The organism is Nocardia sp. NPDC006982 (assembly GCF_042869435.1).
Classification (GTDB): Bacteria; Actinomycetota; Actinomycetes; order Mycobacteriales; family Mycobacteriaceae; genus Nocardia.
On the sequence record NZ_JBIAFV010000003.1, the window covers coordinates 1 to 55,345 of the forward strand.

The 55,345-nt window shown below is 65.5% G+C and carries 57 protein-coding genes and 2 pseudogenes (1 of these 59 cut by a window edge); 25 read left to right on the forward strand and 34 right to left on the reverse strand.

Translation table 11 applies throughout. From position 1 onward, the window contains the following. The 4 genes and pseudogenes from ACFYOW_RS13200 to ACFYOW_RS13215 all read right to left on the reverse strand — a co-directional run. Window positions 1-762, reverse strand: a pseudogene (locus tag ACFYOW_RS13200) (cytochrome P450); the annotation flags it as partial. A gap of 218 nt (window positions 763-980) precedes the next feature. Beyond that, complete coding sequence (locus ACFYOW_RS13205) at window positions 981-1,211, reverse strand: 2Fe-2S iron-sulfur cluster-binding protein (RefSeq protein ID WP_387287530.1); 231 nt, start codon at window positions 1,209-1,211, stop codon at window positions 981-983. Next, on the reverse strand, window positions 1,100-2,095 hold the full coding sequence (locus tag ACFYOW_RS13210; protein ID WP_387287532.1) for a pyridoxal phosphate-dependent aminotransferase: 996 nt from the start codon (window positions 2,093-2,095) through the stop codon (window positions 1,100-1,102). Before ACFYOW_RS13210 ends, ACFYOW_RS13205 begins: the two co-directional genes overlap by 112 nt. Before the next feature lie 85 nt (window positions 2,096-2,180). Further along, complete coding sequence (locus ACFYOW_RS13215) at window positions 2,181-2,456, reverse strand: hypothetical protein (RefSeq protein ID WP_387288795.1); 276 nt, start codon at window positions 2,454-2,456, stop codon at window positions 2,181-2,183. A gap of 279 nt (window positions 2,457-2,735) precedes the next feature. On the opposite strand from ACFYOW_RS13215, the gene ACFYOW_RS13220 reads away from it, so the two are divergent. The 5 genes from ACFYOW_RS13220 to ACFYOW_RS13240 all read left to right on the forward strand — a co-directional run bounded on the left by ACFYOW_RS13220 (window position 2,736) and on the right by ACFYOW_RS13240 (window position 5,950). Then, window positions 2,736-3,584, forward strand: coding sequence for an SAM-dependent methyltransferase (locus tag ACFYOW_RS13220; protein ID WP_387287534.1), 849 nt, complete (start codon window positions 2,736-2,738; stop codon window positions 3,582-3,584). 48 nt (window positions 3,585-3,632) lie between these two features. Next, window positions 3,633-3,992, forward strand: coding sequence for a hypothetical protein (locus tag ACFYOW_RS13225; RefSeq protein ID WP_387287536.1), 360 nt, complete (start codon window positions 3,633-3,635; stop codon window positions 3,990-3,992). Between the two features lie 81 nt (window positions 3,993-4,073). After that, complete coding sequence (locus ACFYOW_RS13230; protein ID WP_387287538.1) at window positions 4,074-4,508, forward strand: MarR family winged helix-turn-helix transcriptional regulator; 435 nt, start codon at window positions 4,074-4,076, stop codon at window positions 4,506-4,508. A gap of 17 nt (window positions 4,509-4,525) precedes the next feature. Continuing rightward, window positions 4,526-4,948, forward strand: a complete 423-nt coding sequence (locus ACFYOW_RS13235; protein WP_063037770.1) for an organic hydroperoxide resistance protein — start codon at window positions 4,526-4,528, stop codon at window positions 4,946-4,948. Between the two features lie 15 nt (window positions 4,949-4,963). Beyond that, the gene (locus ACFYOW_RS13240; RefSeq protein WP_387287540.1) at window positions 4,964-5,950 is read left to right on the forward strand and encodes a zinc-binding dehydrogenase; all 987 of its coding nucleotides are present in this window, start codon (window positions 4,964-4,966) and stop codon (window positions 5,948-5,950) included. Between the two features lie 15 nt (window positions 5,951-5,965). On the opposite strand, the gene ACFYOW_RS13245 is transcribed toward ACFYOW_RS13240, so the two are convergent. Next, the gene (locus tag ACFYOW_RS13245) at window positions 5,966-6,982 is read right to left on the reverse strand and encodes an NADP-dependent oxidoreductase (RefSeq protein ID WP_387287542.1); all 1,017 of its coding nucleotides are present in this window, start codon (window positions 6,980-6,982) and stop codon (window positions 5,966-5,968) included. Window positions 6,983-7,140: 158 nt separating this feature from the next. Between ACFYOW_RS13245 and ACFYOW_RS13250 the strand changes: the two genes are divergently transcribed. Beyond that, window positions 7,141-7,890 (forward strand): LGFP repeat-containing protein, encoded by a 750-nt coding sequence (locus tag ACFYOW_RS13250; RefSeq protein ID WP_387287544.1) that lies wholly within the window; start codon window positions 7,141-7,143, stop codon window positions 7,888-7,890. Between the two features lie 12 nt (window positions 7,891-7,902). On the opposite strand, the gene ACFYOW_RS13255 is transcribed toward ACFYOW_RS13250, so the two are convergent. The 8 genes from ACFYOW_RS13255 to ACFYOW_RS13290 form a co-directional block, all read right to left on the reverse strand. Further along, on the reverse strand, window positions 7,903-8,784 hold the full coding sequence (locus ACFYOW_RS13255) for an SDR family oxidoreductase (RefSeq protein WP_387287546.1): 882 nt from the start codon (window positions 8,782-8,784) through the stop codon (window positions 7,903-7,905). A 394-nt stretch (window positions 8,785-9,178) separates the two neighbouring features. After that, window positions 9,179-10,126 carry an ABC transporter substrate-binding protein gene (locus ACFYOW_RS13260; protein WP_387287548.1) on the reverse strand — a complete coding sequence of 316 codons (948 nt, stop codon included), beginning with the start codon at window positions 10,124-10,126 and terminating at the stop codon, window positions 9,179-9,181. Between the two features lie 58 nt (window positions 10,127-10,184). After that, the gene (locus tag ACFYOW_RS13265; protein WP_387287550.1) at window positions 10,185-11,354 is read right to left on the reverse strand and encodes an LLM class flavin-dependent oxidoreductase; all 1,170 of its coding nucleotides are present in this window, start codon (window positions 11,352-11,354) and stop codon (window positions 10,185-10,187) included. Further along, the gene (locus tag ACFYOW_RS13270; RefSeq protein ID WP_387288797.1) at window positions 11,351-12,475 is read right to left on the reverse strand and encodes an LLM class flavin-dependent oxidoreductase; all 1,125 of its coding nucleotides are present in this window, start codon (window positions 12,473-12,475) and stop codon (window positions 11,351-11,353) included. Before ACFYOW_RS13270 ends, ACFYOW_RS13265 begins: the two co-directional genes overlap by 4 nt. Window positions 12,476-12,498: 23 nt before the next feature. Continuing rightward, complete coding sequence (locus tag ACFYOW_RS13275; RefSeq protein ID WP_387287552.1) at window positions 12,499-13,524, reverse strand: ABC transporter substrate-binding protein; 1,026 nt, start codon at window positions 13,522-13,524, stop codon at window positions 12,499-12,501. Beyond that, window positions 13,521-14,264, reverse strand: coding sequence for an ABC transporter ATP-binding protein (locus ACFYOW_RS13280; protein WP_387287555.1), 744 nt, complete (start codon window positions 14,262-14,264; stop codon window positions 13,521-13,523). Before ACFYOW_RS13280 ends, ACFYOW_RS13275 begins: the two co-directional genes overlap by 4 nt. Further along, window positions 14,261-15,112: an ABC transporter permease gene (locus tag ACFYOW_RS13285; RefSeq protein ID WP_357482090.1), complete on the reverse strand. Its 852-nt coding sequence runs from the start codon at window positions 15,110-15,112 to the stop codon at window positions 14,261-14,263. Before ACFYOW_RS13285 ends, ACFYOW_RS13280 begins: the two co-directional genes overlap by 4 nt. A 1-nt stretch (window position 15,113) precedes the next feature. Next, window positions 15,114-16,151, reverse strand: coding sequence for an NrtA/SsuA/CpmA family ABC transporter substrate-binding protein (locus ACFYOW_RS13290; protein WP_387287557.1), 1,038 nt, complete (start codon window positions 16,149-16,151; stop codon window positions 15,114-15,116). A gap of 179 nt (window positions 16,152-16,330) precedes the next feature. Between ACFYOW_RS13290 and ACFYOW_RS13295 the strand changes: the two genes are divergently transcribed. Both ACFYOW_RS13295 and ACFYOW_RS13300 read left to right on the forward strand, forming a co-directional pair. Next, entirely contained in the window at window positions 16,331-17,098 is a 768-nt protein-coding gene (locus tag ACFYOW_RS13295) for an IclR family transcriptional regulator (protein WP_387287560.1), read from the forward strand. A gap of 89 nt (window positions 17,099-17,187) precedes the next feature. After that, window positions 17,188-18,600 carry an MDR family MFS transporter gene (locus ACFYOW_RS13300; protein ID WP_387287562.1) on the forward strand — a complete coding sequence of 471 codons (1,413 nt, stop codon included), beginning with the start codon at window positions 17,188-17,190 and terminating at the stop codon, window positions 18,598-18,600. 155 nt (window positions 18,601-18,755) lie between these two features. On the opposite strand, the gene ACFYOW_RS13305 is transcribed toward ACFYOW_RS13300, so the two are convergent. Then, complete coding sequence (locus ACFYOW_RS13305; RefSeq protein ID WP_387287564.1) at window positions 18,756-19,499, reverse strand: hypothetical protein; 744 nt, start codon at window positions 19,497-19,499, stop codon at window positions 18,756-18,758. Further along, on the reverse strand, window positions 19,496-19,705 hold the full coding sequence (locus tag ACFYOW_RS13310) for a hypothetical protein (protein ID WP_327098027.1): 210 nt from the start codon (window positions 19,703-19,705) through the stop codon (window positions 19,496-19,498). Before ACFYOW_RS13310 ends, ACFYOW_RS13305 begins: the two co-directional genes overlap by 4 nt. A 162-nt stretch (window positions 19,706-19,867) precedes the next feature. Here ACFYOW_RS13310 and ACFYOW_RS13315 point away from each other — a divergent pair, with 162 nt between their 5' ends. Further along, the gene (locus ACFYOW_RS13315) at window positions 19,868-21,253 is read left to right on the forward strand and encodes a flavin monoamine oxidase family protein (protein ID WP_387287566.1); all 1,386 of its coding nucleotides are present in this window, start codon (window positions 19,868-19,870) and stop codon (window positions 21,251-21,253) included. A gap of 13 nt (window positions 21,254-21,266) precedes the next feature. Here the strand turns inward: ACFYOW_RS13315 and ACFYOW_RS13320 are convergent, their stop codons facing one another. The 4 genes from ACFYOW_RS13320 to ACFYOW_RS13335 form a co-directional block, all read right to left on the reverse strand. Next, entirely contained in the window at window positions 21,267-21,926 is a 660-nt protein-coding gene (locus tag ACFYOW_RS13320; protein WP_387287568.1) for a class I SAM-dependent methyltransferase, read from the reverse strand. A gap of 25 nt (window positions 21,927-21,951) precedes the next feature. After that, entirely contained in the window at window positions 21,952-22,974 is a 1,023-nt protein-coding gene (locus ACFYOW_RS13325) for an FAD-dependent oxidoreductase (RefSeq protein ID WP_387287570.1), read from the reverse strand. Window positions 22,975-23,030: 56 nt separating this feature from the next. Continuing rightward, a complete protein-coding gene (locus tag ACFYOW_RS13330) occupies window positions 23,031-24,461 on the reverse strand; it encodes an amino acid permease (protein ID WP_387287572.1) in 1,431 nt (476 codons plus the stop codon). A 97-nt stretch (window positions 24,462-24,558) separates the two neighbouring features. Further along, entirely contained in the window at window positions 24,559-25,386 is an 828-nt protein-coding gene (locus tag ACFYOW_RS13335) for an NADPH-dependent oxidoreductase (RefSeq protein WP_387287574.1), read from the reverse strand. Window positions 25,387-25,497: 111 nt separating this feature from the next. Here ACFYOW_RS13335 and ACFYOW_RS13340 point away from each other — a divergent pair, with 111 nt between their 5' ends. Further along, a complete protein-coding gene (locus ACFYOW_RS13340; RefSeq protein WP_387287576.1) occupies window positions 25,498-26,262 on the forward strand; it encodes a siderophore-interacting protein in 765 nt (254 codons plus the stop codon). A gap of 60 nt (window positions 26,263-26,322) precedes the next feature. Here ACFYOW_RS13340 and ACFYOW_RS13345 read toward each other — a convergent pair whose 3' ends face one another. The 3 genes from ACFYOW_RS13345 to ACFYOW_RS13355 are packed head-to-tail and all read right to left on the reverse strand — an operon-like array spanning window position 26,323 to window position 29,061. Further along, window positions 26,323-27,417, reverse strand: a complete 1,095-nt coding sequence (locus ACFYOW_RS13345) for an ABC transporter substrate-binding protein (RefSeq protein ID WP_387287578.1) — start codon at window positions 27,415-27,417, stop codon at window positions 26,323-26,325. Further along, window positions 27,378-28,265, reverse strand: coding sequence for an ABC transporter permease (locus ACFYOW_RS13350; protein ID WP_387287580.1), 888 nt, complete (start codon window positions 28,263-28,265; stop codon window positions 27,378-27,380). The genes ACFYOW_RS13345 and ACFYOW_RS13350 overlap by 40 nt, the downstream gene beginning before the upstream one ends. Continuing rightward, window positions 28,255-29,061, reverse strand: a complete 807-nt coding sequence (locus ACFYOW_RS13355; RefSeq protein ID WP_040695968.1) for an ABC transporter ATP-binding protein — start codon at window positions 29,059-29,061, stop codon at window positions 28,255-28,257. Before ACFYOW_RS13355 ends, ACFYOW_RS13350 begins: the two co-directional genes overlap by 11 nt. 147 nt (window positions 29,062-29,208) lie before the next feature. Here ACFYOW_RS13355 and ACFYOW_RS13360 point away from each other — a divergent pair, with 147 nt between their 5' ends. The 3 genes from ACFYOW_RS13360 (at window position 29,209) to ACFYOW_RS13370 (ending at window position 32,229) form a co-directional block, all read left to right on the forward strand. Then, window positions 29,209-30,909 carry an ATP-binding protein gene (locus ACFYOW_RS13360; protein WP_387287582.1) on the forward strand — a complete coding sequence of 567 codons (1,701 nt, stop codon included), beginning with the start codon at window positions 29,209-29,211 and terminating at the stop codon, window positions 30,907-30,909. Continuing rightward, entirely contained in the window at window positions 30,891-31,565 is a 675-nt protein-coding gene (locus tag ACFYOW_RS13365; RefSeq protein WP_387287585.1) for a response regulator, read from the forward strand. The genes ACFYOW_RS13360 and ACFYOW_RS13365 overlap by 19 nt, the downstream gene beginning before the upstream one ends. Before the next feature lie 124 nt (window positions 31,566-31,689). Next, window positions 31,690-32,229 (forward strand): hypothetical protein, encoded by a 540-nt coding sequence (locus ACFYOW_RS13370; protein ID WP_387287587.1) that lies wholly within the window; start codon window positions 31,690-31,692, stop codon window positions 32,227-32,229. 3 nt (window positions 32,230-32,232) lie between these two features. Here ACFYOW_RS13370 and ACFYOW_RS13375 read toward each other — a convergent pair whose 3' ends face one another. After that, window positions 32,233-32,868, reverse strand: a complete 636-nt coding sequence (locus ACFYOW_RS13375) for a LysE family translocator (protein ID WP_387287589.1) — start codon at window positions 32,866-32,868, stop codon at window positions 32,233-32,235. 302 nt (window positions 32,869-33,170) lie between these two features. On the opposite strand from ACFYOW_RS13375, the gene ACFYOW_RS13380 reads away from it, so the two are divergent. The 3 genes from ACFYOW_RS13380 to ACFYOW_RS13390 all read left to right on the forward strand — a co-directional run bounded on the left by ACFYOW_RS13380 (window position 33,171) and on the right by ACFYOW_RS13390 (window position 34,356). After that, on the forward strand, window positions 33,171-33,941 hold the full coding sequence (locus ACFYOW_RS13380) for a phosphotransferase (protein WP_387288799.1): 771 nt from the start codon (window positions 33,171-33,173) through the stop codon (window positions 33,939-33,941). A gap of 101 nt (window positions 33,942-34,042) precedes the next feature. After that, entirely contained in the window at window positions 34,043-34,144 is a 102-nt protein-coding gene (locus tag ACFYOW_RS13385) for a hypothetical protein (protein WP_387287591.1), read from the forward strand. Further along, window positions 34,141-34,356, forward strand: a complete 216-nt coding sequence (locus ACFYOW_RS13390) for a hypothetical protein (protein WP_387287594.1) — start codon at window positions 34,141-34,143, stop codon at window positions 34,354-34,356. Before ACFYOW_RS13385 ends, ACFYOW_RS13390 begins: the two co-directional genes overlap by 4 nt. 6 nt (window positions 34,357-34,362) lie before the next feature. Here ACFYOW_RS13390 and ACFYOW_RS13395 read toward each other — a convergent pair whose 3' ends face one another. Next, a complete protein-coding gene (locus ACFYOW_RS13395; protein ID WP_387287596.1) occupies window positions 34,363-35,253 on the reverse strand; it encodes a tellurite resistance/C4-dicarboxylate transporter family protein in 891 nt (296 codons plus the stop codon). Window positions 35,254-35,617: 364 nt separating this feature from the next. Between ACFYOW_RS13395 and ACFYOW_RS13400 the strand changes: the two genes are divergently transcribed. Further along, a complete protein-coding gene (locus tag ACFYOW_RS13400; protein ID WP_387287598.1) occupies window positions 35,618-35,872 on the forward strand; it encodes a hypothetical protein in 255 nt (84 codons plus the stop codon). 187 nt (window positions 35,873-36,059) lie between these two features. Here ACFYOW_RS13400 and ACFYOW_RS13405 read toward each other — a convergent pair whose 3' ends face one another. Together ACFYOW_RS13405 and ACFYOW_RS13410 are read right to left on the reverse strand one after the other, a co-directional pair. Next, complete coding sequence (locus ACFYOW_RS13405) at window positions 36,060-36,497, reverse strand: MarR family winged helix-turn-helix transcriptional regulator (RefSeq protein WP_387287600.1); 438 nt, start codon at window positions 36,495-36,497, stop codon at window positions 36,060-36,062. Continuing rightward, window positions 36,490-36,924: an SRPBCC family protein gene (locus tag ACFYOW_RS13410; protein ID WP_387287602.1), complete on the reverse strand. Its 435-nt coding sequence runs from the start codon at window positions 36,922-36,924 to the stop codon at window positions 36,490-36,492. The genes ACFYOW_RS13405 and ACFYOW_RS13410 overlap by 8 nt, the downstream gene beginning before the upstream one ends. 91 nt (window positions 36,925-37,015) lie before the next feature. Between ACFYOW_RS13410 and ACFYOW_RS13415 the strand changes: the two genes are divergently transcribed. Together ACFYOW_RS13415 and ACFYOW_RS13420 are read left to right on the forward strand one after the other, a co-directional pair. Further along, window positions 37,016-38,062 (forward strand): Gfo/Idh/MocA family oxidoreductase, encoded by a 1,047-nt coding sequence (locus ACFYOW_RS13415; RefSeq protein ID WP_387287604.1) that lies wholly within the window; start codon window positions 37,016-37,018, stop codon window positions 38,060-38,062. A gap of 51 nt (window positions 38,063-38,113) precedes the next feature. Beyond that, on the forward strand, window positions 38,114-38,914 hold the full coding sequence (locus ACFYOW_RS13420; RefSeq protein WP_387287606.1) for a M50 family metallopeptidase: 801 nt from the start codon (window positions 38,114-38,116) through the stop codon (window positions 38,912-38,914). A 17-nt stretch (window positions 38,915-38,931) separates the two neighbouring features. Here the strand turns inward: ACFYOW_RS13420 and ACFYOW_RS13425 are convergent. Next, window positions 38,932-39,525, reverse strand: a pseudogene (locus ACFYOW_RS13425) (phosphatase PAP2 family protein); the annotation flags it as partial. 94 nt (window positions 39,526-39,619) lie between these two features. On the opposite strand from ACFYOW_RS13425, the gene ACFYOW_RS13430 reads away from it, so the two are divergent. Further along, window positions 39,620-39,841 carry a hypothetical protein gene (locus tag ACFYOW_RS13430; RefSeq protein ID WP_387287608.1) on the forward strand — a complete coding sequence of 74 codons (222 nt, stop codon included), beginning with the start codon at window positions 39,620-39,622 and terminating at the stop codon, window positions 39,839-39,841. Between the two features lies 1 nt (window position 39,842). On the opposite strand, the gene ACFYOW_RS13435 is transcribed toward ACFYOW_RS13430, so the two are convergent. Together ACFYOW_RS13435 and ACFYOW_RS13440 are read right to left on the reverse strand one after the other, a co-directional pair. Further along, window positions 39,843-40,346 (reverse strand): gluconokinase, encoded by a 504-nt coding sequence (locus tag ACFYOW_RS13435; RefSeq protein ID WP_387288801.1) that lies wholly within the window; start codon window positions 40,344-40,346, stop codon window positions 39,843-39,845. A 38-nt stretch (window positions 40,347-40,384) separates the two neighbouring features. Next, window positions 40,385-40,837 carry an RDD family protein gene (locus tag ACFYOW_RS13440; RefSeq protein ID WP_387287610.1) on the reverse strand — a complete coding sequence of 151 codons (453 nt, stop codon included), beginning with the start codon at window positions 40,835-40,837 and terminating at the stop codon, window positions 40,385-40,387. Window positions 40,838-41,374: 537 nt separating this feature from the next. On the opposite strand from ACFYOW_RS13440, the gene ACFYOW_RS13445 reads away from it, so the two are divergent. Continuing rightward, window positions 41,375-42,295: an LLM class F420-dependent oxidoreductase gene (locus ACFYOW_RS13445; RefSeq protein ID WP_387287612.1), complete on the forward strand. Its 921-nt coding sequence runs from the start codon at window positions 41,375-41,377 to the stop codon at window positions 42,293-42,295. Here the strand turns inward: ACFYOW_RS13445 and ACFYOW_RS13450 are convergent. From ACFYOW_RS13450 to ACFYOW_RS13460, 3 genes are all read right to left on the reverse strand, one after another. Beyond that, the gene (locus tag ACFYOW_RS13450; protein WP_387287614.1) at window positions 42,284-45,730 is read right to left on the reverse strand and encodes a DNA-directed RNA polymerase subunit beta; all 3,447 of its coding nucleotides are present in this window, start codon (window positions 45,728-45,730) and stop codon (window positions 42,284-42,286) included. The two genes, ACFYOW_RS13445 and ACFYOW_RS13450, sit on opposite strands and share 12 nt — an antisense overlap. Before the next feature lie 317 nt (window positions 45,731-46,047). Next, window positions 46,048-48,072 carry a CocE/NonD family hydrolase gene (locus tag ACFYOW_RS13455; RefSeq protein WP_387287617.1) on the reverse strand — a complete coding sequence of 675 codons (2,025 nt, stop codon included), beginning with the start codon at window positions 48,070-48,072 and terminating at the stop codon, window positions 46,048-46,050. A 313-nt stretch (window positions 48,073-48,385) separates the two neighbouring features. After that, window positions 48,386-49,117 carry a TetR/AcrR family transcriptional regulator gene (locus ACFYOW_RS13460; protein WP_387287618.1) on the reverse strand — a complete coding sequence of 244 codons (732 nt, stop codon included), beginning with the start codon at window positions 49,115-49,117 and terminating at the stop codon, window positions 48,386-48,388. A gap of 117 nt (window positions 49,118-49,234) precedes the next feature. Here ACFYOW_RS13460 and ACFYOW_RS13465 point away from each other — a divergent pair, with 117 nt between their 5' ends. Beyond that, window positions 49,235-50,743 (forward strand): FAD-dependent oxidoreductase, encoded by a 1,509-nt coding sequence (locus tag ACFYOW_RS13465; RefSeq protein WP_387287619.1) that lies wholly within the window; start codon window positions 49,235-49,237, stop codon window positions 50,741-50,743. A 2-nt stretch (window positions 50,744-50,745) separates the two neighbouring features. On the opposite strand, the gene ACFYOW_RS13470 is transcribed toward ACFYOW_RS13465, so the two are convergent. Then, a complete protein-coding gene (locus tag ACFYOW_RS13470; protein ID WP_387288803.1) occupies window positions 50,746-51,294 on the reverse strand; it encodes an LppP/LprE family lipoprotein in 549 nt (182 codons plus the stop codon). Window positions 51,295-51,465: 171 nt separating this feature from the next. On the opposite strand from ACFYOW_RS13470, the gene ACFYOW_RS13475 reads away from it, so the two are divergent. From ACFYOW_RS13475 to ACFYOW_RS13485, 3 genes are all read left to right on the forward strand, one after another. Continuing rightward, entirely contained in the window at window positions 51,466-52,356 is an 891-nt protein-coding gene (locus tag ACFYOW_RS13475; RefSeq protein ID WP_387287620.1) for a bile acid:sodium symporter family protein, read from the forward strand. Window positions 52,357-52,422: 66 nt separating this feature from the next. Further along, window positions 52,423-54,144: a protein kinase gene (locus ACFYOW_RS13480; protein WP_387287623.1), complete on the forward strand. Its 1,722-nt coding sequence runs from the start codon at window positions 52,423-52,425 to the stop codon at window positions 54,142-54,144. 99 nt (window positions 54,145-54,243) lie between these two features. Next, window positions 54,244-54,612, forward strand: coding sequence for a DUF1304 domain-containing protein (locus ACFYOW_RS13485; protein WP_387287625.1), 369 nt, complete (start codon window positions 54,244-54,246; stop codon window positions 54,610-54,612). Here ACFYOW_RS13485 and ACFYOW_RS13490 read toward each other — a convergent pair. Beyond that, window positions 54,609-55,345: the 3' portion of a DJ-1/PfpI family protein gene (locus ACFYOW_RS13490; protein ID WP_387287627.1), read on the reverse strand. 19 nt of this gene lie beyond the right edge of the window; only the last 737 of its 756 coding nucleotides appear in the window; the start codon falls outside the window, past its right edge; the stop codon is at window positions 54,609-54,611. The two genes, ACFYOW_RS13485 and ACFYOW_RS13490, sit on opposite strands and share 4 nt — an antisense overlap.

Consider the following 55,345-nt stretch of genomic DNA (forward strand, 5'->3'; position numbering starts at 1 on the left):
GACGATCAAATTCTGCTGCGGCTCGATCCCCGCGCCGTAGAGAACGACGAGTTGGTGGATCAACTCCATATCGTCGAGCTTGCTGGGATGATGGAGTAGTCGAGTGGCGATGTCGTCACCGGGTTCGGCTCGTTTGAGCGCGATCAACCGCGCCAGCGCCTCGGCGAGCAGCACATTGCCCTGCTCGGCGTCGATACCGTCGAACAGCGCCGCAATACCGGCGGCGACATCCTCCCCGATCTGGGGTGGACAGCCGATCATGGCGTTGACAACCGCGAAGGCAAGCGGGAAGGCGTACTCCTCGACCAGATCGACCGTGCCTGTCTCGGGGAAACTGTCGATCAGTGGGGCGGCGAGGCCCTCGACCGTGGCATGTAGTGCGTGTAGATCGACCTCGCCGATGCTCGCGGTATTGGCCTGCCGGTAGCGGGCATGCTCGATTCCGCTGCTGCGCAACGCATTCGGACGCCATTCCAGGATCGGAAGCACCGGGCAATCGGCCGAGACGGTTTGCTGCCAAGCACGCGGATCGGCCGGAAAATGCTGCGGGTCGTGCAAGATTCGTATCGCGGTGCGATAACTGATCACCAGGGTGGCGGGCACCCCTGGGGCCAGATGCACCGGTACCAGCGCGCCGTAGCGTCGACGCATCTCCCGGTAGAAACGATGCGGATTCGCCGCGAATTCCGCACTGAACAACGCAACCCGCCGATCATCGGGATCGACCGGCGACTGGTGGTGCGGAATCGGACTGGTCACCATACGAGCTGCCACCCCTCTCCTTGGGGCTCTGACAGGCCAGTCATATCCCGCCGAACGTGCGCCTGCGCTATTCGTACCGTTAACGCTGGGCTGCGCACGGCCTTTTGAACCACCGACCAGCCGAGCCCTGGCACAGTAGAACAACAATGGCGAGTGCGGCAGACAAACCGATAGGCAGCGCTCCCCCTCACCGAGTTGACGCCACTCATAGTCACCGACTAGGTACGTGACGAACATCGGTAGTTTCGGATTTTACGAGCGCGACTGTGGTCCGCGACCGAATGTCCGTCATTGGGCGAAGGTTCCCAGGCCGGGTGACCTCGGACCCCACCGGAGTTCAGCGCGACGCGGCAAGCACCGCATCCGTCGCCACGGCATTGCCGACGGTGATCCTGATACCCGTGCCGCAATGCTTGACCTGGATTCCGTCGCGCTCGAAAGCCGAACAAAGCCGGTCGATTTCGGCATTGCCACAGGAATCCAGGTACACGAAATTCGCCGCGCTCGTCGGTACCGCGAAGCCCAGCCCGCGCAATCCGTCGGTGAGCCGACCGCATTCGTGGGTGATCGCCGCGGTGCGCACCGCCAACTCCGCCTCGGCGTCATAACATGCCCGCACACCGGCCTCAGCCAGCGTCGTGACCCGGAAAGGCAGCTGCCACCGTCGAATTCGCGCGATTACCGGGACCGCGCCGAGCGCATACCCGACCCGCAGCGCCGCCAACCCGTATGCCTTCGAAAAAGTCCGCGTCACAACCAGATTCGGATACCGTGCCACCAGGTCGGTCGTGGCCAACCGATCCACGACCGCGACGAACTCGATGTAGGCCTCGTCGAGCACGACGGTGACCGACGGATCGATCCGATCGAGGAAACCCTCGAGTTCGACCTGGTCGATGCGGGTGCCGGTCGGATTGTGTGGGCTGCACAGCACAACCACCCGGGTGTGGGCATCGACGGCATCGACCATGGCGTCGAGATCCTGATGGCCGTCCGCGGTGAGTGGAATCTGCACTGCCCGACCATTGATGGCCTCGGTCAGCAGCGGATAACCGTCGAAGGTCGGCGTCGCCATCACGACACCGTCGCCGGGCGCGACGAACTCGCGCAGAATATATGTGATCACCCCGGTGGCACCCGCGCCGATCACCACCTGCTCGGGCGGCAGGCCGAGCCGTTCGGCGATCATCCCGGGCAGCCGCCGCGGCAGGTACTCCGGATATCGGTTCGGCACTATCCGTGCGCCCCGCAGCGCGGCACGCACGGACGGCAAAGGGCCATAAGGATTTTCGTTGAGCGCGAGCCGATGCTCCAATTCCGAGGTCGGCGACATATCGAATCCCCTCGCTCAGCGTCGATGAATGCGCCCGCACGACTATTCGTGCGGGCGCTCGATTCGAACGGATACTGTACGGTCGCTAGAGCACGGCATTCATGATCGTGCCCGCACTGGTGGCGACCACGCCACCGGCCATCGCACTGGCAATCATCTTCGGCGACTCCAGCCCGCCTCCGGACCATTTCTCCCAGGCGAACCGTCCGCCGCCGTAGGTAATTGCGGTAACCCCGGACAACTGAATCAGCCAGGTGAAATACCGGCCCATTTGCATCAGTTTGTCCGCCATCGGCGGAGCCTCTGGTTCCGGATTACTGACCTCGGCTAGCACAGTGTCGTGTAACGCGGCGAGAATCATGCTCACTTCATGCTCCTTGTCGCATGCCGATGCTGGGAGAAGAACAGACTTCGCAATGGACCGCTGCAACGCGTTGACCTCATGATTCAACCTCATCAAGATCACGTGATGCAGCCGACACACCGGAATCGATCCCCTAATCCAGTCCGAATCCCAGTCTGCCGGACGTTCGCCACCCCTATCCTGAGCGAGGAAAATTCGACGGAGCGGGCCGCCGACCGTGGGCGGCTCGGCGGTTGCGGGCACCCGACGGCCCGCGCACCACAGGAGGGAATCGTCATGCCGGATAGCTGGGCTGAAACCGCCACCGGATTGCCGACCAAAATCGACACGAGTGTGGCTCATGAAGCCCGTGTTTACGATTATTGGCTCGGCGGAAAGGATAATTACCCGGCCGACCGGGCACTCGGCGACGCGATAGCCACCCATATTCCGGCAATCCGCAGTATGGCCCGCGCCAACCGGGCCTTCCTCGGCCGCGCGGTGCGCTACGTCGTCGATGCGGGCGTCACCCAGTTCCTCGATATCGGCACCGGAATCCCCACCGCGGGCAATACCCACGAAATCGCCCAGGCCATCGCATCGGATGCGCGCGTGGTCTATGTGGACAACGACCCCATCGTCCTCGCGCACGCGCGGGCACTCATGTCCAGCACCCGTGAGGGCAAAACGGCCTTTATTCATGCGGATCTGCACGATCCGGCCTCGATCTTGCGCGATCCGTCCCTGACCGCGACCCTGGACCTGAACCGTCCGGTCGCCGTCATGCTGGTCGCGATCATGATGTATTTCCGCGACAGCGACGGTCCGCACGCCATCATCGAGAGCCTGCTGGAATCGATTCCGGCCGGCAGCTTTATCGTGATCACCCATCCCACCGCCGATTTCGACGCCCGCGCCATGGCCAGGGTGGTGGCCTCAGCCGAATCCGCAGGCATCACCTTCAATCCGCGCAGCCACGCCGAAACCGAAACTCTGTTCGCCGGAACCGAAATCGTCGAACCGGGCGTTGTCCCCGTCGTCACCTGGCATCCGGAGTTGATCGGCGACCTATCGGGTCGAATGCAAGCCATTCCGGCGGATCCGGAGTCCGCGTGGTACTGGGCGGGCGTGGGACGCAAGGCCTGACGTTTGGGTCTGCGCCCGTCGGCAACTCCACCCATGAGGTGATCGATCATGGTCAACGATCTGGAGAAGCGGTGGACGGCGGACGAGCGGACCTTTCGCCGGGTGGCGATCTATGTGGCGGCGGTGCTCGCGGTGGCCGCGCTCGTCTTCGTGATCACCGCGATATGGGCGGCCGAACGGACGGTCTGCGCGGCCGCGGAGACGATGCTTTGTGACACCGCGGCGAAAACCGCGATCCTGACCGGACCGACCGTGGTACTGATGCTCGGCGGTATCTGCGCCTTTGTGCAGACCTATCGCGTGTGGCGGCGCGGCCGGAGTTGGCCGATCTGGCAGGGCGCGGGCTGGTTCCTGTTCACCATGATGATCGTCTACCTGGGCATCGGCGGCGGCAGCGTCGCCGGCTGAGCCGCAGGCGACGGTCAGGCGTGACGTGAAGCACAGCCAATTTGGTTGTGCACAATTTAATTGTCCACTACCGTTATGCACATGACCGATCACCTCACCCTCGATGAGCAGCTGTGCTTCCGGCTCTATGCCGCGTCGCGGGCGATGACGGCGGTCTACCGCCCGAAGCTCGAGCGCCTCGGGCTCACCTATCCGCAGTACCTGGTGATGTTGGCATTGTGGGAACGTGACGGTCGCAGCGTGGGCGACCTCTGCGAAGCACTGCTACTCGACTCCGGAACACTGTCGCCACTGCTCAAGCGGTTGGAGGCGGCAGGCCTGGTCGAACGGCGCCGGGCAGCGGCCGACGAACGTCGCGTCGATATCCAACTCACCGAACGCGGCCGCGAACTGCGGTCCGAAGCCCGTTGTCTGCCAACGGAAATGGGCGAGGCCAGCGGCCTGAACCCCGACGAATTCATCGTTCTGCGCGAAACCCTTCGGCGACTTGCCGATTCGCTGATGTCCCACCCCTGATCGAAAGAGAGTCAGACATGACCGTCCTGTACACCGCCGAAGCCCTCGCGACCGGCGACGGACGCAACGGCCACGCCCGCACCTCCGACGGTAAGGTCGACGTCGCACTGGACATCCCCAAGGAGATGGGCGGTAGCGGCGTGGGCACCAACCCGGAACAGCTCTTCGCGGCGGGCTACGCGGCCTGCTTCCACAGCGCGCTGCGCTTGGTCGGCAAGCGCGAAGGCGCGAATGTCGACGATTCCGCGGTCGGTGCGAAGGTCGGCATCGGCCCGAACGACGAGGGCGGCTTCGAGCTGACCGTCACCCTCGAGATCTCGCTGCCGCACCTGTCCCCCGCCGAGGCACAGACCATCGCCGACAAGGCCCACCAGGTGTGCCCGTACTCGAACGCGACCCGCGGCAATATCGACGTCCAGGTCACCCTCGCCGACGACTGAGGAAAGGAATCCACCATGCGTGCCGTAGTCATCGAAAGTTTCGGCGAGCCGAAGGATGTGCTCACCACCGCACAGCAGCCGACGCCCGAACCCGGTGCCGGACAAGTGCGGATCGAGCTGATCCTCGCGCCCATTCACAACCACGACCTGGCAACCATTCGCGGGGTCTATGGCTACAAGCCGCCGCTGCCCGCGATTCCGGGAACCGAGGCCGTTGGCCGGATCGATGCACTGGGATCGGATGTGACCGGCTTGGAAGTCGGTCAGCGCGTTAGCGTTTCCGGCATCCACAATGTGTGGGCCGAGTATTTCCTGGCCAAGGCGACGCAGGTGGTTCCGCTGCCGGACAGCATTTCCGATGAGACGGCGGCGCAGTTGCTCGCGATGCCGCTCAGCTCCCTGATGCTGCTGGAGGATCTGCGGGTTTCGCCGGGCGACTGGATTGCGATCAATGCCGCCAATGGCGCGGTCGGTCGCCTGGTGAATGTGCTTGCGCGGCAACGCGGTCTCAATGTGCTCAACCTGGTTCGCGGCCCGGCTTCGGTCAAGGCACTGCAGGAGTTGGGTTTCGAACCGGTCTTCGATACCGAATCCGAGGGCTGGCTCGACCGGGCAGTCGCGACGACGGCGGGTGCGCCGATCGTGCGCGCCGTTGACCAGGTCGGTGGGCGGGCTGCGGATGCGCTGCTTTCGCTGCTCGGCCAGGACGGTGAGCTGATCTCGTTCGGTGCGCTGTCCGGTCAGCCGCTGTCCATCAATCCGGGTCCGCTGATCTTCAAACAGGCTGTGGTCAAGGGCTTCTGGGGTTCCAAGCGAGCCGAGCAGACCAGCAGCGAAGAGATGCGGCGCCTCATCGGTGAACTCGTCGCAATGGCGGCGACGGGTGCACTGCGCCTCGATGTCGAGGCCGTATATCCGCTGGAGTCCGCCGCCGATGCCGCCGCCGCGAGCGAAACACCGGGGCGGTCGGCCAAGATCGTGCTGTCGCCGCAGCCGGTGTAATCCGATCCGGGTCCGCTATCCGACCCGCACCACGAGTTTGCCGAAGTTACGGCCCTCGAGCATGCCGATGAAGGCCTCGGGTGCATGCTCGAGGCCGTCGACAATGTCCTCGCGGTAGCGGACCCGGTCCTCGGCGATCCAGCCGGACATCTCGTGCAGGAAGTCCTTGTACATCTCCCGGACGAATTCGGTCTGGATGAATCCGCGCACCGTGAGGCTCTTGGTCAGAATGCGACCGTAGAAGCCGGGCAGACGATCCGGTCCCTCGGGTGCGCCGGTCGCGTTGTAATTCGCGATGAGTCCGCAAACAGGTACGCGCGCATAATTATTCAGTAGCGGATACACCGCGTCCGCCACCGCGCCACCGACATTTTCGAAATAGATATCGACGCCGTCGGGCACCGCGGCGCGCAGTTGATCGGCGAAATCCGGTGCGCGATGGTCGATTGCGGCTTCGAAGCCCAATTCTTCACGTACATAGGCGCATTTCTCCGGACCACCCGCAATGCCGATCGCCCGCACACCCTTGATACGGACGATCTGGCCGACGGCGGAACCGACCGGGCCACTGGCCGCGGCGACCACCAGGGTCTCCCCCGCCTTCGGCTGCCCGATCTTCAACAGCCCGGAATACGCCGTGAATCCCGGCATACCGAGCACACCCAGCGCGGTCGATATCGGCGCTTTGTCCGGATCGAGCTTGCGCAGCCCCGACGCGGACGCGACCTGATGCGTCTGCCAGCCCGAATAGGCCTGCACCACATCACCTTTCGCGATCGACGGATCCCGGGATTCCAGCACCTCGGCGACGGTGCCACCGACCATCACATCGCCGACCTCTACTGGCGCCGCGTACGACTTGGCGGCACTCATCCGCCCGCGCATATACGGATCGAGGGATAAATACAGGGTGCGCAGCAGCACCTCGCCCTTGCCGGGCTCGGGAAGCGCCGCGGTCTCGATGCGGAAATTCGCCGGGGTGGGTGCGCCCTCCGGCCGGGATGCCAGCACAATCCTCGTCGAGTGGACCATATGGCTTACCCTATCGCTGGCCACTCAGCGAAGCACGGAATCGCTAGGTTGGCTAATGGATATCGCGCTGCCACCGATAGAGGACTGTCGACTCCCCTGACGACAGTTCGCGGCTTCACCGAAGTTCGTATTCGACTACGACCTGCTCAGGAGTTCAATTGGCGCCGCAATTTCGCACCGCACACCCCGCGCGGACAGCACTCACATCGACCACCGCCGCACTGGCCCTGCTGCTGAGCGTCGGCCTCGGCACCGCAACCGCTCGCCCCGTCGGTCCGTTCGACGTCGGCGGCGCCATCGAGGTCGAATACGACCAGGTGGGCGGCCCCGGCGCGCTCGGCGACCCGACCGCACCCGAAGCCGATGCCGCCAACGGCGGCCGCTATCAGACCTTCGAACGCAATGCCGCGATCTATTGGCATCCCGATACCGGCGCCAATGCGGTCGGCGGCGCGATCCGCGACAAATGGCGTGACCTCGGCTTGGAGACGGGGGTGCTGCACTACCCGGTCACCCGTCAGCAATCCACACCGTCGGGATCCGGCGCCTACAACATTTTCCAGGGCGGGTCCATCTATTGGTCACTCGGCACCGCCGCGCACCAGATCGGCGGCGCGATCCGCGACAAGTGGGCGGCCTACGGCTGGGAGAGTGGTGCGCTCGGGTTTCCACTGACCGACGAGGCGGCCGCGCACGCGGACAACGGGCGCTACAACCTCTTCCCCGGTGGCGCGATCTATTGGTCTCCGCGTACCGGTGCGCATGTCGTCTGGGGTGCGATCCGCGATCTGTGGGTGTCCAATGGCGCGGAATCCGGGCGTTACGGGTTTGCGACGGGCGAGGAATACGACTACCAGGGTGGGAAGGCGCAGGACTTCCAGGGCGGTCGGATCACCTGGCAGCCCTGATGAAGACAGACCCTAGTCCTCGCCCAGCGCCTGCGTCCGGGCGCTGAGCGAACGACCCAGCCCGGCCACCTCGGCATCCATATCCGGCAGCCACGCCGGGGTGGTCTTGCTGCCCGCCCGCTCGGCGGCCGGCGTCTGCAGCAGCGGCCTCAGCCAACGCAGCGCGCCGACCCAGGCGGGCACATTGATCCGTCTGGCGCGCCGTTCGATTCCCCGCTCGAATCTGGCAGCGCACTTCTGCACCGAGGTCGTCTTGCGGATCGGCCTCGGCAGTGCGGCGAGCGCTCGCCCGACCGCGGGCAGGTCGGCGAAACTTTCCCGCACGAGCGGGGTGTCGATCCACGACATATGCGCGGACCCGACATCGACGCCGCGATGCGCGACCTCGAGCCGCAACGCGTTCGCGAAGTGCTCGACCCCGGCCTTGGAAGCGCAGTAGGCCGTCATCCCCGGCATCGCCAGATAGGCCGCAAGGGAGGAGACGATCAGCACGTACCCGCGCCGCTCGATGACCGCAGGCAGGGCGGCGCGGACGGTGTGGAAACAACCGACAAGGTTGACCTCGATCACCCGCCGGAAGGCGGCGGGGTCCACCATCAGGACCGAGCCGTAGCTGGCGATTCCCGCGTTCGCCATGACGATGTCGATGCCGCCGAACCTCTCGATCCCCTGCGCGACCGCGGCCTGCATCGCCGCGAAGTCGCGCACGTCGGCAGAGACCGCCACCACGTGCTCGTCGCCGCCGAGTTCGGTCGCGAGCTCACGCAGCGGGGGCAAGTCGACATCGATGAGTACGAGGCGCGCGCCTTGCGCACGCAACCGTCGGGCGACCTCTGCGCCGATGCCACGCGCACCGCCGGTGATCAGTACGACCTTGCCGGTGAAGGCGGTCATAGACATGAAGTCTAAACCGTCCGCTACCTGACAGCATCCACATCGCTCAATCGTCACGGACCTGGGCCGCTTCCCTGTACCCGTGACGGTCCAGCGCCCTCACCAGTTGGATGCACAGCTGCAATCACCACCACGGCCACACCGCACTCGGCGGACACCCGCGTTCCCAACCTCAGGTCTCATCAGCACGTTCTCGCCGCGGCGCGGCATACGGTCCAGCCGTCGCCGTCCGGACGCGGTACTCGGGTCCACGTCGTCGTGCCGCCGGTGCGTAGTAGGTTATGCCAGCTCATCGACCGGCATGCGATCCCGCGAGCAACCGGGCAACCCTCCCCACAGCCGGGCAGCGTAGGTATACCCGGCTACGAGACGTGGTGCCCGCTGCGTCACGGCGTCAGACGGATGCGCTGGCTTTGGTCGCCTCGACCGCCTCCCCGATCCAAGGCAGCACCGCATCACGGACCCGGATCGTGCGCGGCAGTAATCCGTTGGCCGCCAACAGGTCCGCGGCGTGCTGTTGTTCGTCGAGGAAGTCTTCGGAGACGGCGTTGACGCCGAATGGCCTGCCGCGCAACGCCGCTTCCCATGCGTCGAGGTCGGCCTTGCCGCCACGGGCGACGACATCGTCGACGAAATACTGGGCGGCAGCGCGCGGGTTGGCGGTGATCCAGGCGTCGGATTCCTGCAGCGCTCCGATGATCGCAATCAGCGCGTCGCGATTGTTCTCGGCGACATCGCGGCGAGTGAACCACAGTGACGGGTGGCTGAAGACGGATTCGGTATCCACCAGAGTGTGCAATTCGGTGATGGCCTCCACCGCGGTCAGGCCGGGATACGCGCCGACCCAAGCATCGAGGTCACCTGCCAGCAGGGCATCGCCGCCATCGCGCACATCGGTATCGATGGGTTCGACATCCGACCAGGTCAACCCCACCTTTTCCAGGGCGAACAGCAGCAGCGTGGTCTGCCAGGAGCCGTGCGCGATACCGACGCGCTTACCCTTCAGGTCCGCCGCGCTGCGAATTCCACTGTCGGCCTTGGTGACCAGCCTGCCGTTCTCCACGCGCGGCCCCGAAATGCCAACGTAGACAAGGTCGCGACCGTTGGCGAGGCCGGTAACCGGCGGCGTGAAGCCGGTGCCGATGAAGTCGTAGCCGCCCTCGGTGAACAACCAATCCGAATGCAGCGACGGCAGGCCCTTCTTCGGATCGACGCGCTCCGCAGCCGCAAGCGTGCGCAGGTCGACCCATTCCACATCGGGCAGTGCGGCCTCCAGGATGCCGCGGTGGCGCAGGACGAACAGGGAGTTGTTGTGTGGGAAGTAGCCGACACGAAGGGACATGTGGATGCTCCTGAAATCGAAGAAATAGGTTGTGGTGAAACGAGATTCGCCGCAGCGGCTATCGGGAAAGGGATAGTGCCGATGTGGGCTCCGGCGCGGTGAGCCGGGAACGGCCGAGCAGCGGCAGCACTTCCTCGCCCACCCGGTATGCCTCCTCGAGGTGCGGATTGCCCGCGAGGATGAAGGCATCGACACCGAGGGCGATCAGCTCGTCGAGGCGCTGGGCGACCTGTTCGTAGCTGCCGACCAAGCCGAAGGCCGGGCCGCCGCGAATGAGGCTGAATCCACACCAGACATTGGGCTGGACCTCCAGATCACGGTAGCCGGTAATGGTTTCCGGCACCCAGCCCTTGATTCGGGCGGCGCCGACCGAATCACCCTGTGCCGCACGGTTCGCGGCATCGCGGTCGACGAACGCCCAGCCCTGTTCGATCTCCGCCCAGGCCGCCTCCGCCGTGTGCCGCGCGACGATATCGATGCGGACCGCGAATTTCGGCGTCCGGCCGATGGTTTCGGCATGGGCGCGGACGCCGTCGAATTTGGCGCGCAGATCGGCATAGGGCTCGAGCCAGGACAGGTAGTAGTCGGCGTGGCGGCCGGCGGCCTGGACGGCGGCGCCGGACGAGCCGGAGAAGTACACCTCCGGAAACGGCTGACCGGCCAGTCCCGGCGCGAGCGCCGCGCCATCCGTGCGGAAGAACCGGCCGTCGTGATCGTACGGATCGCCGTCCCATACCCCGCGAAGTACGTCGAGGAATTCGCTGGTCCGCGCGTAGCGGTCGTCGTGGGAAACCTTATCGCCCCACCACAATTGGGCGGGTCCGCCACCGCCGCTGATGATGTTGTAGACCAACCGGCCACCGGTCGCGCGCTGCAGGCTGGCCGACATCCTGGCGGCCTGCACCGGATGCAGGAAACCGGGCTGGAACGCGACCATGAACCGGTAGGTGGTGGTCTCCCTGGCCAGCGCCGCCGCGACCGCCCACGGGTCGTCGGTGACCGGGAACGAGGGCAGTAATCCGCCCAGGAATCCGGCGGATTCGGAAGCCTTGGCGACCGCGGCCATATGGTCGATGTAGCCGTAGCCGTCGAGCCGACCGTCGCGGATCGCGGGGGCGATATTGCCGGGGCCGTAGCCATTGGCGTGGCCGCGGTTGTAGCGGCGCGGAGTGCGCAGCGATGCGTGGTCGCCCTCCATGCCGATGCGCCAATAGATGTCGATGGTCATGCCGTGGCCTCCTGCGCTGCCAGGGTGCGCCCGACCGGATCGACGAGATGCAGCAGATGTTCGCCGGTGCGGTGCACTTCCTCGATGTGCGGGTGACCGGAGAGCACGATGGTCTCGATGCCCGCGTCGATGTAGTCCAAGAGACGTCGGGCCACTTGGTCGTAGCTGCCGACGAGGCCGATCGGTTGGGGGTAGCCGAGTTCGGCGAATCCGGCCCAGCGACTGTCGCCCAGGTCCAATGCCTCGGCGGTTCCTTCCAGGGCGACCTCGTTCCACTGACGGTGCACCCGGGCCAATGCCTCCTGCTCGGTTTCCCTGGCGATGACCGGTATTTCGATGCCGGCGCGTACGGTCCCGCCCGCGGCCGTCGCGCGCTCACGCAGTTCCGTCACCGATGTGGTGATCCCACCCGGTGTTTCGGTGAACACATGCACATCGCCGTGGCGGGCCGAGAGTTCGAGAGCCGGCGAGGATGTACCGGACAGATACACCGTCGGGAAGGGCAGACCCGACAGGATGCCGCGGAATCCGCCATCGACGACGTCGTAGTGCTCCCCGTCGAAATCGAATCCGGTACCGGCGAATCCGGCTCCGGGAACGGATGTCTCGTTCCATACGCCACGCGCGACGGCGAGGAACTCCGCCGCGCGGGCATAGCGATCGGCACCGGTAACCCGGTCGCCGCGCGCCCGGGCATCGGCCTCGTCGGTCTCCACCGCGATCCGCCAGGCGAGCCTACCGTGCGAAATCCGTTGCAGCGTCGTAGCGACCTTCGCTGCGTAAACGGGAGTACCGAAGGCGGGATGGAATTCGACGACCACGCGCGCATGTCGGGTGGCGCGCAACGCTCCTGCTCCCACGATCCACGATTCCTCGCCCAGCGGGTCGTAGGGCGCAAGTACCCCGTCGAGCCCGGACAGTTCGGCGGCATGCACGATCTGGTGCAGATCGTCGAACGGACCGAACCGGCCCGGCCGCGGATCAGTGGCCGCGGTGACCGGCGGCGGCGCACCGAAACCGCCTCGCCGGCGCAGCGCGGTATCGGCACGCCTGCCGTCGCCCCGACTGGGCAACCGCCACAGGAACTCCGGCCCACCCGCCACCCGGCCACCACCCCTCATCGAATCGCTGCGCGATGCCGCCCTCATACCGGCACCTTTCCGGACTCGACCAGTTCACGCGCTCGCACCAACGGCTCACGCGCGACCCAGGATTCGAGGTCGAAGTCGGCGGTCAGAAAGCCGTGGGTGTACAGGAACTGCTTCTGGACGCCGATCAACTCCACCCGCTCGTCCGAGAGCGACGGGTGCAAATCCTTGTGGAAGTCCGCGCCGTAGGCGGCGACGACCCCCTCGGGGCCGGAGAGAGTTTCGCGCTGTAGCACCTCGCGAACGCCATCCAGGTTGCCCGCCGCCCAGTCCGCGGCGCGCAGACTCTGGGCAAGGAATCCGATGACGACCTCTGGACGCGCTTGCAGCAAGTCCTCGTGCACGGTTATGGGCCGCGGGGTGCCATTGTTGACGCGCAGCCGCTTGCTCTGGGTGGCGTCCAGATCCACCGCGACGCGGAGCCCGTGCTCGCGGGCGATCTCCTGGGCGCGTGCGCCTTTGACATAGATGGCGTCCACCGCACCGCGCAGCAGCTCCGCTACACCCCAGGTGGTGGTGCGGCGGGCGGACTGGGTTTCGGTGCGCACCTGCGGATTACGTTCGACGCCGACCTCGACGACGGTCACGTCGGCGAGGGTGAGTCCGCCGAGGCGCAGCGCGCTCGCGAAACCGTGCAGGGCCATGGCGCGGGGAAAACTGCGGGCCTGGTCCTGCGCCCAGGCTGGAATGCCGATCCGCAGTCCGGCGAGTTCGGCGGGGGTCGCGATCTCGGACTCCGGTCCAACCAGGATGGCCTGTGCCTCATCGATCCAAGTCAGGCCGATGAGGCGGGTCGGCGAACCCTGTGCGCGAGCGGCGATCGCCGGCACATTTCCGCCCTCCCGGACGAGGCCGGACAGGTCGTGCAGGAAGTGGTGTGCCGCGAGTTCGGGACCCGCGTCCTGTAGGACGCCGAATTGCAGGCCGGACTGGGCGGCGGTATCACCGAGCCAGCCGAGGCTGTGCGCGAGACCGCTCGCGGTCGGTACGGGGCAGCGTGTGTACCACAGGGTTTCGGTCATCGTATGCTCCTGATCGGGTGGATGTCGGGCGATGCGGACTTGCCGACACCGAGCCGGGCGAGGAATTCGGTGTGGTAGCCGACGATTTCGGGATCGGCGCGATCGCGCGGACGGGCAAGGTCGATATCGACATCGACGGCGAAGCGGCCGCGATCGAGGATCAGCACACGATCGGCGAGACGAACCGCCTCGTCGACATCGTGGGTGACCATGAGCACTGCGGGCCTGTGTCGGGCAACCAGTTCGCCGACGAGATCCTGCATCTGTAACCGGGTCAGCGCGTCCAACGCCGCGAAAGGTTCGTCCAGCAACAGCAATTCGGGTTCGCGGACCAGCGCGCGGGCCAAGGCCGCGCGCTGCGCCTCGCCGCCGGAGAGGGTAGCGGGCCACTGCCGCGCCTTACCGTCCAGATGCACCTCGGCCAGCGCCCGCAGCCCCGCCTCCCGATGCTCGCGGGTACGACGCTGGCCGACAATGACATTGGCCAGTACACGCTTGGAAGGGATCAGCCGCGGCTCCTGGTAGACGGTGGTACGGCGGCCGGGCACCAGAACTTCGCCGGTGTCCGGCAGCTCGAGGCCGGTCAGCAGGCGCAGCAGGGTGGTCTTGCCGGTGCCGCTCGGTCCGAGCAGCACCACGAACTCGCCGCGCCGGATGGTCAGGTCGACGCCGTCGAGAACCGTCTTGTCACCGAACGACTTCCGGAGCCCGGTGATCGACACCGCGATGGGGTCGGTCATCGGATCGCCACCTGCTTGCGCCACGGCATCGCGAACTTCTCGATGATCCGCACCACACCGTCGAATACCAAGCCGAGCAACGCGTACAGGACGACGCACAACACCATGTAGTCCGTGCGGTTGTATTCCTGTGCCAGGGTCACCAGATATCCGACGCCCTCTCGCGTCCCGACCTGCTCGGCCGCGATGAGGCCGGTAATGCTGATGGACAAGCACACGCGCAGTGCCATCAGCACTCCGGGCAGTGCCGACGGCAGGATCACCTCGAGCACCAGCCGCGGCCCGGTCAGCCCGAAACTACGTGCGGCCTCGACCATCTTGCGATCCACATTGCGGACCCCGAGATAGGTGTAGGCGTACATCGGCGCAACCGTCGCCACCGCGATCAGCAGGATCTTGTACAACTCGTCGATGCCGAACCAGGCGATGAACAGCGGAACCAGCGCCAGGAAGGGCACCGCCCGCACGATCTGCATCGTCGAATCGACAAGCTCTTCACCGAGACTCGACAATCCGGCGAGCAGGCCGAGCAGTAGCCCGATGCCGACACCGATCGCCACGCCGAGTGCGGCACGGACGAACGACGCCACCGCGAAGTCCACCAACTGACCGCTGTCGAGCAGTTCGGTGAACGCGGTCCACACCTTGGGCGGGCCCGCGAGCACCTGCTCGGAGACAGCTCCGGTGGCCGAACCGATCCACCAGGCGGCGAAGGTCAGCGCGGGCACCAGGAACCGAAGTGGCACGGAAACCCAAGTGGATCTGCGCCTTTCGGTTCGACCGCGTGGTGCCGCGAGCACCGGATCGGATCGGACGGGCCCGACCGCCGGCTCGGTGAGCACCGCCATCTCAGCTGCCCACCTTGACGGCGGCCAACTGCTCCGGTGTCAGTTTCGACTGCAGGTCGTAGAAGATGTCATCCGCGGTGATCTTGCGGGTGACCACGCCATTCGCAACGAAGAGGTTCACCACATCGCTCAAATCAGTGGCATCTGTTGGCGACGGCAGTCGCGGCACGGTGGCCTCGCCGCCGACCCGCACAGCATCGGCCAATCGCGGCCCCGTCAGCGCCCGCGGGCCGGTCTTCTCGAAGACGTTTTCGAAGTCGGCTGGATTGGCGCGCTGCTTCGCGGTAAGTCCTTGCAGCACTTCGAGATACTTCGCCGCGACGCCGGGATGCTTGTCGAGCACTTCGGTGCGGAAGACGACGACGGAGTTGTCCTTGGAACCGATGCTCTGCTCGGTCGCGATCTCGATGCCACCATTGGCCTTCGCCTCCTGATACGGCACCAGGAACGAGGCCCAGGCGTCGACCTTGCCGGTGGCGAATGCCGAGGCGGCATCCTTCTGTTGCAACGGAACCCGGGTCACCTTATCCGCCGGAATTCCGGCCTGCGCCAATGCCTTCAGCAGGATGTATTCGCCCTTGCCCGCTGGATTCACCGCGACCCGCTTGCCGACCAGATCGGCAACCGAATGGATACCCGAGCCCGCGGCGGCAATGATGCCGCTCTGGTCCTTGCCCGCCGGATCCTGCACCGCGACGATCCGCACGCCGACGTCTTTGGACAGCGCGCCGACAACCGGACTGAAGGCCGCGCCGGATACGTCGAGTTCCTTGGTGTTGAACAGTTTCAGCATGGAACTGAAGCCCGGCGTTGTGTTGACCCATTCGATTTTGGCGCCGAGTGGGGCGAGCGCGGCGTCAAAAGTCCCGTCGCGCTTGCCGACTGCGATCGGCCCGGAGTTGCCCGGATCGACCACCTTGAGCACGAAGGACTGCGCGCTGCCACCGTCGCCGCCGGATCCGGAGCCACATCCGGCGACGAGTGCGACGACGGGAGCGATCGCGAATGCGATACGCATGAGGGCTCGCCTGCGGGACATCGTGGAGACTCCTGTTCCGGATTGTCGATCAATGCCTTCGCAGAGTAGGGACGGCGGTGGGCCCCGACGAGGTAATCCTTTCCGTGGATCGGAAAGCTTGACAGAGCAGGCCCCGAATATGTAGCGAGCTTTCCGAATAGCGGAAAGCTGAAACCGATCCGCTGTGTTAGCGTCGCAGCGTGGAACCTTCCGGCGTGCAGACCGTCGCCCGAGCCCTCTCGGTCCTGGATTGTTTCCGTGGCGGCGAGGAGCGCGGCGTTTCGGAGGTGGCCCGGCAGCAGGGGCTCGCCGTCAGCACCACCCATCGCCTGCTCTCGGCCCTGGTGCAAGCGGGTTTCCTGGAGAAGAACGCCGAATCCAGCAGATACCGGATGGGCCGAGCGCTCGCCGAATACGGTCAGATCGCCTATCGCCAGCACCGCATCTACCTGGCCGAACCGTATTTGGAGCAACTGGCGAACACCACCGGAGCCAGCGCGTCGGTGGCGACCCGACACGATATCCACGCCGTACTGCTCGACACCAGCCGCTGGCGTGAAACCGACGGCCATGCCCTGCAGGGCGTGCGGCTGCCGTTGCACGCAAGCGCACTCGGCAAGGCCCTGCTGGCCTGGTCACCGACCTCCGATGACGAATTGCGCGGACTCCCCTACGAAGAAGGCACCGAACGGTCGGTGTCCGGCCCGGACGAACTGCGCCGCGAACTCACCACAACCCGCGAGCGCGGCTACGCCTACAACGACGAGGAACTCGATCCCGGCTTCCGCACCATCGGCCTGCCCATCCTCGACGAGTCGGCCCGCGAACAGGGCGGCAGCTGCCGCTTTGCCCTCGGATTGCGCGGCCCGACCACGCTGATGATTCCCGAGCGGGTTCCGTTCTTCGTCGAGTTGGCGAAGGTGACGGCGCAGGAGATAGCGGACAGGTTCGCCGCCGCATCCGGGTGAGTCGTGCCGAAATAATTCCGTGCGGGAATAGCTGTGGCCGGGATACGTTGCTTCGGGGTGGTCAGTGAAGCGAAGGAAGGGGCTGGTCGGTGGCAACCGAGACAGTGGAGTCGTCTATCGGTCTGCGATCCGATCGAGGTGCGATCCTTGCTTCGCTGATGCTCGCGACGGGGCTGGTCGCGCTGGATTCCACCATTATCGCTACCGCGGTGCTGACCATCACCGACAGCCTCGGCGGCTTCTCGCAATTCCCGTGGTTGTTCTCGATTTACCTACTGACACAAGCGGTTACGGTTCCGGTGTACGGCAAGGTTGCCGATACGGTCGGGCGCAAGCCGGTAATCCTGTTCGGCATCGCGGTTTTCGCGCTCGGCTCACTGCTCTGCGGTGTAGCGACGAGTATGTTGGGGCTGATCATCTTCCGCGCCGTGCAGGGTATCGGCGCGGGCGCCATCATGCCGATGACCATGACAATCGCCGGCGATCTCTACACCCTGACCGAACGCGCCAAGGTACAGGGCTATCTGGCCAGCGTGTGGGCCATCTCGGCGGTGGTCGGGCCACTGCTGGGCGGACTGTTCGCCGAATACGTCAGCTGGCGCTGGATCTTCCTGATCAATATCCCGCTGTCCGCACTGGCCGCGTGGATGCTGGTGCGCAACTTCCAGGAGAGCACGGTACGGCGCAAACAGCGCGTCGACTATCTCGGTGCGGCACTGCTCACCATCGGCGCGGGGGCGCTGATTCTCGGATTGCTCGAGGGTGGACAGGCCTGGGACTGGTCGTCGCCCACCGGTATCGGCATCTTCGTGGGCAGCGCACTCGTGCTGGTGCTGTTCGGTCTGGTGGAGCGGCGGGCCGCGAATCCGATTCTGCCACTGTGGGTTTTCACGCGACGGGTCATTATCGCCAGCAGTCTGGTCTCGGTGCTGGTAGGCGCGATCCTGCTCGGCATGACCTCGTATGTACCGACTTTCACCCAGGGGGTGCTCGGCACCGGGGCGCTGATCGCCGGTCTCACCGTCGGTGCGCTAACCCTCGGCTGGCCGCTGGCCGCATCCCAGGCCGGAAAGGTATACCTGCGCATCGGTTTTCGCGCGACCGCGCTGATCGGCAGCACTCTGGCCACGCTCGGTGCCGCCACCACCCTGCTGATCGATGAGAATTCCACGCTGATCCAGATCGCCGCTTCGTGTTTCGTGATCGGCACCGGCATGGGCCTTGTCGCCACCCCCACCCTGATCGCGGCGCAGACGACGGCGGAGTGGGCCGAGCGCGGCGTGGTCACCTCGGCGAATATGTTCGCCAGGTCATTGGGCAGTGCGGTCGGTGTCGCGATATTCGGCGCGATCGTGAACTCGCGCGTCGGCGACACCGACCATCCGGCTCCGGCATTGTTGTCCTCGGCGGTGCATCTGGTTTTCCTCGCGGTCGCCGCGATGGCCTTGGTCATGGTGATCGCATCCGCGATGATGCCGCGCCGGGGCGCGAACGCCGCCTAGGGACAGCGAACCCGTCCACTTCCACGACATGGCCTGCAAACGATACCCGCGCGGTCGTCGTCTGTGCCGTATGCCGTCAGGAACTCGATCCGCGCGATGTGGAGGAGGCGCGGCTGCCCCGCCCGACAATCGGCGGTGACCGGTCAGATCCGTCATTACCAAGCAGAACGCCGATCGGCGATTTCGGTCAGCGCGCGATCACGCTGCTCGACGGGCAACTCTTCGGCGGCGGCGCGGACCACTTCGATCGCGGATTCGGAGAGCACGTCCAGCGTGCCGCGATACTCCGGCCATAGATCGTATTCGGCTGTGGCCCATAGCATTTCGATGAGCTTATCCCGAGAAGCGAGGTTGACGAAGCGTTTCAGCTGTGCGGCATCGTCGACGAGGTGGGCCGAGCGGACGAGTGCGATGCCATCGAGTGCGGATTCGGTGGCGCGGGCCGCGGTATCGGAGATCGCAGCGACCAGATCGCCGAGTGTGATCCAATCTTCGCGTGCCGCAAGCTCTTTGCCGACGGCGACAATGGTCGCCTTGGGCAGACCACCGATAATGGCCGCGGAATGGCGTGGATCGAGTCGTGCGGCGATTTCGGCAAGGAAGTCGACCGGCAGGCGTTTGGCGACATCCACCGCATGCGACGGATCGAGCACGCCCGACATCCGGGCCGCGAGCAGTGCACCGCGGCTGCGCGCCACCATTTTCGCGGTGATCGGCGTCGGAATCACTTTAGACGCCTGGGCGACCCGCCGCAGTCCGGCCTCCTGCCCGGCCACGAACAGATCCGTGACCTGACGGCGGAATTCCCGCAGATCCGCATCGGGTACGTCGGCGAGGTAGGCGAGCTGCTCGACCGGAACCCCTAGTGTCCGTGCAAGTTTCAGCAATTGCGCTGTCACAGCCCGGCCGCCTTCTTGACCGGGCCACGCAGGAAGCGCGGCAGAAAGTCGAGCATGCCGAAGGCCGCGGCCTTCAACTCGTTCGCCTCCCGCCATCGGGCATCGACGATCGCCTGCGCGAGTTCGGCTTGCCGCTCCGGGCTCAGCGCGGCAATGCCCGGGGGTAGGTCATCGGTTATGAGTTCCGCCAGCGTCTGCTCTGTCATGGTTGCCTCCGTCGGGCGCATCGGGTTCATGATCACGTGGGGCGATTTGCGGCTGGATGCAGGGAAACGGTGCTGTTCGGGGTCAATGACGGGGTCATGTGCCCTAACGTCGGAGCATACGACCGAGTCGTCCGATCGGTCACAGGTGGATCGGTAGTCGCCATGGGTGTCGAGCGCACGGTGGATATCGCGGTGATCGGCGGCGGACTCGCCGGATTGACGGCGGCCCGTCAGTTGCGTCGCGCCGGATTCGATGCGCTTGTCGTCGAGGCGCGGGATCGGGTAGGTGGTCGCACACTGAACCACCCGATCGGGAGCGGCAAGATCGTCGAGGTCGGTGGGCAGTGGGTAGGTCCCGGGCAGGACCGGGTACTGGCCCTGATCGACGAATTGGGGCTGGAGACGTTTCCCACTTACACCACCGGTCGGCATCTGTTCGAACATCGCGGGAAGCTGCGATGCTATCGCGGTCGGATTCCGTTGATCGCCTCCGCCGCCCTGCTGGATGCCTATATCGGTCTGCAGCGGTTGGATCGGATGTCCCGCCTGGTACCAGCGGACGCCCCTTGGTCCGCGGCGCGGGCGAGGCAGTGGGACGCCGAGACCGTCGAGTCGTGGATGCGACGCAATCTGTATTCGGAGATCGCGCGCCGGGCCATCACGATGGTCTGCAAGGCGGTGTGGGCCGCCGATCCGGCCGACGTGTCACTGCTGCATCTGCTGGCCTATCTCAATGCCGGTGGCGGTGTGGATTCGATGATCGAAACCGAAGGTGGCGCGCAGCAAACCCGCATCGTGGGCGGTTCGCAACGAATCTCGATGGCGCTGGCGGAGCAGTTGGGCGAGCACGTGCTGCTGAATACGCCGGTGCGCAGGATCGAGCAGACCCAGGGTTCCGTCGTCGTGCACGGCGATGACACCCGGATTCTGGCCCGCCGCGTGATCGTGGCGATGAGCCCGGCACTGGCAGGTCGGCTGGTGTACTCCCCTGCGCTGCCCGCCGATCGTGACCAGCTCACTCAGCGCATGCCGAACGGCTCGGTCATCAAGACCATGGCTGTATACGACACACCCTTCTGGCGTGCCGATGGGCTGTCCGGACAGGTCACCGCGGCCACCGGACCTGTGAAGGTCACCTTCGACAACTCCCCGCCGGACGGGAACCCCGGCGTGCTGCTCGCCTTCCTGGAAGGCGGTGATGCCCGGCGACTCGGCCGCTACCCCGCCGAGGAACGGCGCGATATCGTGATCGCCAGCCTCACAAGGTTTTTCGGCCCGGCAGCGGCCGCCCCCATCGACTATATCGAGAAGGACTGGTCCGCCGACGAATGGACCCGCGGCTGCTACGGAGCATTCATGCCGCCCAACACCTGGACCGAATACGGCCCGGCCCTACGCGCACCTATCGGCCGAATCCATTGGGCCGGAGCCGAAACCGCGACAGTGTGGATGGGTTACATGGACGGGGCGATCCGCTCGGGTGAACGAGCCGCCGCCGAGATCAGCGCGTTGGTCGCCGGGGACCGGAAGCCCACGGCGATCATCTGAACCTCGGTGCGGCTTATCCCCCAGCCGATCGGGTGAATTCGGCCCGCCACCGTTGCGTCTCGTGATTCGCTTCGATATCCACTGACCGAAGTCCCTCGGCCGCAAACGAATCGATTTCCGACCGGATCAGCGGCCACGGCGGTCCGTTGACCTCCGCACCCTCCGCCCGGATTCCGGCGATCACGACCAACTGCCCACCTGGTGCCACTGCCCGCCGGATATTGGCGATCGCGGTATCGCGCACCGACACCGGCATCGACTGCACCGTGATCGACTCGACGACGAGATCGAACGCATCCCGCCACACGCTGGGCGGATCCAGCAGATCGGCCACCACATACTCCACGGCTGACTTCGGAAACCGTTCGCGCACTTCGGCAATCGCGGTCGGCGAAATATCGAAGGCGGTGGTCGCGAAACCGAGCCGAGCGATGTACTCCGCGTCCTGCCCATACCCGCAGCCGATCACCAATGCCCGACGCCCGGCACCGTCCACCGCGCGCCGCTCGGCCCACTGGACCACCATCGGATTGGGCTGATCGCGATCCCAGGGCACAATCGCCGCCCCGGCGGCCGCCTCCGCGTACAGTCGCTCGAACCACCCGGTCGGATCGTCGTGCGCGAGCGACTCAGCGGCCAACCTGCTGGCATCGGCATCTCGATTCACAGCCATCCAGCCAGTCTGGCACGGGCCGATATCAGAAGCGGCCGCGTCGGAACGCCTCTGCGACCTCCGCCCGCTCGATGAGGATCTGACGGCGGCGGTTCGCCATGATCTCGGCTATCGAGGTCTTCGCGACAAGGGCACGGTAGAGGGCGACGGCGTCTTCGATCGCATCGCGGGCGCCGACACCCGCGGCGGGACTGATGGCATGATCGGCGTCGCCACAAAGGATTACGTCGTCTCGGGGCGGGCGGGGATTGGTCAACGGCACGTTGCGAGCATTACTGACATGCACCGTCTCGGTGATCGAGAGTAGCGAGTCGATCAGTCCCGGGATGGCAGGCAGCGCGGCATGGATCTGCGCCGCCCAGGCCTCGACGGGGTGGAAACCGTTGTCCGCCACCGGGATCGGCGGGCGGCGGATTCTGGCGAACCACACCGCCGTCTCCTCGTTCCACAGGTGCCCGAAGGCGTCGGTCGGCCGAGCGTTGCCGGTGCGATGGAAGTGCAATACCGATTCTTCGGTGGGCAGGGTGATCGGAGTCGTGGTGATCCCGTAGATGACGACCTGACCCGCATAGACAGCGGGCCGGGCGGGTTCAAGGCGGGCGCGCACGAGCGAGTCGATACCGTCCGCGGCGATCACCGGCCCGTCCGGTGTCACTGATTCGCTTACGAGCGTTAGCGTTCCGCTCTCGATGTCCAGATCGGTCACCGGACGGTCGTAGTGGAACTCCGCGGCTGTGGTGTGGGCGAAGTCGGTGAGCACTCGTAGCAGATCCGGGCGGAGGTAGAGCCGCCGACCGTCACCGGGCTGGGCACGATACCCGGTGAGGTCATGCAAGCCGAGCGCGCGCACCTCACACGAGGCGGCGGATAGGTCGTCGCGGTCGATCCCGAGTTCTCCCAGCGCCGCATGCGCCCGGCTGTCGAGGGTGAGGAACGCACCGGCGTCGACCGTAGGCCGCCGCTCGTACACGGTGGCCGGAAGTCCCTCGCGCGCAAGGGCTCCGGCGAGCACAGTGCCCGTGATACCACCGCCGATGATCGTGACCATGTGCCTCCTCATGCCGCTGCGGAGCGGTGCGCTTCCCACCCGCCGGCTGCCGTCCCCTACGCCACTGGTTCGGTTACCGCGCCGTCCTTGCCGAGCTTGGTCATCGCCAGATAGCCGCCGCAGACCAGCACACCCCAGACCGCACCGACGACAATCGCGGTGCGCCCGCTCTCGGTCCAGAACAGCAGGACGACAACCAACCCCAGGAAGGCCAGCGCCAGCCAGGTGGTGATCGGTGCGCCGGGCAGGCGGTAATCGCTCGCGGGCAGTTCACCACGGCCGACCTTGGCGCGATAGATCAAGTGACACACCAAGATTACGCCCCAGACGAAGATGATGCCGATGGTGCTGACCGAGGTGATGTAGTTGAACGCCTTGTCCGGCGAGATCACATTGACGATCACCCCGATGACCATCGCGGCCGCCGAAGCGGTGATGCCGACATACGGCACCGCACGCGAACTGAGCTTGTTCAGCCCCGCGGGCGCTTCCCCGTGCAACGACAGGGTGCGCAGCATGCGGCCGGTGGAGTAGATGCCCGAATTGCACGACGACAGCGCCGCGGTGAGCAGCACGAAATTGATGATGCCCGCGGCACCTGGAATGCCGATCTGCTGGAACACCTCGACAAAGGGGCTCTTACCCGCGTGGAAGTTGCGCCAACCGGCCACCGACATGATCACCAGGAGCGCGCCCACATAGAACAGGCCGATGCGGAACGGCAGGGTGTTGATCGCCTTGCGCAGCGTCGTGCGCGGATCCCGCGCCTCGCCCGCGGTCACACCGACCAGTTCGACGCCGACGTAGGCGAACAGCACGATCTGCAGCACCAGCAGCGACTGTCCGAAACCGTTCGGGAACACGCCGCCATCGGCCCACAGATTGGTGACCGTCGGGTCGGCGGCATGGCCGAAGCCGATCGTCAGCACGCCGATGCCGATGAGGATCATCGCGACGATCGCGGTGACCTTGATGGCGGAGAACCAGAACTCGCCCTCACCGAACAGCCGCACCGAGATCAGGTTGGCGCAGAACATGACCGCCAACACCACCAGCGCGGTGAGCCACGGCGCGATATCGAACCAGTACTGCACATACTTCCCGGCGACAGTGATCTCGGCCATACAAGTGGCCACCCACACCGCCCAGTACGACCACCCGGTGACGAATCCCGCGAAGCGCCCGAGGAATTCGTGCGCGTACTCGGCGAAGCTGCCCGAGATCGGCCGGTAGGTCAGCAACTCCCCGAGCGCCCGCATGATCACGAAGATCGCCAGACCCGCCGCGAGATACGCCAGGATCAGCCCCGGCCCGGCCTGCTCGATCGCACCGCCCGCACCATAGAAAAGACCCGTACCGATCGCACCACCGATCGCGATCATCTGAATGGTCCGCGGGCTCAGCCCCCGGGCGTACCCCTCTTCACCGGATACGGCCGGGTCGGTGGGCGCCGAATCAGCTTGGAGCTGACGGTCGGAGGCTGTCATGGAGCTTGCGGTCCTTCCTCTGGAGCTCGAGAGCGATCAGCCCGTCACGCTACCGGCCGCACCACCGGACCGCCGCACGGCCCGAATCACACCGGGATCAGTGCAGGCGGAAGCCGTGATTCACCAGGGACTCGCGGAGCCGGTGGCGGCCGTTGAGGCTGGCGGCGGAGGCCAGGCGGGCCAGGACGCGCTCGGTCCAGGAGTGCGAGAGTCGCTGTTCGGCGTAGAACTCGGCGATGCGGTCTTCGTAGGCCGCGACATGGGTGCGTTGGGTGGGGAGATCGTAGGTTTCGTGGTGGAGGACGGCCGGTTGCGGGAGACGCGGTTTGACGCGGGCGTCTTCGCTCGGATCCGGGTGTCCGACAACGAGTCCGAAGACCGCGAAGACCTGTTCGGGCAGTTTCAGTTCCGCCGCAACCTGTTCCGGGTTGTTGCGGATCGCGCCGATATACACCGTGCCGAGGCCGAGGGATTCCGCGGCGACGACCGCGTTCTGCGCGGCCAGGGCGGCATCGATGAAGCCGACATAGCTCGATTCGAGATAGTCGGCTCCGGCCAGTGGCGCGGCGTGGTCCTCGGCCAGTTGGCGCAGCCGGGCGAAATCGGCGGTGAAGACCAGCAGCACCGGCGCCTGTTCGATATGTGCCTGCCCGCCGGCCAGCGCGGCCAAGCGGGCCTTGCGCGCCCGATCGCGGACGGCGATGACGCTCCACACCTGCAGATTGGAGGAGGTCGGGGCGGACTGGGCCGCCGAGATGAGCAATCGCAGGGTGTCGTCGGAGACCGGATCGGCGAGGTAGCGGCGCACCGAGCGGTGCTCGTGCAGTACCTGCAGCACCGGATTCCACTCGGCGGGCGCGGTCGGATTCGGATCCCGATAGCGCTGCTGGACGGCGTGGGCGGGGCTCGGCACGGTCTGCGTCATGCCGATCATCCTGTGACATCTACGGCGCGCTCGTCTGCGGTAACCCTCAGCATGAACCGAACCGGGTACGGTTGGTAAGGCAAGCCTAATTAGCAATTAGTGGAGGTTACCTTGGCACGACCCCGCACCACCCTGACGGTGCAGCGCACCGAGCGGCTGACCCCGCATCTGATCCGGGTGTATTTCGGTGGCCCCGGATTCGCCGCGTTTCGACCGAGCGAGTTCACCGACTCGTATGTGAAGTTCATTTACCCGCGCGACGGCATCGACGTGCTGCGAACCTACACCGTGCGCTCGGTCGATCCGGATCCCGGTGAGCTGGCAGTGGACTTCGTCTACCACGGCGACGAGGGCATTGCCGGTCCGTGGGCCGCTTCGGTGCAGCCGGGCGACACCATCGACTGCTTCGGACCGGGCGGAGCCTATGCGCCGCGTGCCGATGCCGACTGGCACCTGCTCGCAGGCGACGAGGCGGCGCTGCCCGCGATCGCGGCCGCACTGGAGGCGATGTCCACCGATGCGGTCGGGCAGGCCTTCGTCGAGGTCGGCGGACCCGATGACGAACTGAAACTGGACAAGCCCACCGGCATCGAACTGACCTGGCTGCATCGCGGCGCACGCGAGCCGGGCGATGCGCTGGCCGAAGCCGTGCGCGTGGCGACGTGGCGCGAGGGCAAGGTGCAGGTCTTCATTCACGGCGAGGCCCGCGCCGTCATGCAGGACCTGCGCCGCTACGTCCGTCGCGAACGTGGCGTCTCCGCCGAATGGGCGAACTCGATCTCCGGCTATTGGCGGCGCGGCCGCACCGAGGAGGGCTTCCGCGAATGGAAGGCCGAATTCAAAGCCCAGGACACCGAGGATGCGCCGAACAGGTGAACGGCCGAAATCCCATGACGACCGGATGTTCGCCGGTCGCCATGGGATTTCGTGGTGTCGCTACTGCTGATTCGCGCGCAGCGCCTCCTGCACGAACTGGGTCGTGTAGGTCTTCGACAGATCGATGCGGTCCTTGACGGGCGCCACATTCTTCGAGTATTTGCCGAGCACGTTCAGCACATTCTCGGCGCCTTCGGATTTCATCAGGCCGGTGCCGTTGAACATGCCGATCGAGTCGCGGATGGACTGGACGTAGAGGTCGCGGCCCGCACTCGCGTATTGCGAGGGCATCTTGGCGGCGATCTCCTCGGCGGTGTGCGTCTTGATCCACTGCAGCGTCTGCACGAAGGCGGTCGCGATCTTCTGCACGATATCCGGATGCGCGTCGACGGTGTCGCAGCGCATGTAGAGCGACGATGCCGGATACAGCCCGCCCAATGCCGCCCGGGTGCCTTCCTCGGTCCGCATATCCACCAGAATCTTCGCGTCACCGGAGTTCACCATGGTGGCGACCGTCGGATCGGTGGTCATACCCGCATCGATGCCGTTGTGGTTCATCCCCGCGATAAAGGTCTGTCCCGCACCGACTTTCACGCGCGTGTAGTCGGCGGTGGTCATACCGACCTGTCCGGTGAGCGCCTGGGTGAGGAAGTCGGTCGAGGAGCCGAGCGAGGTCACACCGAGGTTCTTGCCGCGCAGATCCGCCAGCGAATTGATACCAGCAGCATCCGCCTTGGACACGAGTTCCACTTCGCCTGGCACATCGGCGAATTGGACCACCGAGGTCAGGCACTGTTCCTTGGCCTGCAGGTCGATGGTGTGGTCGTAGAAGCCGACCACGGCCTGCACATCGCCGGTCAGCAGCGCGGTTTCGGCACTAGCGCCGGACTGCTCGCCGAGCAGTTTGACGTCGATATCGTTCTTCTCGAAGAAACCTAGCTTCTCGGTGAGCATGGCGGGCAGGTAGATCACCTTCTCCAGACCGCCGACCATAATGGTGATCTGGGGCCGGCCGTCGGCCATCGGAATGGTTCGGGAATCCCGGCAACCGGTCGCCAGCAGCAGTGCCGCGATGACTCCGACAATGATCGTCAGATGTTTGACGTACCGCATGATCAGATCCCGTGATTCGAAGTCGCCTGCGACGGACGCCATTTCAGCAATCGGCCCTCCGCCGCACTGATCGCCCATTCGGCCAGCAGCGCGATGACGGTGATGATGATCATGCCCGCGTAAATACCTGCCGAATCGAAGGTGCCCTGGGCGTTGCTGATCAGCAGACCCAAACCCTTGCTCGCACCGGCGTATTCACCGACGACCGCACCGATCAGCGCGAACCCGAAGGCGGTGTGCAGGCTGGACAGGATCCAGGTGGTCGCGCTGGGCAATACGATCGAGCTCAGCACCTGACGCTTGCTCGCACCGAGAATGCGGGCGTTATTGATGACATTGCCGTCGACCTCACGCGCACCGGTGAAGGCGTTGAAGAATACGGCGAAGAACACCAGCACCACGACCGTCGCGACCTTCGAGCTGAGCCCGAGACCGAACCAGATGATGAACAGCGACGCCAGCACGATACGCGGAACGGCGTTGAGCGCCTTGATGAACGGCGCGAGCACCTCAGCCCAGTAGCGGCTGCGGCCGAGCAGCGTGCCGAGTACGACACCGGCCACCGCGCCGATGACGAAGCCGAGCACCGCCTCCTGCACGGTGGTGTACATCTGCAACCAGATCGAGCCGAATTGCGTTCCTTCGGTGAACCATTCGACCAGGCGGTCCCAGATCAGCGAGGGCTTGGAATAGAAGAACGGGTCGATCCACAGCGTGGCGGTGAGCTCCCATGCGCCCAGCCACACCGCGATCAGGGCGATCCGCAGGCCCCAGGTGCGCAGCCGGTTGCGCCGGAGGTTGGTCCGCACGCGCGCGAGAATCTGCTCCTCGGTTTCGATTTCGACCTCGGGTGCGGACTTCGCCACATCTTCGAGCACGTTATGCGACACGGGAGGCTCCCTTGCCTCGGGCTGCCTCGACCTGATCGCGCAGCGTTTCCCAAATTTCCTTGTAGATATCCCGGAATTCGTTGGTGAGCCGGACCTCTTCGACATCGCGCGGACGTTCCAGCGAGACCGGGAAGTTGCCGCAGACCGTCGCTGGGCTGGCGGTCATGACGACGACCCGGTCGGCGAGTACGATCGCCTCTTCCAGATCGTGGGTCACGAAGATGACGGCCGCGCCGGTGCCCGCCCACACCCGCAGCAGTTCGTCCTGCATCAGCTGCCTGGTCTGCACGTCCAGCGCGCTGAACGGCTCGTCCATCAGCAGGATCTCGGGATCGTTGACCAGGGTCTGCGCCAGTGCGACGCGCTTGCGCATACCGCCGGAGAGCTGATGCGGATAGTAGCTCTCGAATCCGGCGAGACCGACCTTGCGCACCCAGCCGCGGGCCTGTTCACGCGCTTCGGCCTTGGACTTGCCGCGCAGGCGCGGGCCGAGGGCGACGTTGTCGATCACGCTCTTCCACGGCAGCACCGCGTCCTGCTGGAACATGTAGCCGATGCCATCGGGGATGCCGTGGACATCCTTGCCGCGCACCAGCGTCCGCCCGGCCGAGGCCGGCTCCAGCCCGGAGACCAACGACAGCGTCGTCGACTTTCCGCAGCCCGTCGGGCCGACCACGGCGACGAATTCGCCGGGTTGCACCGCGAGATCGAGATTGCGGACGGCAGTGTGGATTCCGCCGCCGGTGCCGGGGAAGCGCTTCGTCGCGCTCCGCAGCTCGATGAGTGGTTCGGTCATTTTTCTTGCTCCTAGCGGATCAGGTAGAGCGAACCTACGTGGGCCGGGTCACACTTCGAGGCTTGTGCGCACAACCGGCGCAAACGAGGCGATTCGAAGGTTGTGCGCATTCTGCTCACGCCCGTCTGCGTGGTTTATGCTGCGGAAATGGCCAACGACGGCGGAACACCGCGGCGCGCGACCGGACACTTCCGGTTGCGCACCCAGGTGCTGCTGCTGCAGATCGTGATCGTCTCGGTGACCCTCGCCGCGGCCTTCGCGGTATTCGGCTATGTCAGCAGCCAACGGCTCAACGATCAGTACGGGCAGCGTGCGCTGGCCATCGCGCGCAGCATCGCGGCCGAACCGGTGGTGCGCGAGGAGGTCGCCCGGTACGCACCGGGCACTGTGACGCCCGAGTTGCGGGCGCAACTCACCGCGGGACCGCTGGAGCGGATAGCCATCGATACGACGCAGCGCACGGGCGCGCTGTTCGTGGTGATCACCGACGATGCCGGAATCCGATTGGCACATCCGGACGAGGCGCGACTGACCGAACATGTGAGCACGGATCCGTCGGAGGCGCTGGCGGGCAGGGAGGTGATCGTCAAGGAGCGCGGTACGCTCGGACCTTCCGTGCGTGCGAAAGTTCCCGTGGTGGAAGCTGGTTCGGATCGAATTGTCGGTGCGGTGAGCGTCGGTATCTCGACCACCGCGATTCGCGGGCAGTTGCTCTCCGATCTGCGCACCGCGGCGCTGTTCATCGCCGCTGCACTACTGATCGGCGTCGCGGGTTCGGCATTGCTGGCGTGGCGATGGCGCGGACTGACCCTGGGACTCGAACCCGCCGAACTGGCCGAACTCGTCCAAGGTCAGGCGGCGGTGCTGCACGGCATCGGCCGCGGTGTGCTTGCCGTCGACTCCGCTTGGCGCACAACGTTCGTCAATGACGAGGCACGACGGCTGCTCGGGATCAGCGCCGAGATCGGCAGTCCGGTCGACGAGATCGGTTTGACGCCACGGGTGCTGGAGGTTTTCCGTGCGCTCGACGAACAGCCGACACCCGCCACCATCGGGTCGCATATCGTGGTGGTCGCGGCCCGGCCGGTCACCCGCGACGGACGCAATCTCGGCGCCGTGCTCACGGTGCGCGATCGCACCGATGTCGAGGCATTGACCCGCCAACTCGATGCGGTGCAATCGATGAGTACCGTCCTGCGCGCCCAGCGCCACGAGTTCTCCAACAAGATGCACCTGCTCAGCGGACTGCTGCACGGCGGGCGCACCGAGGAGGCGTCACATGTCATCGATGAGTTGATCGGTGCGGGCCCGCTCGGTGCGGCGACGCCCGGCATCGATGCGATCCACGACGCGTATCTGCAGGCCTTCCTCGCGGCCAAGGCGGCGCATTCGCGCGAGAGCGGCGTCGAACTCGTACTCGGCCCGAATACCTGGGTGGACGGCAATCTGGCCGAACCCGTCGATGTCACGACCGTGCTCGGCAATCTGCTCGACAATGCGATCGAGGCGGCACGCGTCGCCGACAATCCGATGAAACAGGTGGAAGTCGAACTGGTGCAGGAGGATTCGACGCTGCACATCGCGGTCGCGGACAGCGGTGATGGTGTCGCACCCGAGATGATCGACACCATGTTCACCGAGGGCACCTCCACCCGCGAAGATCACGGTGTGCCGGGCGGGCGCGGCGTCGGCCTCGCGCTGATCCGCCAGATCGCCCGCGCGCACGGCGGCGATGTCCGGCTCGCGAGCGCGCGCGGTGGTGCGCCGCCGCTCACCGGCGCCGAATTCATCGCCCGAATCCCCGGAGTACTGGTAGACAGCGAGATGCCATGGCCGCAACAGATCTGACCGTGCTGGTGGTGGACGACGACTTCCGCGTGGCCAATCTGCACGCCGGGATAGTCGAATCCATCGCGGGTTTCACCGTCGCGGGCACCGCCCACACACTGGCCGCCGCGCGAGAACTCTACGCCGCCAATGCGATCGACCTGGCGCTGGTCGATGTATACCTGCCGGATGGTTCCGGCATCGACCTGGTGCGCGAATTGCACTGCGACGCCATGGTGTTGACCGCAGCCACCGAAAGCGCCACCGTGCGAGCCGCATTCACCGCGGGCGCACTCGCATACTTGGTGAAACCCTTTCCACACACCATGCTCGCGGCCCGCCTCGCCGGATACGCACGCTACCGCCGTACCCTCGCCGCACCCCAGATCGATAACACGAGCATCGAAGCCGCACTCCAAGCGCTGCGCCCGACCTCGACGCCCACCGCGACTACCGTTATCGCGTCCCCCACCAAAGACCTCGTCCTGCACACCATCCTCGAGGCCACCGCACCGCTGTCGGCGGCCGAGGTGGCCACGGCCATCGGCATCTCCCGCGCCACCGCTCAACGCTATCTCGCGACCCTGGTTGCCGCGGGCACGGTCCAGATGCGTCTGCGCTATGGCACGACCGGCCGCCCCGAACAGGAATACACCGCCGTATCACGCCGCCGCTGAATACCCCTGTCGATCTCGACCGAAATCGGAGACACTAGCATTAGGCGTGCCTAACCTTAACTAGGTTGGGTGAGTTGTGTGAGTGAGGATCGATGATGCAGGGCCGCGACTTGGAGCGGCGCCGATGACGGCGCTGGTGGGCGGGGTGCAAACCCGGCGCGATTTCGCAATCCGGTCGGTTGCCACCTGCGCCGCGCTCGCGACGGCGATCTGGCTGTCGACCCGATTGCATTGCCCGCCGGCGCTGCACCATGCGGCGTTGCTCATCCATCTGGCCTCGCTGGTCCTGGGCTTCGGCGCGGTGCTCGCGGTGGACTATTTCGCCGTGGCCTGGGTCCTGCGCCGCACAACCCTGCGCGAAATGCTGACCGTTGCCGACCGCCTCCAACTGCCCATCTGGCTGGGCGTCATCGGCCTGGTCGCCAGCGGTGTACTCCTCGAACCGAATATCGCCAACCACACCACCCAGACCAAAATGGCGCTGGTCGTCGTCCTGACGCTGAACGGTCTACAAGCATCCGCCTTCACCGACCGAGTCGCGGCCCGCAGCGGGATCCTCGATCGACCACTGATCGCCCGCGGCGCACTAACCCTGCTCATCTCCCAGGCATGCTGGTGGGGTGCGCTGTGGATCGGTTTCTGGAACACCACCAACCACGCATAATCCTCAGTTGGTACCGCCCAGCGCGACGCTCGCACCGACGCCGATGATCATCAATCCGCCGGTGGCGCCGACGGATTCGAGGCGGCGCGGTGAGCGGACGAACCATGATCGCGCGGCACCCGCGATCATGGCCCACGTTCCATCGGAAAGTATCTGGATACCGAGCCCGACCGAACCGAGCGTCAACAACTGCAAGGGCAATGCACCCGTAGCCGGGTCGGCGAACTGCGGCAGGACAGCGGCGAAGAACACGATGGTCTTCGGATTCGTCGCGCCGACGATCACACCTTGCCGGAACATCCGCCGCGGATTCGCATCCGATGCGTGCGACTGCAGCGCACCCGCGAGACTCTTCCGCTCCCGAATCGCCATGACGCCCAGGTAGATCAGATAACCCGCACCCACCACCTTGACGATCGTCAGCAGCACAGCCGACACCGCGAGCACCACACCCAACCCCAGCGCAACGGCAATCAGCGGAACCGCGGACCCCACCGTCGCCCCCAACACCGAAAGCAAGGCCGTGCGCCGACCGTGTGCCAAGGCCCGTCCGATCGCGAAAAGCACATTCGGGCCGGGAATTACGATGATGATCAGTGCGGCGACGGCGAAAGCGGCCAAGTGGGAGGCGGGCACCATTCGTCGGAGCCTACCGTTTGGACACGGTCCAGTGTCCGCGTCGCAGAACCCGATCAGTCCACGCACGGTCATCGGAGAATGGACATCGTGAATTCGGTTCCGCGGCAAGGCCAATTGCCGCTCCAACGCGCTGGGCATAGCGCAAGCGGCTGGTCGAGGTCGGATCAGGCTCGACGCCGGCGTGCGCGTGTTCGACGACGGTCAAATTGCGCGGACAGTTGGCCTTCAATCGCTTGAACTCCGTGCTCTTGATATGCACAGCCCGAGCTGCGACGATCATACGTTGCTCTAACGTCGGAGTCGTGGAGTTCTCTGAAGGGTGGGACAGCTTCGCCGCTCTGGTCGATGGTTGCTGGGTCGAGCGCCGACCGCGCCGTCCAGAGGTTGCCGACCAACTCCGACGCGAAACCCAGCTGATGCCTTGGCTGGCGCCGCTACTGCCGCTGCAGGTGCCGATCCCCTGGGTGGTGCGGGAAACGCCGCTCGTCGTGCGTCACGCTCTCGTGCCAGGTCAGGCGATTGTGGCGCCTGATGTCGGGCACGGTCTCGCGATTGGAGAGTTTCTCCGCGCACTGCACCGCAGTTCCGCGACCGAAGCGGTCCGACATGGGTTGGCGCCGGCGGCGGAAACCAGGAACAGTCGGGTAGCGATGATCAGCCGTTTCCGGGCCGATGTCATGCCGTTGATCCCATTCTCCCAACGAGATTCAGCGTCGGCGGTCCTCGACGCCACGCGGGAATTCCCCGCAGATACGGTCGTCCACGGCGACCTCGGACCTGAGCATGTGTTGGTAGCAGGAGGTCGCATTGCCGGGGTGATCGACTTCGGCGACGTCCATCTCGGCGATGCCGCGAACGACCTGGCTTGGCCACTGCATGGTGCACCGACAGATTTTGCAGACGCTGTTGCCGTCGCGTATGGCGTCACCGGCGACCTCCGTCGACGCGCACTGGTCTGGCATCAACTCGGGCCGTGGCATGAAGTGACCCACGGCTTGGACATTGGTGATGCTGCCGTTTTGCAAAGAGGTTGGACAGGTGTGCTCGAGAGGCTGAAGCTCTCCGCTGGATGATGGGCCGTCGATGCGGCAAGTCGGGCGATGCCACCGAATTCGACGGCTAAGACGATCGGTTCGACTCGGCCGTCAGCAGTGCGCTATTCCATTGTCTGGCCGTGGAGCAGCGCCGTGATCATGTCGCCGCACTGCATCGGGTTATGCGTCCGGGTGGTCGGCTGATCCGATCTGTTTTGCCGATAAGGGACACAGCGAATTGAATGCGCCGTTTCGGATCGGCGAGGACGAGTTGCGCGCCGCGTTCGTAGTTCCGGATTGGTCGCTGAATACGCTGCGCATCGACCGGATGGTGACGAGCATGCCGCCGCGACCGGTGCGCGATATGTTGGCCGAGCGGGGCGTCGAGCTCGAAATCGATGAGTCCGGAGCGCTCCTGCTGCCGATGTGGGTGCTGGAGGCCCAGCGAATCTGACGCCGGTTACGCGGACCGACCCGATTCGAATGTCGTTCGGTCCGCGAGCAATACGGCGAAAGTGAGCGCCCATGCGCCCACCGCAACCACAAGCAGCAGGTCACCGAGCGCGCGCAGTGCAGGCAGGTCGGTGGCCGTACTGGTGGTCAGCGTCGCGACCGCGGTCATGCCGAGCGGGAAAACCGTGGCCCAGCGCCGGATGTCGTACTCGGGCCGCGGGCGGATCACCTCGGCGACCATCAGGATTGTGTAGCCGAAGAGGTTGAGGACGAGGACGATCAGCGCGACCACCTCGAGCAGCCGATGCACGGCCCCGGTCCACTGGTGTGCGCCAACAAGTTTGGCGGCCGCCAGCGTCGAAATCGCCAGCGCACCGGTGGCGGCCCATTGATCGCCCGCACCGATCCACACCTGCCGAATATCGAAATGAGCGAAGGTCGCGAGATATAGCAGCACACCGATACAGAACAATGCCAACGCCACCCAGGCGAGCCAGTCACCGACGTCGGCCAGCGCCAGTGTCCCCGCCAGCACCGCGAGGCCCTCGGTAGAAACACAAACCAGGAATGCCCCGCCCGCCATCCGCCGATTCCAATGCCGCAGCACCGCGAGCAATAGTCCGGGCCAGATCGCCGCGGCAAGCACCAATAGTGCGCACGCCGCAATCTGCCAGCCCGACAGCGATAACCGGGTGCCGAGCACCGTTGTCGCCGCGACCCCGGTCAATGCGGGCGGGGTATCGGCCTCGGCGTCCCATTGCGAACGATGCCACAGCAGTCGCGTGCCGAAGTCGATCGCGAGCAGCAGCCAGACCGCCGCCGCGAGTGCGAATATCAGCCACGAGACGACTTCGAATCCGGTGAGATGCAACCCCACCGACACGATTCCGGTTGCCATGACGAACGACCCCGCCACCGGCGGTTGATCCTGCCACCATCGCTGTGCCACCCCGATATCACATCTCGAAATGCGATCTTGGTCAAGCAACTCGATAGCAAGCTATTTCGGCGAGGCGGCTGTGGAATACGGCGCAATTGGGTTTCGACGGAGCCGGATAGTCGTGCACACCGTCCGAGGTAGGTGGCAAGATCTACGACCGAATCGGATGCGCTGTTGTTGCAGACCCGCAAATTCTTTGACCGCGAGCGGCTGACGCCGGACCGGCACACCATGCAATATGTCGGTGGCCCCGAAGGCAACGCCTTCTACAGCGACCGCTGGAGCCACGATGAGGTCGTGTACTCGACACACCAGGTGATCTGTGCCGGATCCTGCTACTGGAAGGTGTGCGTCATGGGACGGAATCATCACCGGGGAGACCGCGACCGACTATCCCTCGGTTCGTCCCGAATACGAGCCGCGCGGTGCCGCGTTGTCCTGGTGCACCTATTCGCCGAACCGAGTCGGCTATCCCTATACCCGGGCGTGCTCCTACGAATGTATCGAGAAGCATCGCAACGGTGATCCGGTCACCGCATGGGCCGAAATCCAGGCCGATCCAATACTGCGCCGGTAGTATCAGCAAGCCAAGGGCAAAGGCGGTCTGACGCAAGCGAATTGGGATGAGGACTGCCTGGACTATCCGGAAGCCGAGTTCCAGAAGCGAATATCGTTGCCGGCCCGCTGCGCCCGTTCCTCGACCGCGCCGCGATGTCGCCCTCGGAATCGGCCGAACACTACAGAGGCTACGGCTGGCTGTCGCGTCATATCCCAATACGTTGCGCGGCAATCGATTTGAGACCGTCGCGGAGGGAGTCGCTATCGAGGCCGAAGAATTGTTCGTCGGTGTCCACAACGATGCGGATGGCGCGGCGGGCCAGGGTGCGGCCTTCCGAGGTGACTTCGATGCGGAGGATTCGGGCGTCGTCGGGGTCGGGGCGGCGGGTCAGGAGAGTGCGGTCTTCCAGGACGCGGATTACGCGGGAGCCCATCATGCGGTCGGCGCCTGCCATGTCGACTACCTGCTGTTGGGTCGGTGGTTCGCCCTGCCTGCCGAGCCAACCGGCCGAGGCGAGCAGGTTGAATTGGGTCAGGGTGAGGCCGAGGGGGCGCAGGTTGCGTTCGACGGTGGCGCGCCACTCCAGCGCGGCGTGATGCAGCCAGAAGCCCGGACTCATCAGCGGGCCTTGTGGTTCAGCCACGTTCGACCCCGAGTCGCCGTGCCTCGAGTTCCAGCGCCGCGATGGTCAGCTGCATATCGGTGCGAATGCCACGCTCCCAGATCAGCCGGAAGATCGGCCGGAACGGGCCGTGCACCTCCATTCGCTTCGCGACACGCACGGTTCCGTCGCCGAGCGGTTCGTAGGTGTAGTGACCGCGGATCTTGCCGAACGGAATCCCGGCCTCACTTGTCCACGAACGTCCCGGATCGACGGCGGTGATGGTGAACGGACCAGCCGGTGCGCCTTTGGGTTTCACCCAGCCCGTGGTTCCCGGCGCGAAAGGCCCATCGATCCGAGCCTTCTCCTCGTGCGGATCCCAGGTCGGCCAGTTGGCCACGTCGGTAGCGGCCCGCCAGATCTCCTCGATCTCTCCGGAAATAACAGCTTCTTCATGGATCACGTACATCGGAACACTCCCCGGTCCGCATTGGTTGTTGTTGCGACAACAGTATCTGTTGTCGCAACAACAAGTCAAGAGGTCCGGTAGCGTCGCAACGATGAGCCTGCAGGTCGCCATTGTCGGGTACGGATTGGCCGGGTCGGTGTTCCATGCACCGCTGATCGCCGCGCAGCCGCGGATGCGGGTGGCGGCGGTGGTTACGGGGTCATCCGAGCGGGCGGAGCAGGCGCGGCGCGAGCATCCCGGGGTGCGGGTGTTGGCGAGTGCGGATGAATTATTTGCCGATGTCGCGGGCATCGATCTGGTGGTTATCGCGACGCCGAATCGAACGCATGCGCCGCTGGCTCGGGAGGCATTGAACGCCGGGCTGCCGGTGGTCGTCGACAAGCCGTTCGCAGTGAACGTGACCGAGGGCGAGGATCTGATCGCGCGGGCCGAGCAAGCCGGTCTGGCGCTATCGGTGTTCCAGAACCGGCGCTGGGACGGCGACTTCCTGACGGTTCGGCAACTGATCGCGGATGGACGTCTCGGCGAAGTGCGCCGTTTCGAGTCCCGGTTCGAGCGGTGGCGTCCGGTGCCGAAGGGCGGCTGGCGCGAGGTCGGTTCCGCCGACGACGGCGCCGGATTACTGTTCGACCTCGGCAGTCACCTGATCGACCAGGCGGTCACACTGTTCGGTCCCGTGCGCTCGGTGTACGGCGAGCTGGACCGGCGGCGGCCGAAGATCCAGACCGATGACGACGCGTTCGTCGCACTCACCCACACCTCGGGTGTGCGATCGCACCTCTGGATGAGCGCGGTAACTCCGCAGCTGGGACCCCGATTCAGGGTGCTCGGTTCCGAAGCCGGTTACCTCACTTACGGATTGGATCCGCAGGAGAACGCACTGCGGTCGGGCCATCGCCCCGGTGACGATCCTTGGGGCACAGTCGAACCCGAGCGGTGGGGAACGGTCGGCGCGGAGCCCGACGTCGAACCGGTCCCCACACTAGCGGGCGACTACCCGGCGTTCTACAACGCGATGGCCGCCGCACTCCTGGACGGCGCACCCGTTCCGGTCGACCCCCGCGACGCCGTCACCACCTTGCGATTGCTCGAAGCCGCCCGCAGATCGGCGGATCTCGGCGAGCTCGTCACCACCTGACCGGCTCCCGACGACTCAGCGAAGCTCGCCGCGGCCGGATAAGGTGCGGCGGTGCAAACAGCGGAATTCGTCGAGCGCGGCGCCTCCATCGCGGACCGGCTCACCACAACCCAGGCCGCGCCACCATGGTGGTTGGTCATCGCGACAGCAGTCGCGGCCCTGATTCTGGTCGGATACAGCCCGCTGTGGCGGATCACCCGCAATGTGGTCACCATCGCGCACGAGGGCGGCCACGCGCTCACCGCGCTGCTCACCGGCCGCAGGCTCAACAGCATCACGCTGCACTCCGACACCTCCGGTCTGACCGTATCGAGCGGAAAACCCTACGGCCTCGGCATGATTCTGACCGCGATGGCGGGCTATCCCTCGCCGCCGCTGCTCGGTCTCGGCTTCGCCGCACTGCTCGGCGCGAACCGGATCACCCTCATGCTCTGGACCGCGATCGCTTTGCTCGCCGCCGTCCTGATCAAGGTGCGCAATGTCTACGGACTGCTGACGGTATTCGGGTTGGGCGCCATCGTCTTCGCGGTGTCCTGGTTCGGAACCGATACGATCCAGGCCGGTTTCGCGTATCTCGGCGCGTGGTTCCTACTGCTCGCGGGCACCCGGCCGGTGATCGAATTGCAGCGCGGGCGAGTCCGCCGCTGGAATATGCCGCAGGGCGCGGACTCCGACGCCGATCAACTCGCCCGGCTCACTCACATTCCCGCGCTGCTGTGGGTGTTCGTCTTCGGCGCGATCGCGGTGGCCGCACTGGTCGGCGGGGCGCTGCTACTGTCCGAGGCCGCGGGTGTCTGTATTCCCAATGTCTCCGGCGGAGAGTGCACCACACCGGCCCTGCCTGCCAGATAGGCCCGGTACGCCGCCAGACACAGCGCGAGCCACAGCGCGCCGATACACCAGCCGCCGAGCACATCGGTCGGCCAGTGCACGCCCAGATACCAGCGGGAAAGACCAACGGCCACAACAAATACGGCAGCGACGGTCACCGCGATGCGGCGAGCGGCCGGGCGGTGCAGTCGCGTAAGCACCACCGCGGCAAGGAGTCCGATCACCACAATCGATCCGAGACTGTGTCCGGACGGAAATGCCTGATTGGTCTCGGTGACGAGGCGATCCGCCTCGGGCGGGCGAGTACGCCCGACCAGATGTTTGCCGACCACGACGAGCACGCCCGCGCCCGCGGTCGCGACACCGGCCAGCACCGCCTCCGGCCACCGCCGACGCCAGGCCAGCACGAGACACAGGACCACCGCCAGCGCCGTCATCGCCGGCGTGCCGCCCAAGTCGCTGACCCCGATCGCAACCGGCGTGACCAGCCCGTCGCGCCGCTGGATCACCCAATCGGTCCCCGGCTGATCTATCGCGGTAATGCCGTCGCGTCCGAGCACGCTGCCGGTAATGACGAAGACCATCGCGGTCAGCACCGCGATGCTCCGTACCGGTAGCGGGCGATTTGTCATACCTCCACGATGCCAGATTCGCAGCTGTGAGGTTGCTGAGTGTCCGGCCGTGGATCTACCGGATATCCCGATCCGATGTCGTAGGGTGTTGGCCGTGAATCGATGGCCGGACCACGCCAGCACCGGACCGGACGAGCACTCGCCAGTGGCCGAGTTGGCTCGCGCCCTGATCGACGCGATGTGCGATACCGTCGCGGGCTGGCTGCATCCGATCGCGGGTGCAGCGACGGTCCCGCTGCTGCTGCTCACCCCACTGCTCATTCTCGGCGTGGCCTGGCTGGCGACCCGGGTCGTGCGGCGACGCACGGACACCTGAGTCAGCTCGACTCCCAGGCGGTTACCGCCTCGCGGACCAACTCGGCGGGATCCGCGGTCGCGTCCACGGTGATGCCGAATTCATCCGAGGCCAATGGTTGCAACGCGGTGAGCTGCGAGTCGAGCAACGTCGCGGGCATGAAATGGCCACGGCGCGTCTCCATCCGGCGAGCCAGTTCCGCGCGCGATGCGGACAGATGAACGAAGAACGCCTCGGGTGCGGCCGCACGCAATCGATCGCGATAGCTGCGCTTGAGCGCCGAGCAGCTGACCACCCCGCCGCGCTCGCGCCGCTCCCCCAGCCACGCCGCCACGATATCGAGCCACGGCGCGCGATCGGCATCCGTCAGTGGCACACCGGCCGCCATCTTCTCGATATTCGAAGCCGGATGGAAATCGTCACCCTCGGCGTATTCGACCTGCAGCGTCTCGGCAAGCAGTGCACCGACCGTGGACTTTCCGCATCCGGAAACGCCCATCACGACGACAACCGGCCGATATGTCATGCCTGCACTCACCACGCCGACCCTATCGGTAGCCCGCGCTACGCCGCCGCGAGGATGAAAGTCTCGGCAACCTTGTCATGCCAGCCCCGCCGGGCGACATGATCGAAATGCGGCGACACCGCACACAGCACTCCCCAGATAACACACAGGGTGCTCTGAAGCACGAGAGTGGCCCAGCGGATCAAGGCCGCCGCGAAGCCGATACCCTCCTCCGGCGCGTCGGCGGTGTCGATCCGCGCGACGCGAATGCCGAGCGCCTTCTTCCCGAAGCTCGCGCCCTGGGTCGCGGTCAAGCCGACGTCATAAGCGATGCTTGCGAGCAAGCCGAGTGCAACGACCAGCAGTGCGGCGCCCACGCCGAATCCGGAATCGGTCTCGGCGGGGAATTCGTTCGACGAGTCGGTGCTCGCGACCACGGCCGCGGCAACAACACCGATCGGTATGCCGACGATGACGGTATCGATGAGCCGCGTGCCCAGCCGGGTCCCCATGCCCGCGAGCCGATACCGACCAAAGGGGATTATGAGGTAGGCAGTACTGGATGTACTCGAGGTTCCCCTCCGTATGTGGTTGCCGACGACCGCGGGAACAGGAGTCGCACCCGCCGAACTCCCCTCCACATGGTCCGGCTGGCGTGATTCCTGTTCCCGCTCGACGACCGGACGTTATTCGGCGGCGCGTGCACGTAGCTACCGATCGGCATGCCGAGTGACGGATCTGCGCAGTTCACGGGCACGCACCGGAATTCCGGACCGGAATTCCGGTATGTCGGAACGGTTGCGGTAGCGGGGGCCGGGTCATTGCCCGCGAGTCGCCTTCATCCGCGCCTCGGCGGCAGCGGCAACCTGCCGCAGTTTCGGATTGCCCGCGGCCTCGAACAAGCTCATCAGACGTTGGGCGAATACCGACTCGGTGACACGCCCCTGCGTAGATCGGATTCCGATTCGACCGCGCCAACCACGGGCCAATGATAAGCGGCGGCGAATCAGACCCGACCGACAAGATCAATCTCGGGCACCATGGTCGGCATGGATCTACGCATCTTCACCGAACCGCAGCAGGGCGCCAGCTACGACACGCTGCTCACCGTCGCCAAAGCCACCGAGGATCTGGGTTTCGACGCGTTCTTCCGCTCCGACCACTATCTGGCCATGGGGGGCATCGACGGCCGGCCCGGCCCGACCGACGCCTGGATCACTCTGGCGGGGCTGGCCAGGGAGACCAAGCGCATCCGGCTCGGCACCCTGGTGACGGCCGCCACCTTCCGACTACCTGGACCGCTTGCCATCCAGGTCGCCCAGGTGGATCAGATGTCCGGCGGCCGAGTCGAATTCGGACTGGGCAGCGGCTGGTTCGCCGAGGAACATGCCGCCTACGGCATCCCGTTTCCGCAGGACAAGTTCACCAGATTCGAGGAGCAACTGGCGATCATCACCGGCCTGTGGGCGACCAAGGTCGGCGATAAGTTCACCTTCGAAGGTGCGCATTACGCGATCACGGACTCCCCTGCCCTGCCGAAGCCGGTGCAGGATCCGGTACCGCTGCTGATCGGCGGACACGGTGCGACCCGCACCCCGCGCCTGGCCGCCACCTACGCGACCGAATTCAATATGCCTTTCGCCTCGCCCGAGGAAAGCTCCCGTCAGTTCGACCGCGTGCGCGCCGCCGCCGAGGCTCGCGGCCGTCGCCCCGACGATCTGATCTACTCCAATGCCCTGGTGGCCTGTGTCGGCACCTCCGATGCCGAGGTGGCGCGCCGGGCCGCCGCCATCGGCCGTGAGGTCGAGGAACTGAAGACCAACGGGCTCGCGGGCTCCCCCGCCGAGGTCGTCGACAAGATTGCCCGCTACGCCGAAATCGGCGCTACCCGTCTCTATCTCCAGATCCTCGATCTCGACGATCTGGCGCACCTGGAACTCATTGCGGCCCAGGTGATGTCACAGCTGTAGATCGTCTACGGTGGCGGATTCGTTGCGGGACAGGTTGATTCCCAGATTCGCCGCCGTCCGATCGATATCGTCCTCGTCGGCGCTGCCCATTTCGATGGCGGCGCCGTCGGAGGACAGCACCTCGACGTTGAGGCACAGCGACTGGAGCTCCTTCAGGAGCACCTTGAACGACTCCGGGATGCCCGGCTCCGGAATGTTCTCGCCCTTGACGATCGCCTCGTAGACCTTGACCCGGCCCGCGATATCGTCGGATTTGATGGTGAGCAGCTCCTGCAGCGTGTAAGCGGCGCCGTAGGCCTGCATGGCCCAGCACTCCATCTCACCGAAGCGCTGGCCACCGAACTGTGCCTTACCACCGAGCGGCTGCTGGGTGATCATCGAGTACGGACCGGTCGAACGGGCGTGGATCTTGTCGTCGACCAGGTGGTGCAGCTTCAGGATGTACATGTAGCCGACCGCGACCGGGTACGGGAACGGTTCACCGGAACGTCCGTCGAACAATGTCGCCTTACCATCCGCGCCGACCATCACTTCGCCGTCGCGGTTCGGCAGTGTGCAGCCGAGCAGCCCGCTGAGCTCTTCCTCACGCGCACCGTCGAAGACCGGGGTGGCGAGATTACTGTCCGCAGGCGCGGCCCGCATCTCCTCGGGCAGCGAACTCGCCCAGTCGGGTGTGCCCTGAATCTTCCAGCCCGCCTTGCCGATCCACCCGAGGTGGGTCTCCAAGATCTGGCCGATGTTCATACGACGCGGCACACCGTGACTGTTCAGGATGATGTCCACCGGAGTCCCATCGGGCATGAACGGCATGTCCTCGGTGGGGAGGATCTTGCCGATGACACCCTTGTTGCCGTGGCGACCGGCCAGCTTGTCGCCGTCCTGGATCTTGCGCTGCTGCGCCACATAGACGCGCACGAGTTCATTGACGCCGGGCGGCAAGTCATCGTCGTCCTCGCGCGAAAACACCCGGATACCGATAACTTTGCCCGATTGACCATGCGGCACCTTCAGCGAGGTGTCGCGCACTTCACGCGCCTTCTCACCGAAGATCGCCCGCAACAATCGTTCCTCCGGGGTCAGCTCGGTCTCCCCCTTCGGGGTGACCTTGCCGACCAGGATGTCGCCGTGGCGCACCTCCGCACCGACGCGGATGATGCCGCGCTCGTCGAGATCGGCGAGCACTTCGTCGGAGACGTTCGGGATATCGCGGGTGATCTCCTCGGCACCGAGTTTCGTATCACGGGCATCGACTTCGTGCTCCTCGATGTGGATCGAGGTGAGCACGTCCTCTTCCACGAGGCGCTGCGACAGGATGATCGCGTCCTCGTAGTTGTGGCCCTCCCACGGCATGATCGCCACCAGCAGATTCTTGCCGAGCGCCATCTCACCGTTCTCGGTGCAGGGACCATCGGCGAGCACCTGACCGGACTCGACCCGCTGCCCCTCGTCCACGATCGGGCGTTGATTGACGCAATTGCCTTGATTCGAGCGGGCGAACTTGCGCAACCGGTAGCTCTTGCGGGTGCCGTCGTCGGCCATGACGGTGATGAAGTCGCCCGAAACCTCCTCGACCACACCGGCTTTCACATTGACGACCACATCGCCCGAATCGAGGGCGGCACGAAACTCCATACCGGTGCCGACAATCGGTGACTCGGAGCGGACCAGCGGCACGGCCTGGCGCTGCATGTTCGCACCCATAAGGGCACGGTTGGCGTCGTCGTGTTCGAGGAACGGAATCATCGCGGTCGCGACCGAAACCATCTGGCGCGGCGAAACATCCATATAGTCGACCTCGTCGGCCGGAACCGATTCGACTTCCTCGCCGAGGCGCCGGGCCAGGATCTTGTCCTCCACCAGGTATCCGTCCGCGTCGATCAGCGAATTGGCCTGCGCACGCACATACCGTTCCTCTTCGTCGGCGGTGAGGTACTCGACCTCATCGGTCACCCTGCCGTCGACCACCTTGCGGTACGGCGTCTCGATGAAGCCGAACGGGTTCACCCGCGCGTACACCGACAGGTAGCCGATCAGGCCGATGTTCGGGCCTTCCGGGGTCTCGATCGGACACATGCGGCCGTAGTGACTGTGGTGCACGTCGCGCAGTTCGAGGCTGGCGCGTTCCCGGGACAGACCACCGGGACCCAGCGCCGAGAGCCGACGCTTATTTGTCAGACCCGACAGCGGGTTGTTCTGGTCCATGAACACCGACAGCTGCGAAGTCCCGAAGAACTCCCTGATCGACGCGGTGACCGGACGGATATTGATCAGCGTCTGCGGGGTGATGGCTTCGACGTCCTGGGTGGTCATCCGTTCGCGGACCACCCGCTCCATCCGCGACATGCCGACCCGGATCTGGTTCTGGATCAACTCGCCGACCCTGCGCAGGCGACGGTTGCCGAAGTGGTCGATGTCATCGACCTCGACCGGAACCTCGACACCACCGGGCACCGTCATGGTCTTTTCGCCTGCGTGCAACCGGACCAGGTACTCGATGATCGCGATGAGATCCTCCTCGCTCAGCACCTGGTCCGTGGTGGTGCTGATGCCGAGTTTCTTGTTCATTTTGTAGCGACCCACGCGCGCCAGGTCGTAGCGCTTGTCCTTGAAGAACAGGTTCTCCAGGAGCGCTTGCGCGGACTCCTTGGTCGGCGGCTCACCCGGTCGCAGCTTGCGATAGACATCGAGCAGGGCATCGTCGGTGCCGACCGTATGGTCCTTCTCCAGGGTCGACATCATGACCTCGGAGAAACCGAAGCGCTGCGTGATCTGCTCGGAACTCCAGCCGAGCGCCTTGAGGAAGACCGTCACGGGTTGGCGGCGCTTGCGGTCGATGCGCACACCGACGGTGTCGCGCTTGTCGACATCGAACTCCAGCCAAGCACCACGCGACGGAATGACCCGCACTCCGTGCAGATCCTTCTCGGTGGCCTTGTCGACGCTGTGATCGAAATACACACCCGGCGAACGCACCAGCTGCGAGACGACGACGCGCTCGGTGCCGTTGATGATGAACGTGCCCTTGTCGGTCATCATCGGGAAATCACCCATGAAGACCGTCTGGCTCTTGATCTCACCGGTGTTGTTGTTGATGAACTCGGCGGTCACGAACAACGGCGCCGCATAGGTCATGTCCTTGTCTTTGCACTCATCGACAGAGGCCTTGACCTCCTCGAAACGAGGATCAGAGAAAGAAAGGGACATCGACCCGGAGAAGTCCTCGATCGGCGAAAGCTCCTCGAGCACCTCCTGCAGTCCGCCGGTCGAACTATCCACGCCGAGCTCGGCGGCGCGGGCTTCCCATTCCGGGCCGCCGATCAACCAGGCGAACGAATCGATCTGCACGTCGAGCAGGCCGGGGACCTCCAGTGGCTCCCGGATCCTGGCGAAGGAAATCCGTTTCGGTGCACCGACCGTCCGGCTCGATTCTGACAAGGTGCGTCCTTCCCCTCACGCAATGCGCGAACATCGCTTGTCTACTGACGAATTCCGCCCCGGCCGCGCACCCGAACGAAACTCGCGCACCACGAAGGAAACATCACCACAGCGGATGATGTTTACAACGATAGGTTCGTGAGGTGGACAGGAGGCAACCAGCGCAACGTCCAAAATTACACTCGCACTCACTGAATGTCGAGTGCGGAATCAGAATAGAAGCCAATGTTTTTGGGCCACGTCAGACCCGCGCTGAATTGCTTCCCATTTATAGAATAACTTGCGCATCCCGGCTGCGTCAAGGTTTTCGCCAGATTTCAGGCGATGGGCCGGTTCGTGGGCAGATTGACGAAGCTGGGCGCATCCGGATCGAGCTGCAGGTATTGAGTCTTGAGTTCGGTGGCGTTGAGCATCGGCCGAAAAGCCAACGCCTTCGGCACGTTTCCGGCGAACACATCCACCCGCAGCCGGTGGCCGGGCAACAAGACGGCCTGCGTCGGGATGACCGCGATATCCAGCGTCATCGGCTTTCCCGGCACGACGGGCAGCATGCTCTCCAGGGTGATCGGGTTGTACGGCGCGGTGTAATCGCCACTCGCCGAGCGCATACTGCGGGCCTCGTCCACCGCGCGCAGCGACGCGGTGAGCTGGCCGGTGGTCAACACCGTCGACGTGCCGTCGGGCGAGACATCGTTGACGGTGACGTCCCAATAGCCGTCCGTCGCATCGTGAACCGCATTGAGATGCACATTGATCGGCCCGGAGATCACCGTCGGCTCACTCATCTCCGCGCTGGTGAAGGTCAGCCCGTTACCCTCGGCGATGCGAGAGTCCTTGGCGCAGATATCGAATGGCGCGGCCAGACCGGCGGAGCCCTGAGCGGCATCGCGTGAGCACGCCATGGTCACCCCCGGCGACACCGGCAGCGCGATGCGCTCCTTCGGCTTCGTCGAGGACAGCGAGCCGTCGTGCACCGCATGCTCGGCGGTATCGCTCGACGTAGCGGACAGGTAGACACGGCGATGCGTGACACCCGTTTCCGGGAACTGCCCCAAGGTCTTCCAGCCCGAGCCCTGCTCCCACAGCGTGATCGGCCCGAAGTCGCCGATGCCGTTATCGATGCCCTTGAGCCACTTGTCGAACCACACCCGCTGCAGCACATCCAGCCGCGGCGGCGCGCCGACAGCACCCGTACCGGCACCCGGATTCGCATGATAGGTATCGCCGATCAGCAACTGCTTCTTCGCCTGTGGCAGTGGGATCACGTTGTAGAGTTTGGCCGCGCTGTTGGCGAAGATGTCGTGCCAGCCGCCGTACATGAAGGTGGGCACCGTAATTCGGTCGGGATGCCCGAGAATCCCCTGCCGGAATTCACTGTCGTCGTCGAGTGCGGCGGCCAGTGTCGTCGGCACCCGGTCCAGCGACGGGGTGAGCAGCGCCTGGGCCAGCAGATCGGAATTGGTTGCCGGATCGGCCATCCTGGCCTGGAGCCATTTCCAGTCGAAGGTGCCGTTGAGCATGGACTGCACGTCGGGAATCAACTTCGTCTGGTTCACATTGTTCAACCACAGCGGCAGGAAGGTCGTGCCGATACCGCCGCCCGGCGCGACGACATCGCGCATCAGATCACTACCCGCCTCCACCGGGAAGATGGCTTTCAGTGCGGCAGGGGCGTTTTCGGCCGCGCGCAGTTGATTGATGCCCGCATAGGAGCCGCCGCTCATACCGACAGTGCCGTTGGACCACGGCTGCTTCGCCGCCCAATCGATCACCTCGCGGGTGTCCAATTGTTCACGCTTGCCGAGCGTGTTCCAGTTGCCCTGGGAGAAGCCGGTGCCGCGGACGTCCGCGACTACCAGCGTGTACCCGCTGCGGATGAGATTGCGGTCGATGCCGAGCACGGTCTGGATCATGCCGCCGTCGAGTGCCTGCATCAGCTCGCCGAATCCGCTGATCGGCGTGCCGGACAGATTGAGGCGCCGGACCATATCCATGGTGAACGGCCGCAGTCCGGGCACGGCGAATGCCGAATCGACCAGATTGCTCATGAGTTTGGTGTAGGGCGTGAGGTTCACGATCGTCGGCAACGGCTGGCCGACCACCTTGTTCGCCGCATCGACGGGCCGATACACATTGGCCTTGAGTACGACCCCGTCGCTCATGCGAATCGGGACGTCCCAGTCGATATGGATATCGGGATACTGCTGCGGGCCGTCGTGCATGGCGGTCCATCGCTCGCCGAGGGCGCCGTCGATGCTTTGCTCAGCAGTCGCGGAGCCGCCGCCACTCGAAGCCAGTGCCACCACGGCCGCGACAACGGTCGCCAGTCGAGTCAAACGCATAAGCGCAGGTGCCACTCCATGCCCCGACAACTCGTGATCCCCTCTCGACTGGTACGCAGCATGTAGACAAGATCGCCCGATTCGACGCGCGACGACCATAGCAACCTATTGGCGAATATTCCGCTAGGTACGGTCCGTTCGGTTCGCCGAATTTCCCCGCAGACTCGCTGGACCCACAACACTGTGTGACCGAACCGTGACCGATCTACGTCGAATTACCGATCCGCGCTCCGCCCCACAGGTACACGCCTCCACTTCCAAGGCCCGGGCGGCGAGGTCATCATCTTGCCGATGGACGAATCCGCGAACTGAACTATTTCGGCAGTTCGAGGCGATCCGTGATGCCGTCGAGCAGGCTGGTCAGCGTCCACTCGACGGGGTCTACGCCGCCAGCGGTGGTACGCGCGGCGAGCCAGCGGGCGAAGGCCGGGTAGCGACCGTCGGCGAGGATCGGGGCCAGCATCGGTTGCGCGGCGGCGGCCAACTCGTCGTCGGTGCGCAGTCCGGAACGGGCTCGCATGCGGTTCTCCTCGGCGAGTTGCAGTGCGGCGCCGATGAGATGGCCGTCCACGGCGGCGGTGATCAGCGTCATATCGTCGGCGGCGATATCGAGGGGCTCCAACAGGGCGAAGCGGAAATCGAAGTAGCGCAGCGCATTCGGCCCGAGCGGCGGGCGCGTGTGCACGAGCTCACCGAACCAGAGGTGGCGCTGGATCACCGACCAGGTGGCCAGCGAAAGCTCTTCGAGCGCGGTACGCCAATGGCCCGAAGGTGTTGTAGGTAGCGGAATCTCGCCGTAGACGGCGTCGATCATCAAGTCGACCAGCCCATCCTTGCTGCCGACATAGCGATACAGCGACATCGGCGTGGACGCACCGACCGCCGTTGCGATCCGCCGCATGGTCAGCGCCCGCGCGCCCTCGGCATCGGCCACGGTCAATGCCGCACGCAGGATGCTCGCCCGGCTCAGCGTCGTGGTCGGTCGACCCGGCGGTTCGGGTAGCGACCAGATCAATGGTCCGGGCGGCGACGGATCCTCGCTCATGCCTCCACCTCGCTGGCGCTCGGTTCCGGCACGAGCGAGTGCTCGGCTGTGTTGATGGTTCGCTCGCTCACCGCCACCTCCTTGCCGGGCATTCAACCATTCGTATACAAAGTACACATGATGTACAACGTACACGAACCTCGTGTTCTCATCGTCGGCGGCGGACTGGTCGGATTGTCGGCCGCGCTGTTCCTGCGCCGGCAGGGCGTGGCAACGGTGCTGGTCGAACGCAGGCCGACCACCTCACCGCAACCCAAGGCCCGGCGCATCAATATCCGGACCATGGAACTGTTCGGCCAGCTCGGCATTGCCGAGGAGGTACTGGATGCGGCTCGCGACCTCGCAGCGCACCAGCACTTCGCGGCCGGTCCGACGCTCGCGCAGGCCGAACGGATTCCCTTCACACTGCCCGGCGGGGTGCCGGACTGGTCGACCATCACCCCGGCCACCGCGTGCCTGTGTGCCCAGGATCTGCTTGAGCCGGTGCTGCGACGCATCGCGGTGGCTCGCGGCTGCGATGTGCGGTTCGGCGTCGAGCTCACGGACTTCGCCGACGAGCCCGAGGGCGTCACCGCCACGATTCGCGCCGCCGACGGCATGGTCGAGCGGTTGCGCGCGGACTATCTGATCGCGGCCGACGGTGCGTCGAGTCCGATCCGAGAGCGGCTCGGCATTCCGCGCGATGGTCGTGGCACGCTCGGCCGAGCCGTCAATGTCTACTTCCGCGCCGATCTCGCCGAGTTGGTGCGCGGCCGCGAATTCAACCTCTGCCAGATCGAGAATGCCGATGCGCCAGGAGCTTTCGCCTCGATCGACGGCTCGCAGCGTTGGATATTCACCACCACCGAGGGAGTCGACCGTCCGCTGGATGAATGGCCGAGCGTATTGCGAACGGCCATCGGTGTTCCCGATATGCCGATCGAGCTGCTCAGCGTATTGCCTTGGGAGCCGGGCATGTTCGTCGCCGAGCAATACCGTGCGGGCCGCGTCTTCCTGGCCGGTGACGCCGCTCATGTCATGCCGCCCTTCGCCGCCGCGGGCGCGAATACCGGCATCGAGGACGTGCACAACCTCGCCTGGAAGCTGGCGGCCGTCCTGCGCGACGAGGCCGATCCGGCATTGCTGGACACCTACCACACCGAGCGCCGCCCGGTCGGCTGGTACATCGCCGATCAGTCGAGCATCCGAACCGCCGACCTGCGCACCATGAACCGCGAAGCCACCGACGCCACACCACTCGCCGATCCGATCGCCCTGATCCTGGGCAATCGCTACCGCGCGGGGGCGCTCGTCGACGACGGCAGCTCGCACACCATGGCGCATCTCGATCTCACCGGCCAACCCGGCTCTCGACTGCCCCATCGCCGGCTGCCAGACGGTCGCTCCACACTCGACCTCATCGCGACGTCCTGCGCTCTCCTGGTCGGCCCGGCAGGCACCGCATGGAAAACCGAGCTACCGCTGGAAATCCATGAGCTGGACCAGGATTGGCCCGCCACCGTCGGCCTCTCCCCCACCGGCGCAATGCTCGTGCGCCCCGATCAGATCATTGCCTGGCGCATGCCGAGCCTGCCGAGCGAGCCGGCCGCCGAGCTGAACGCCGCCCTGGATCGCATACTGCGATGACGTCATCTCGGCGGCGTCCCGATGGTCTGGACTTGCCTTCCATCCCAATGGAATTGGACCGGCGTGAGCGTGCCGTCGGGGCAGGCATTGCAGCTGCCGGGCGTTTTGTAGACCACGCCGACGGTGTCATCGGTCGTGCGACCCGGATCCAGCGAAGTGAACCCGAGACTCTCCCGCGTGCCGGTACCGACGAAGTCGCCCTTGTGGAACAGCAGCACTTGATTCGGCGAACTACCGGTCGCGCCCTCGACCGTAATGATCACGGCCGACAGCGTGACGCACGGATCGAAGGTGCCCTCGAATCCGGCCGGATCAGTGGACCACGGCACCTTGGTGATCGGATCGACGGGCAGCGCCGCGATAGCGGCACCGATAACCGGCGCGGTCAGATCGACGCCGCATTTCGCCGTCGGCGCTGTACTCGACGTGGTCGCCACCGTAGTTGTCGGTCCGTAATCGGTTATCCGGCCATCGTTGTCGTCTGAGCTGCACGCGGTCAGACCGAGGAGTCCGATACCGAGGGTGAGCAATACGAGCCGATAGATCTGCATCAAGGGAAGGCCCCTTCAGGTCGGACGAGTATCTCGATCGCGCTCCGTACACCATCATCGCATCGTCTGATCCGGCGATCGCTGCGGCCGGGGCTCCCACGGGTGGGGTCGCCGCCCGGACAGTGAGTCGATAACGTCGATATCCGTCCGAGTCCTGATGAGGAGATCTGAATGGGTTCAACGATTTTCGCCGTGTTCCTACCGCTGGCCCTGGCGCTGGTGATGTTCGGACTCGGGTTGACCTTGACCGTCGACGATTTCGCCAGGGTGCTGCGGTATCCCAAGGCGGCGGTGGTCGCGCTGGTGTGCCAGATGATCGTGCTGCCCGCGATCTGCCTGGGTCTGGTCTATCTGTTCCGGCTCGAGGGTGCGCTGGCCGTCGGGGTGATGTTGCTCGTCGCCTCGCCGGGCGGGCCGTCGGCGAATCTGTTCAGCCATATCGCCGGTGGCAATGTGGCCCTGAATATCACGCTGACGGCCATCAATTCGATTCTCGCCGTCTTCACCCTGCCGCTGGTGGTCACGCTGTCGTTCACGCTGTTCATGGACGATGACGCCGCGATCGGGCTGCGGCCGGATAAGTTCGCCCAGGTGTTCGCGATCGTGCTGGTTCCGGTCGCGGTGGGGATGTGGGTGCATCGCCGGTTCGCCGATTGGGCCGAGCGGATGCGTAAGAATGTCAAGATCGTCTCGGCGGTGGTGCTGCTGCTGGTCGTGGTGGCGGCGGTGGGGCGCGAGTTCGACACGCTGACCGAGAACATCGGCAAGCTCGCCACCCTCAGCCTGCTGCTGTCGACGCTGAGCTTCGTCATCGGGTACACCGTGCCGCGCTTGTTCCGGGTGCAGACCGATCAGGCGATCGCCTCGGCGATGGAGATCGGCATCCACAACGGCGCGTTGGCCATCGCGGTCGCCTCCAGTGTGCTGCACAATTCGCAAATGGCGGTGCCGCCCGCGGTCTACGGGGTGCTGATGAATGTTCCCGCCGCCATCGCCGCATTCTTGTTGGCGCGGCAGCTGCGCCGCGCGGCTCCCACACCGATTCCGGCCGCCACCGGCTAGGGCAACCGAGCGCGGCCTGGGTAGCCTTTGCGTGTTCGACGTCAGGTGAGAGGACCCCAGTTCGCGATGCGACCGCTCGGCACAGACGATCCCACGCGGATCGGGGACTACCGGTTACTCGGCCTGCTCGGTGCGGGCGGTATGGGCCGGGTGTACCTCGGTCGCAGCGCGGGTGGGCGCACCGTCGCGGTGAAGGTGATCCGGCCGGATCTGATCGGCAACGAGTTCCGGGAGCGGTTCCGGCGCGAGGTCACCGCGGCGCGGCGGGTCGGCGGGAAGTTCACCGCGCCGGTGCTCGACGCGGATGTGGATTCGACGCCGCCGTGGCTGGCGACCGGCTACGTGGCCGGCTTCTCGTTGACCGATGCGGTCGAGCAGTTCGGCACGTTCAGCGAGAACACGCTGCTGGTGCTCGCGCACGGTCTGGCCGAGGCATTGATCGCCGTGCACGGTGCGGGGATCGTGCATCGCGATCTGAAACCGTCCAATGTGCTGCTGGCCGTGGACGGTCCGAAGGTGATCGACTTCGGCATCGCGCGCGGCGCCGAGGACAGCGCATTGACGACCACCGGAAATGTCATCGGCTCACCGGGATTCATGTGTCCGGAGCAGGTGGTCGGACCGACCATGGGACCCGAAGGTGATGTATTCGCTCTCGGCGGCGTGCTCGTCTACGCCGCGACCGGGCAGGGGCCCTTCGGTGCAGGCGAGACCGTGCAGATGCTGTATCGGGTGGTGTACGAGGAGCCGCGGCTGACGGCCGTGCCGGACCGGCTGCGACCGCTCATCGCGGCGTGCCTGAACAAGGATGTGGCGGCGCGCCCGACACCGCAGCAGTTGCTCGATCAGCTTGCCGAACTCGGGGTTCCGGAACGCGGCGGCTGGCTGCCCGCGCCGGTGCTCGAAGAGGTGAGCAGGCGGGCGGTTGCGCTGCTCGATCTGGAATCCGGGCCGGTCGAGGCGGTCGGACCGGATCCGGCGCGGTCGGCGGCGACGATTTCGCGGCCGTTGCCGCAATCGAATCCGGGTCCGCACACACCGCCGCACACGCTGTCCCGGCCTGCGGCCGATACGGTGGCTTGGCAATCCGGAAATACCGCATGGCAATCCGGACCCCCTGGGCCGCAAGCCAATTCGAGCCGTGTGTACGCGCCGTATCCGCCCGCGCAGGACCAGTCGGGGCCACAACCCGCCTACTATTACCCGCCGACTGCGCCGAAAAGTCGTTCACGTCGGACCGCATGGATCGTCGCGGCCGTGGTGGTCGGTCTCATCGTCGCGGGCGGCGCATTCCTCATCGGCACGCAGCTGACCGACAAGTCCTCCGATTCCGCCGCGACAGTAGGCACTTCGGCGGTGGTCACCTCCGTCGCTCCGACGACCACCGCGACGACGCCGACCTCCGCGACAAGCACGTCGGCAGCGGCCACGGATTCGGCGACACCCGAAGCGTTCGTCGGTAAGTGGACCGGCACGGCACGGGATGCGCTCGCCACCTTCGATATCGAGTTGACCATCCACGACGGGAAAATCGGTGAGGAGATCGCCACCTCGGCCAATACCGGCCAGGCATCGCGCAGCCGGTGCGAACGCGCCGAACGTCTGACCAATGCCACCGACACCCAGCTCACCTTCGTGGCACGGCTCAGCGGTGGCGCGAGTGGGTGCATGGACGAAGGGTCGACCTCGAAGGTCATCCTGCAGCCGGACGGTTCGGTCACCTACAGCTTCAGCGGCGGCTTCAGCGGTGTGCTGGGCGATGTCACCGGCACCCTGCACAAGAACTGACGGGCGTGCTGCGTCGGGCGCGCCTTCCGACGCTTGCGACACCGATCGTTCATCCTGTGGACCGACAATGAGCTGTATCCGTGTGAAGGGATCATTCGAATGCGCGTAGTAGCCGAGGTGCTGGTCGGCCTGGTGGCGTTGCTGCACATCTACATCCTGGTCATGGAGATGTTCCTGTGGACCACGCCGCGGGTCCGCGCGTCCTTCGGCAGCACCGCCGAATTCGCCGCGCAGACCAAGGTTCTGGCCGCCAACCAGGGCCTCTACAACGGCTTCCTGGCGGCCGGTCTGATCTGGGGCATCATCGCCTCGGACCCGGTCGGATTCGCCGCGATGATCTTCTTCACCGCATGCGTTGTCGTCGCAGGGATCTACGGTGCGGCGACCGCGAACCGTCGGATCCTGTTCGTCCAAGCGCTGCCCGGAGCGATCGCCCTTGTCGCGGTGCTGATCGCGGGCAGCAACTAACGCTTGCCGAACCGTCGACGCGCGCGAGCTCGCTCGATGGCCGCAGCCCAGGACAGATTCGCGATGGCACTTGCCTCCCGGACCACGGCACGCGGATCGGCAGTGAGCAGATCGACACCCTCCCGACCAACGAGCCCGGTCACCTTGCGCCGCGTCGCCGAACTCGCCTTGCTCATATGGCCGCTGTCGAAAGGCGGCTGGGGATCGTATTCGATCATCAATTGGATCGCCTCGGCCTGGTCCTTGCCAGCGATCTCACCCACCAGCCACAGCCCGAGGTCGATTCCGGCCGAGACGCCCGCGGCGGTGACGATCTTGCCGTCGCGCACGATTCGTTCCTCGGCGCGTGGTTCGGCACCGAGCGCCTTCAGCATCGGCAAACCGGCCCAATGCGATGTCGCGGGCTTACCCTTCAGAATCCCGGCGGCGGCGAGGATCACCGATCCGGTGCACACCGAGGTGGTCCAGGTCGAGGTCTCGTGCACCTGACGCAGCCAGGCGAGCAGCTTTTCGTCGGCCGCCGTGGCCGCGGTCGCCGGACCCGAGCCGCCGATGAGCACAATATCGGGCGATGGCGTCTCATCGAGGGAGTGCGTCGCGCCGAGCAGCAGCACACCGCTGTCGGTGGTGATCGGTCCCGGCTCGTGCCAGACGAAACGCAGCCGCGCACCCGGCAGCATCCGCAGCACCTCGTAAGGCCCGATCACATCGAGCGCGGTCATACCCGGATAGA

What these genes read in the sequence shown, in the direction of transcription:
- ACFYOW_RS13330 (WP_387287572.1), bottom strand. Translation starts at nt 24,461, where the DNA reads ATGACAGCCTCCGACCGTCAGCTCCAAGCTGATTCGGCGCCCACCGAC.
- ACFYOW_RS13275 (WP_387287552.1), bottom strand. Translation starts at nt 13,524, where the DNA reads ATGACCGAAACCCTGTGGTACACACGCTGCCCCGTACCGACCGCGAGC.
- ACFYOW_RS13265 (WP_387287550.1), bottom strand. Translation starts at nt 11,354, where the DNA reads ATGACCATCGACATCTATTGGCGCATCGGCATGGAGGGCGACCACGCA.
- ACFYOW_RS13445 (WP_387287612.1), top strand. Translation starts at nt 41,375, where the DNA reads ATGGATCTACGCATCTTCACCGAACCGCAGCAGGGCGCCAGCTACGAC.
- ACFYOW_RS13215 (WP_387288795.1), bottom strand. Translation starts at nt 2,456, where the DNA reads ATGATTCTCGCCGCGTTACACGACACTGTGCTAGCCGAGGTCAGTAAT.
- ACFYOW_RS13365 (WP_387287585.1), top strand. Translation starts at nt 30,891, where the DNA reads ATGGCCGCAACAGATCTGACCGTGCTGGTGGTGGACGACGACTTCCGC.
- ACFYOW_RS13345 (WP_387287578.1), bottom strand. Translation starts at nt 27,417, where the DNA reads ATGGCGTCCGTCGCAGGCGACTTCGAATCACGGGATCTGATCATGCGG.
- ACFYOW_RS13480 (WP_387287623.1), top strand. Translation starts at nt 52,423, where the DNA reads ATGCGACCGCTCGGCACAGACGATCCCACGCGGATCGGGGACTACCGG.
- ACFYOW_RS13460 (WP_387287618.1), bottom strand. Translation starts at nt 49,117, where the DNA reads ATGAGCGAGGATCCGTCGCCGCCCGGACCATTGATCTGGTCGCTACCC.
- ACFYOW_RS13335 (WP_387287574.1), bottom strand. Translation starts at nt 25,386, where the DNA reads ATGACGCAGACCGTGCCGAGCCCCGCCCACGCCGTCCAGCAGCGCTAT.
- ACFYOW_RS13285 (WP_357482090.1), bottom strand. Translation starts at nt 15,112, where the DNA reads ATGGCGGTGCTCACCGAGCCGGCGGTCGGGCCCGTCCGATCCGATCCG.
- ACFYOW_RS13320 (WP_387287568.1), bottom strand. Translation starts at nt 21,926, where the DNA reads ATGGCTGTGAATCGAGATGCCGATGCCAGCAGGTTGGCCGCTGAGTCG.
- ACFYOW_RS13240 (WP_387287540.1), top strand. Translation starts at nt 4,964, where the DNA reads ATGCGTGCCGTAGTCATCGAAAGTTTCGGCGAGCCGAAGGATGTGCTC.
- ACFYOW_RS13220 (WP_387287534.1), top strand. Translation starts at nt 2,736, where the DNA reads ATGCCGGATAGCTGGGCTGAAACCGCCACCGGATTGCCGACCAAAATC.
- ACFYOW_RS13325 (WP_387287570.1), bottom strand. Translation starts at nt 22,974, where the DNA reads ATGGTCACGATCATCGGCGGTGGTATCACGGGCACTGTGCTCGCCGGA.
- ACFYOW_RS13310 (WP_327098027.1), bottom strand. Translation starts at nt 19,705, where the DNA reads ATGACAGAGCAGACGCTGGCGGAACTCATAACCGATGACCTACCCCCG.
- ACFYOW_RS13355 (WP_040695968.1), bottom strand. Translation starts at nt 29,061, where the DNA reads ATGACCGAACCACTCATCGAGCTGCGGAGCGCGACGAAGCGCTTCCCC.
- ACFYOW_RS13255 (WP_387287546.1), bottom strand. Translation starts at nt 8,784, where the DNA reads ATGACCGCCTTCACCGGCAAGGTCGTACTGATCACCGGCGGTGCGCGT.
- ACFYOW_RS13225 (WP_387287536.1), top strand. Translation starts at nt 3,633, where the DNA reads ATGGTCAACGATCTGGAGAAGCGGTGGACGGCGGACGAGCGGACCTTT.
- ACFYOW_RS13370 (WP_387287587.1), top strand. Translation starts at nt 31,690, where the DNA reads ATGACGGCGCTGGTGGGCGGGGTGCAAACCCGGCGCGATTTCGCAATC.
- ACFYOW_RS13260 (WP_387287548.1), bottom strand. Translation starts at nt 10,126, where the DNA reads ATGTCCCTTCGTGTCGGCTACTTCCCACACAACAACTCCCTGTTCGTC.
- ACFYOW_RS13410 (WP_387287602.1), bottom strand. Translation starts at nt 36,924, where the DNA reads ATGTACGTGATCCATGAAGAAGCTGTTATTTCCGGAGAGATCGAGGAG.
- ACFYOW_RS13280 (WP_387287555.1), bottom strand. Translation starts at nt 14,264, where the DNA reads ATGACCGACCCCATCGCGGTGTCGATCACCGGGCTCCGGAAGTCGTTC.
- ACFYOW_RS13465 (WP_387287619.1), top strand. Translation starts at nt 49,235, where the DNA reads ATGATGTACAACGTACACGAACCTCGTGTTCTCATCGTCGGCGGCGGA.
- ACFYOW_RS13230 (WP_387287538.1), top strand. Translation starts at nt 4,074, where the DNA reads ATGACCGATCACCTCACCCTCGATGAGCAGCTGTGCTTCCGGCTCTAT.
- ACFYOW_RS13375 (WP_387287589.1), bottom strand. Translation starts at nt 32,868, where the DNA reads ATGGTGCCCGCCTCCCACTTGGCCGCTTTCGCCGTCGCCGCACTGATC.
- ACFYOW_RS13395 (WP_387287596.1), bottom strand. Translation starts at nt 35,253, where the DNA reads ATGGCAACCGGAATCGTGTCGGTGGGGTTGCATCTCACCGGATTCGAA.
- ACFYOW_RS13470 (WP_387288803.1), bottom strand. Translation starts at nt 51,294, where the DNA reads ATGCAGATCTATCGGCTCGTATTGCTCACCCTCGGTATCGGACTCCTC.
- ACFYOW_RS13455 (WP_387287617.1), bottom strand. Translation starts at nt 48,072, where the DNA reads ATGCGTTTGACTCGACTGGCGACCGTTGTCGCGGCCGTGGTGGCACTG.
- ACFYOW_RS13235 (WP_063037770.1), top strand. Translation starts at nt 4,526, where the DNA reads ATGACCGTCCTGTACACCGCCGAAGCCCTCGCGACCGGCGACGGACGC.
- ACFYOW_RS13270 (WP_387288797.1), bottom strand. Translation starts at nt 12,475, where the DNA reads ATGAGGGGTGGTGGCCGGGTGGCGGGTGGGCCGGAGTTCCTGTGGCGG.
- ACFYOW_RS13245 (WP_387287542.1), bottom strand. Translation starts at nt 6,982, where the DNA reads ATGGTCCACTCGACGAGGATTGTGCTGGCATCCCGGCCGGAGGGCGCA.
- ACFYOW_RS13360 (WP_387287582.1), top strand. Translation starts at nt 29,209, where the DNA reads ATGGCCAACGACGGCGGAACACCGCGGCGCGCGACCGGACACTTCCGG.
- ACFYOW_RS13415 (WP_387287604.1), top strand. Translation starts at nt 37,016, where the DNA reads ATGAGCCTGCAGGTCGCCATTGTCGGGTACGGATTGGCCGGGTCGGTG.
- ACFYOW_RS13315 (WP_387287566.1), top strand. Translation starts at nt 19,868, where the DNA reads ATGGGTGTCGAGCGCACGGTGGATATCGCGGTGATCGGCGGCGGACTC.
- ACFYOW_RS13485 (WP_387287625.1), top strand. Translation starts at nt 54,244, where the DNA reads ATGCGCGTAGTAGCCGAGGTGCTGGTCGGCCTGGTGGCGTTGCTGCAC.
- ACFYOW_RS13435 (WP_387288801.1), bottom strand. Translation starts at nt 40,346, where the DNA reads ATGACATATCGGCCGGTTGTCGTCGTGATGGGCGTTTCCGGATGCGGA.
- ACFYOW_RS13440 (WP_387287610.1), bottom strand. Translation starts at nt 40,837, where the DNA reads ATGGGGACCCGGCTGGGCACGCGGCTCATCGATACCGTCATCGTCGGC.
- ACFYOW_RS13475 (WP_387287620.1), top strand. Translation starts at nt 51,466, where the DNA reads ATGGGTTCAACGATTTTCGCCGTGTTCCTACCGCTGGCCCTGGCGCTG.
- ACFYOW_RS13210 (WP_387287532.1), bottom strand. Translation starts at nt 2,095, where the DNA reads ATGTCGCCGACCTCGGAATTGGAGCATCGGCTCGCGCTCAACGAAAAT.
- ACFYOW_RS13290 (WP_387287557.1), bottom strand. Translation starts at nt 16,151, where the DNA reads ATGTCCCGCAGGCGAGCCCTCATGCGTATCGCATTCGCGATCGCTCCC.